General features: G+C 47.5%; 38 protein-coding genes and 3 riboswitches (1 of these 41 cut by a window edge). Of the genes, 35 read left to right on the top strand and 3 right to left on the bottom strand.

What is annotated here, in order from left to right; translation table 11 throughout:
- The 14 genes from GCWU000321_RS07610 to GCWU000321_RS07680 all read left to right on the top strand — a co-directional run.
- On the top strand, positions 1-868 hold the 3' portion of the coding sequence (locus GCWU000321_RS07610) for an ABC transporter substrate-binding protein (RefSeq protein ID WP_007070611.1). Its footprint begins 692 nt before the window's first position; 868 of the gene's 1,560 nt are visible here — the last part of the coding sequence; its start codon lies off the left edge, out of view; its stop codon occupies positions 866-868.
- A 14-nt stretch (positions 869-882) separates the two neighbouring features.
- Positions 883-1,632 carry a class I SAM-dependent methyltransferase gene (locus GCWU000321_RS07615; protein WP_007070612.1) on the top strand — a complete coding sequence of 250 codons (750 nt, stop codon included), beginning with the start codon at positions 883-885 and terminating at the stop codon, positions 1,630-1,632.
- 33 nt (positions 1,633-1,665) lie between these two features.
- Entirely contained in the window at positions 1,666-2,589 is a 924-nt protein-coding gene (locus GCWU000321_RS07620) for an ABC transporter permease (protein ID WP_007070613.1), read from the top strand.
- A 1-nt stretch (position 2,590) separates the two neighbouring features.
- Entirely contained in the window at positions 2,591-3,427 is an 837-nt protein-coding gene (locus GCWU000321_RS07625; RefSeq protein ID WP_007070614.1) for an ABC transporter permease, read from the top strand.
- Positions 3,427-4,227, top strand: a complete 801-nt coding sequence (locus GCWU000321_RS07630; protein WP_007070615.1) for an ATP-binding cassette domain-containing protein — start codon at positions 3,427-3,429, stop codon at positions 4,225-4,227. The genes GCWU000321_RS07625 and GCWU000321_RS07630 overlap by 1 nt, the downstream gene beginning before the upstream one ends.
- Positions 4,228-4,252: 25 nt before the next feature.
- The gene (locus tag GCWU000321_RS07635) at positions 4,253-5,101 is read left to right on the top strand and encodes an ABC transporter ATP-binding protein (RefSeq protein WP_007070616.1); all 849 of its coding nucleotides are present in this window, start codon (positions 4,253-4,255) and stop codon (positions 5,099-5,101) included.
- A gap of 199 nt (positions 5,102-5,300) precedes the next feature.
- Positions 5,301-6,029 carry a DUF1266 domain-containing protein gene (locus tag GCWU000321_RS07640; RefSeq protein WP_040381531.1) on the top strand — a complete coding sequence of 243 codons (729 nt, stop codon included), beginning with the start codon at positions 5,301-5,303 and terminating at the stop codon, positions 6,027-6,029.
- A gap of 12 nt (positions 6,030-6,041) precedes the next feature.
- Positions 6,042-6,578: a hypothetical protein gene (locus GCWU000321_RS07645; RefSeq protein ID WP_007070618.1), complete on the top strand. Its 537-nt coding sequence runs from the start codon at positions 6,042-6,044 to the stop codon at positions 6,576-6,578.
- Positions 6,579-6,877: 299 nt separating this feature from the next.
- Positions 6,878-7,834, top strand: coding sequence for a lactate/malate family dehydrogenase (locus GCWU000321_RS07655; RefSeq protein WP_007070621.1), 957 nt, complete (start codon positions 6,878-6,880; stop codon positions 7,832-7,834).
- Between the two features lie 165 nt (positions 7,835-7,999).
- Entirely contained in the window at positions 8,000-8,887 is an 888-nt protein-coding gene (locus GCWU000321_RS07660) for a LysR family transcriptional regulator (RefSeq protein WP_007070622.1), read from the top strand.
- 153 nt (positions 8,888-9,040) lie between these two features.
- On the top strand, positions 9,041-10,651 hold the full coding sequence (locus GCWU000321_RS07665; protein WP_007070623.1) for a hypothetical protein: 1,611 nt from the start codon (positions 9,041-9,043) through the stop codon (positions 10,649-10,651).
- On the top strand, positions 10,648-11,772 hold the full coding sequence (locus tag GCWU000321_RS07670) for an ABC transporter substrate-binding protein (protein ID WP_007070624.1): 1,125 nt from the start codon (positions 10,648-10,650) through the stop codon (positions 11,770-11,772). Before GCWU000321_RS07665 ends, GCWU000321_RS07670 begins: the two co-directional genes overlap by 4 nt.
- On the top strand, positions 11,769-12,800 hold the full coding sequence (locus GCWU000321_RS07675; protein ID WP_007070625.1) for a FecCD family ABC transporter permease: 1,032 nt from the start codon (positions 11,769-11,771) through the stop codon (positions 12,798-12,800). Before GCWU000321_RS07670 ends, GCWU000321_RS07675 begins: the two co-directional genes overlap by 4 nt.
- Positions 12,797-13,576, top strand: a complete 780-nt coding sequence (locus GCWU000321_RS07680) for an ABC transporter ATP-binding protein (protein ID WP_007070626.1) — start codon at positions 12,797-12,799, stop codon at positions 13,574-13,576. The genes GCWU000321_RS07675 and GCWU000321_RS07680 overlap by 4 nt, the downstream gene beginning before the upstream one ends.
- A gap of 278 nt (positions 13,577-13,854) precedes the next feature.
- Here the strand turns inward: GCWU000321_RS07680 and GCWU000321_RS07685 are convergent, their stop codons facing one another.
- Positions 13,855-16,020 (bottom strand): TonB-dependent receptor, encoded by a 2,166-nt coding sequence (locus tag GCWU000321_RS07685; RefSeq protein ID WP_007070627.1) that lies wholly within the window; start codon positions 16,018-16,020, stop codon positions 13,855-13,857.
- Between the two features lie 338 nt (positions 16,021-16,358).
- Between GCWU000321_RS07685 and GCWU000321_RS07690 the strand changes: the two genes are divergently transcribed.
- The 13 genes from GCWU000321_RS07690 to GCWU000321_RS07760 all read left to right on the top strand — a co-directional run bounded on the left by GCWU000321_RS07690 (position 16,359) and on the right by GCWU000321_RS07760 (position 44,474).
- Positions 16,359-19,787, top strand: a complete 3,429-nt coding sequence (locus tag GCWU000321_RS07690; protein WP_007070629.1) for a pyruvate carboxylase — start codon at positions 16,359-16,361, stop codon at positions 19,785-19,787.
- 193 nt (positions 19,788-19,980) lie between these two features.
- Positions 19,981-20,352, top strand: coding sequence for a desulfoferrodoxin family protein (locus GCWU000321_RS07695; protein ID WP_040382051.1), 372 nt, complete (start codon positions 19,981-19,983; stop codon positions 20,350-20,352).
- 2 nt (positions 20,353-20,354) lie between these two features.
- Complete coding sequence (gene rd / locus GCWU000321_RS07700) at positions 20,355-20,519, top strand: rubredoxin (RefSeq protein ID WP_007070631.1); 165 nt, start codon at positions 20,355-20,357, stop codon at positions 20,517-20,519.
- A 513-nt stretch (positions 20,520-21,032) separates the two neighbouring features.
- Positions 21,033-24,809 carry a DNA-directed RNA polymerase subunit beta gene (gene rpoB, locus GCWU000321_RS07705; RefSeq protein WP_083786263.1) on the top strand — a complete coding sequence of 1,259 codons (3,777 nt, stop codon included), beginning with the start codon at positions 21,033-21,035 and terminating at the stop codon, positions 24,807-24,809.
- A gap of 24 nt (positions 24,810-24,833) precedes the next feature.
- The gene (gene rpoC / locus GCWU000321_RS07710; protein WP_040381539.1) at positions 24,834-28,841 is read left to right on the top strand and encodes a DNA-directed RNA polymerase subunit beta'; all 4,008 of its coding nucleotides are present in this window, start codon (positions 24,834-24,836) and stop codon (positions 28,839-28,841) included.
- 133 nt (positions 28,842-28,974) lie between these two features.
- Positions 28,975-29,754, top strand: coding sequence for a hypothetical protein (locus GCWU000321_RS07715; RefSeq protein WP_007070635.1), 780 nt, complete (start codon positions 28,975-28,977; stop codon positions 29,752-29,754).
- The gene (locus GCWU000321_RS07720) at positions 29,751-30,485 is read left to right on the top strand and encodes a hypothetical protein (protein WP_007070636.1); all 735 of its coding nucleotides are present in this window, start codon (positions 29,751-29,753) and stop codon (positions 30,483-30,485) included. Before GCWU000321_RS07715 ends, GCWU000321_RS07720 begins: the two co-directional genes overlap by 4 nt.
- 100 nt (positions 30,486-30,585) lie before the next feature.
- Positions 30,586-32,262, top strand: a complete 1,677-nt coding sequence (locus GCWU000321_RS07725) for a ShlB/FhaC/HecB family hemolysin secretion/activation protein (protein WP_007070637.1) — start codon at positions 30,586-30,588, stop codon at positions 32,260-32,262.
- 46 nt (positions 32,263-32,308) lie between these two features.
- On the top strand, positions 32,309-39,454 hold the full coding sequence (locus GCWU000321_RS07730; protein ID WP_007070638.1) for a two-partner secretion domain-containing protein: 7,146 nt from the start codon (positions 32,309-32,311) through the stop codon (positions 39,452-39,454).
- A 968-nt stretch (positions 39,455-40,422) separates the two neighbouring features.
- On the top strand, positions 40,423-42,516 hold the full coding sequence (locus GCWU000321_RS07745; RefSeq protein ID WP_007070642.1) for a hemagglutinin repeat-containing protein: 2,094 nt from the start codon (positions 40,423-40,425) through the stop codon (positions 42,514-42,516).
- A gap of 15 nt (positions 42,517-42,531) precedes the next feature.
- Positions 42,532-43,005, top strand: coding sequence for a hypothetical protein (locus tag GCWU000321_RS07750; RefSeq protein ID WP_007070643.1), 474 nt, complete (start codon positions 42,532-42,534; stop codon positions 43,003-43,005).
- A 3-nt stretch (positions 43,006-43,008) separates the two neighbouring features.
- Positions 43,009-43,839 carry a hypothetical protein gene (locus tag GCWU000321_RS07755; RefSeq protein ID WP_007070644.1) on the top strand — a complete coding sequence of 277 codons (831 nt, stop codon included), beginning with the start codon at positions 43,009-43,011 and terminating at the stop codon, positions 43,837-43,839.
- Positions 43,840-43,988: 149 nt separating this feature from the next.
- A complete protein-coding gene (locus GCWU000321_RS07760) occupies positions 43,989-44,474 on the top strand; it encodes a hypothetical protein (RefSeq protein ID WP_007070645.1) in 486 nt (161 codons plus the stop codon).
- 136 nt (positions 44,475-44,610) lie between these two features.
- On the opposite strand, the gene GCWU000321_RS07765 is transcribed toward GCWU000321_RS07760, so the two are convergent.
- Positions 44,611-45,444, bottom strand: a complete 834-nt coding sequence (locus GCWU000321_RS07765; RefSeq protein ID WP_007070646.1) for a MetQ/NlpA family ABC transporter substrate-binding protein — start codon at positions 45,442-45,444, stop codon at positions 44,611-44,613.
- A 607-nt stretch (positions 45,445-46,051) separates the two neighbouring features.
- Here GCWU000321_RS07765 and GCWU000321_RS07770 point away from each other — a divergent pair.
- From GCWU000321_RS07770 to GCWU000321_RS07805, 6 genes are all read left to right on the top strand, one after another.
- Positions 46,052-46,696, top strand: coding sequence for a metal-dependent transcriptional regulator (locus GCWU000321_RS07770; RefSeq protein ID WP_007070649.1), 645 nt, complete (start codon positions 46,052-46,054; stop codon positions 46,694-46,696).
- Positions 46,697-46,958: 262 nt separating this feature from the next.
- A riboswitch (glycine riboswitch) is annotated at positions 46,959-47,065 on the top strand.
- Positions 47,066-47,165: 100 nt separating this feature from the next.
- On the top strand, positions 47,166-48,554 hold the full coding sequence (locus GCWU000321_RS07775; RefSeq protein WP_007070651.1) for an alanine/glycine:cation symporter family protein: 1,389 nt from the start codon (positions 47,166-47,168) through the stop codon (positions 48,552-48,554).
- Positions 48,555-49,414: 860 nt separating this feature from the next.
- Positions 49,415-49,503: riboswitch (glycine riboswitch) on the top strand.
- Positions 49,504-49,601: 98 nt separating this feature from the next.
- A complete protein-coding gene (locus GCWU000321_RS07785) occupies positions 49,602-50,969 on the top strand; it encodes an alanine/glycine:cation symporter family protein (RefSeq protein WP_007070652.1) in 1,368 nt (455 codons plus the stop codon).
- A 284-nt stretch (positions 50,970-51,253) separates the two neighbouring features.
- Positions 51,254-51,354: riboswitch (glycine riboswitch) on the top strand.
- A gap of 124 nt (positions 51,355-51,478) precedes the next feature.
- Positions 51,479-52,930, top strand: a complete 1,452-nt coding sequence (locus GCWU000321_RS07795) for an alanine/glycine:cation symporter family protein (protein WP_007070653.1) — start codon at positions 51,479-51,481, stop codon at positions 52,928-52,930.
- A gap of 249 nt (positions 52,931-53,179) precedes the next feature.
- A complete protein-coding gene (locus tag GCWU000321_RS07800) occupies positions 53,180-53,791 on the top strand; it encodes a hypothetical protein (RefSeq protein ID WP_007070655.1) in 612 nt (203 codons plus the stop codon).
- 351 nt (positions 53,792-54,142) lie between these two features.
- Entirely contained in the window at positions 54,143-55,369 is a 1,227-nt protein-coding gene (locus GCWU000321_RS07805) for a dicarboxylate/amino acid:cation symporter (protein WP_007070656.1), read from the top strand.
- A 91-nt stretch (positions 55,370-55,460) separates the two neighbouring features.
- Here the strand turns inward: GCWU000321_RS07805 and GCWU000321_RS07810 are convergent, their stop codons facing one another.
- On the bottom strand, positions 55,461-56,348 hold the full coding sequence (locus GCWU000321_RS07810) for a helix-turn-helix transcriptional regulator (protein ID WP_007070657.1): 888 nt from the start codon (positions 56,346-56,348) through the stop codon (positions 55,461-55,463).
- A 202-nt stretch (positions 56,349-56,550) separates the two neighbouring features.
- Between GCWU000321_RS07810 and GCWU000321_RS07815 the strand changes: the two genes are divergently transcribed.
- Positions 56,551-56,979, top strand: coding sequence for a Dps family protein (locus tag GCWU000321_RS07815; RefSeq protein ID WP_040381551.1), 429 nt, complete (start codon positions 56,551-56,553; stop codon positions 56,977-56,979).
- A 187-nt stretch (positions 56,980-57,166) separates the two neighbouring features.
- On the top strand, positions 57,167-57,643 hold the full coding sequence (locus tag GCWU000321_RS07820; protein ID WP_156777761.1) for a hypothetical protein: 477 nt from the start codon (positions 57,167-57,169) through the stop codon (positions 57,641-57,643).
- The last annotated feature ends 28 nt before the right edge of the window (positions 57,644-57,671 follow it).

Here is a 57,671-nt window from a genome sequence, read left to right on the forward strand (position 1 = left end):
TCGTTCCGGTGATGCGGATATGTATGTGGATCAGGATGGAGCGCTCAGTTTTGAAGAAGCATTTAATTTACAGCAGGAGGGGTTTTCTGTAGGAATAACCCCTTTGTCCCAGATTGTTTTAATCGCCTTGAATACGGAGAAAATACGTGAAATACCAATCCGTAAAGCATTGGCGTTGGGAACGGACAAAAGAGGGGTGATACAGTTTTTGGCAGAAGGGAAATTGAAAGAGGCGCATTATTATTGGACGGAGAATTTACCGGAAATGCCGCCTGGTTTGCCATATTACAGCTTTGATAGAAAACAGGCGGATGAAATACTGGATAAGCAGTACCACCGTGGTACGGGTCCTTACCGGGAAAAAGACGGAGTCCGTTTACAACTTTCTTTGGGGTATCCTGCAGGAAATCATAATCAGAGGAATTTGGCCCTTATACTGAAAGATATGTACGCTAAAATCGGAATTGATCTTATTCCTGATGAAGATGATTTTTCGGTGTATTTAAATAAGTTTCGGGACGGGAAGTATGATATGGTTTTATATACAACTTGGGGGAATGCCTATGAGCCTTATTCCACTCTTACAGAGATGAGGACAGACGGTTCGGGGTTTAATATGTTTCAACGTGGTGCAGATGACAAGGAAACTTTATTTAAAGCAATGAAAGAGATGGATTCCAGCCCTGAAAGAGAATCTGTTTTGAGATATATGGAATATATCAATGGCAGTTTTTATAGAAATGTCCTATTTATTCCGCTTTATCATGACTATATTATTCATGTCTGCAGAAATGATATAAGCGGCTTTGTACCGCAGGAGGATGCTAAAGACCGAATAGATATTACACATGTGTTTCGACAATATTAAAGGAGGAATGTCAGGTGCTGAATGATGAAATAAAAGATTATTGGGAAGGCGAGTCTTATGTTTATAGCGATATCATAAAAAAATCGCTTGATGATGAGGGGAAAAACGCATGGGCAGATTTAGTGCTGGGAAATGCCCCCAAAAAAGAAAAGCTGGAAATCCTTGATGTGGGAACCGGTCCCGGTTTTTTCCCTGTATTATTAGGGGAAAAAGGACATCATGTAACCGGTATCGACATTACGGAAAATATGATCCGGCGGGCTGCAGAAAATATATCCGCAGCCGGGGTTAAGGCGGATTTAGCTGTTATGGATTGCCAGAATATACAATATCATGATGAGAGCTTTGATCTTGTGGTCTGCAGAGACTTAACATGGACACTTGCGGATCCCGTTAAGGCTTATAAGGAATGGACAAGGGTGTTGCGGAAAGGGGGCGTCCTTCTTGTATTTGATGCCTGCTGGTATTTACATCTTTTTGATGAGAAACGTATGAAAGTGTTTGAAGAATATAACAACAACCTGCGTAAAAAATATGGACATGGTATATTTGACGGACATAAAAATACAAAAAAATGCGATGAACTTTCTAAAAAGCTATTTATGAGTGATAAGCATCGGCCTTACTGGGATATGGAATTCTTAATTTCTTTAGGGTATCGCCGTGTATTTGCAGAACCCAGAATCGATGAACTTGTACGAGATGAAAAGGCCCAAGAATTTTATAAGTTGTTTCCGGAATTTCTTGTGGGCGGAATTAAATAATATCGATAGCAAAGAGATGGGGAGGAGGAAATATTGAAAAGATTTATAGTCAATTATTTGAAAGACTCATTGATTCTGATTGCGGCTGCATCCTTGATATCCTTTTTCCTGATCCGCTTTATGCCGGGGGATCCGGCTGCTACATACCTCAGTTCAAGAGGAATTCCTGTTACGCCGGAATCATTGCATGCAGTTGCTGAAGAATTGAAATTGTATGATCCGGTTTACATGCAGTATATTTATTGGCTTAAAAACGTGATCCGTCTGGATTTAGGGTATTCATATCTGACGAAGGCACCAGTTGCAGTTGAACTTTTTCGAGCATTTAAATATACGCTTCTGTTGGCATTAAGCTCTATGTCAATGGGAATCATTTTTTGTCTTCTTGCAGGCTGTTATGCAGGGACACATCCTGACAGTCGGTCTGATTATTCCATTCGTTTCTGCGTATTGACGTTAAATTCCGTCCCTTCCTTTATTATCGGTTTTTTACTGATCAGTGTATTTTCAGTGTACCTGCATATATTTCCTGTGCAAGGGGCGTCTTCGTTCCTGCACTTGTTCCTGCCTTCTTTAACTATGGCATTGGGCTATGTTGCGGTGTATACGAAACTTTTACGAAACAGTATTATTGATGTTTCGCAAAAACCGTTTGTTGTGTTCGCGTATACCCGTGGTTTAAAAAAATGGGAAATTTTTTGGAAGCATATATTTATGAACGCAATATCACCTGTCGTGACTATGGCAGGACTTGAATTCGGAGGAGTTATTGCAGGTTCTCTTGTCATAGAGAATGTTTTTGCCTGGCCGGGACTTGGGCGTTTAGTAATTATTGCGATACATGGAAGGGATTACCCTGTGATACAGGGATATATTCTGCTGACAATGACAGGATTTATCATATGCAATTTTATTGCAGAGACAGTTTGTATGAGGGTGAGAAGAAGGTGGGGATGAAATGGGAAATATCCGTTTTGGTTTGCATCGGGAATATCCGCCTTTTTTAATATGTTTTTTATGGGTAATCGTATTCTTTTATTTTCTTGTGGCGATATTTGAACCGTTTTTTTTAATGCATGACCCTAATGCTGTCGACTATACAATGAAATTTGCACAGCCGTCGATCCAATATCCGTTTGGCTGTGACCAATTGGGGCGGTGTGTATATTCCCGTATCATACAAGGGGCAAGAATAAGCATCGGTTATGCGGTGCTGGTTGTGTTTATATCATGTATATGGGGAACCTTTTTAGGGATTATTTCGAGTTATTACGGCGGAAAGGTGGATCGGTTGATTGACCATGTATGTAATTTATTCAGGGCATTTCCGGAAATTATTGTTATTTTGATTTTGGCAGGATTGGGCGGAAAGAATATATTTTTTATTTGTGCAGGGATGATGATCATGCATTGGGTAATATATACCCGTGTGGTAAGAGAATTAACTGCCGACGGAAAAATGAAGAATATGGTTTATGCGGCACGTATGGCAGGGAATAAGACACCCCGGATATGGATAAAATACATATTCCCTATTGCCGCACCGGCTGTTTTATCTATGCTGGCTCTGGATTTTGCAGGGTCGCTGCTGGCCATGTCAGGATACTCTTTTCTTGGGCTCGGGGTTCAGCCGCCTCAGGCCGACTGGGGAACATTAATCGGAGAAGCGCAGGCCGTATTTATTTCCTATCCGAGACTTATCTTTTTTCCAAGTATCTCTATCTTGGGAATCAGTCTTAGCGTCAATATGATTGGGGATTGGATCCAGCAAAGATATCAAGCAGGGGAAATGTAATGGGGAATAATTTATTGGAATTGACGGGGGTATCTGCCGAGTTTCAGAGGAAAAGGATTATAGACACAATCAATTTGGCAGTGCCCAAAAGGAGTCGTGTGTCTATAATTGGTACAAGCGGCTGCGGGAAATCCACTCTGTTAAAACTGATAGCAGGTCTTTTGCGGGCACCTGCATGGCAAGTCACAGGACAAGCAGCTATCGAAGGAAAATGTTTTAATGCGGGAGATTCTGCTACGTTGCTGACAAACTGTGGACGGCAATATGCATTTATCGCCCAGGATTCGTTAAGCATATTTGATCCGCGGTTAAAAATTAAAGAACATTTTCTTGAAATCAGCAGATTAAGGGATGGGGAAAAAGAAGAGTTTTTGCTGCAAGTGATGTCGTTGTTAAGAAACTTATTGATTACGGATCCGGAAAGAGTACTTGAAAGTTACAGGAATGAATTAAGCGGAGGCACATTACAGAGGATATCCATAGCTATGGGGCTTATCCATAAACCAAAGTTATTGATAGCAGATGAGCCTACATCAGCAATTGACAGGTATTCAAGAGCACAATTGATTTCTGTATTGAAAAAAGTGTATCGTGACACAAATTTAAGTATGCTCATCGTGTCGCATGATATAGATTTCGTTAAAGAAATTTCGGATATTACTTATGTGATGAAGCAAGGGAAGTTTATTGATAAAATTAACACAAAAGAGTTGGGTAATGAAGACAATGATCTGTATACACGATCGTTCCTTCGAGCTTGTAACAGGTGGAAAAAAGAACGTTTATACGAAGGATCCTGATTATCTTATTTAAAGGAGTATCTTTGTGCCGAATATACTTGAATTGAAAAATATTCATCAAACGTATAAAAATGAAGAAGGAGTCAACAGGCCTGTTTTGGATGATGTAGATTTCATGCTGCAGGAAGGAACCTGTCGTGCGATTTTAGGAATGAGCGGCTGCGGGAAAACTACACTTTGTAGGATTATGGCAGGCATTGAAAAGCCGTCAGGCGGACTGGTTCGGTATAAAGGGGAAAAGATTAATTGGAAAAGTATTTCGAGGAATAAGATTCAAATGGTTTTTCAAAACAGTCTGGATGCGGTGCCTGAGTATATGACATCCTATGAGATACTGAAAGAGCCGCTTAAAAACTTTTTTAAATGCAGCAAAGAGGAAATCTGGAGTAAGATAGTAGAGATGTTGAAGGCTGTGGGCCTGTCGGAGGAATATACAGGATTGTATCCGCGGCAGTTAAGCGGCGGAGAACTCCAGCGGATATGCATATTACGTGCATTAATGGCAGAACCGGAAATCCTTATACTGGATGAGTCCCTAAGCGGGCTTGATATTTTTACTGAAAATAAGCTTTTAAATTATCTTTCGGATATAAAAGTAAAAAAACATTTATCTATTATATTTATATCTCACAGTATAGAATCTGCATATTATATTGCAGATGGAATTACGGTAATGGATAAGGGAAGGATTATTGAAGAGATTGATGATATTTCCTTGTTTTCAGAGTTGTGCCACCCTTTTACAAGTCGATTGATGCATGGGCTGCCTATATCGGCATCAGCTACGCAGGATTATAATTTTTATCTGGAAAGATTTAAAAAGGGTGATACGAGGTTAGTAACGGTAAAACCGGGACATCGGATTGAATTATAAATAGAATATATCCTGATAACAGTAGGCTTTTGTAACCATCCATATTATTTGAGAAGCGGATGGCTTTGTTTTTTTGCAAAGTTTACGGCCGCAATGCGGGGAACCGGAGGATTGATAAGGATAATGAGGTAAAGTATAATAAACGGGAATGCTTTACGGGTGTGGAGTATTATCTTTACATGTAAGGAGGAACGCAGGGTTGTCTTTTTTTTCGAAATTATTGAAAATAATAAGCCATAAGAAATATCAAAAAAATCCGTTAGGAAAGAAACTTTCTCCTTTGCAGCAGTCTGTTTTGAATATAGGTGCTGTGAATGCGGAGCAGACCATGTTTTACTGTGATTCATTGGAAACCGGCTCTGAGAAAGAGGAAATTAGAAATAGTTTAGCGGCTTACTATGATATTATTGATGAAGAAAGCGCTTTGCATACGCTGGAATGGCTGCTGGAACGAGGACACCGCGTATACTTTGATGCAATTAAGTTGTTTTCTGCCGGCATATCGCCGTCTATTACCGATGAAATCCTGACACCGGATGAACGACTCGACACACCCCGCTATATGAAAAATATGAAGGAGATGATAGAATCCCTGATAGAAAAAGGATATATCAGTTCCCAGGCGGATTTACAGAATCAATCTGTTCTTGCGTGGGACATGGGGCGGCTGGTGCTGATAGCGCGCTGCTGCTTTGAATGCGGATATATTACGGAAGAAAAAGCATGGTATTATATGGAAGAAGCACATAAGAAGTGCTGCGCAGTGTATGGCGACTGGAAAGAATTTGCGGCGGGATATGTGATCGGCAGGTGCATGTGGGGCGGTATGAAGCAGATGCCCGGCGGAATCATGGGAATCGCAGAAGGACTGCTCCGCGATCCGGAAAGTCCCTGGCAAAAAGCACGGTTGCATGTATTTGAAATGTAAAGGAGAGTATTTATGGGTATGGAAATAGCATTGATACCGGCAGCTATGTTTATCGTGGGTATAGGCATGATGATTTACATGAAGAAAAAGAGGGACAGCCTGGCGCCGGGATATGCACAGCAGGAAATGAAGAGGTTCGTGAAAGAAATGGTGCCGCAGCTGTCTGAGGAAGAATTTCATGTGATTGACTGCCCCTGGAATGCGGAGCATCATTTTGTTATCGCTTATACGGACGAAAGTATTTTCTTTATCCCCGCCCTTCCCAATCCTATGACGATGAAAATTATGAAGTACAGCGGGGAACGTGGAGCCGGACTGGGCAGTCTGGTTAGCCATACTATTCTTGGCAGTGATTCGGCGGACGGTGTGGAAATGGTGCCGGCCAGTGCCGTTTCCGGTGTGGAGATTGATGAAGGTGCAAGAAGGGTTCGTATTGCTGTCGGAGACGAAGTGAAAAAGTATCACTTCAAGGAGAAGGATTGTTTTGGAGGAGACCACGCGGAAGCGCTCCGTGATTTCTTCCGCTTCCTGCGCGGCATAAGAGGGTGATCCTGATATAAAAGGGAATGCCTGTAAAAGGACCGGATTTCATAACAGGGGAGTCCGATCCTTTTTGTATGCTCCTTTCAGCTTGCCGGGGGATGATCGGATGTTCACGGCTGCGGCCGGAAATGATTGTCCGCATGAAAAAATTTCTTCAACAGCGTTTTTCTATTGTTCAGAGAGCTTGAAATGTGTTATCATACGCAATAAGCTATTAGGGACAGATCTTTTCCAAGGCGGAAGAGAAGTTCTTTTTCTGATTCGTCCGTCGGGACGGTTCATGTGGAAGGAATGGAGGGAGCATTATGGCGATTAAGAAGAGAATGGTAGGAATTGTCGGCGTAGGACATGTAGGTGCCCATGTAGCGTTTAATTTGGGGATGATGGGGATTGCCGATGAAGTGCTTCTCTGTGATTTGGAAGAAAGTAAAGTGACAAGCGAGGTACAGGATCTGAATGATGCGGTCATGTACATGCCGAATCATGTTGTCTACAAGGCGTCCGATTATGCGGGACTGAAGGACTGCGACGTCATCGTGAATGCTGTAGGCGATATCACGCTTTGTGCTTCCGGCAGCCGCGACGGGGAATTGGAAAACAGTGTGAAACAGGTGGCCGATTATGTCCCGAAGGTCATGGCCGGAGGATTCCACGGACTTTTTGTAAGTATCACGAATCCCTGTGATGTGGTGGCGAATCTGATTGCCCGTAAGAGCGGCCTGCCGAAGGGGCATGTCATGGGTACGGGGACGCTTCTTGATTCTTCCCGTCTGATTCACGCGATATCGGAACAAACGGGCCTTGATTCCCGCGGCTTTACGGCGTTCATGCTTGGAGAACACGGAAATTCCCAGATTGTTCCCTGGTCGCAGATAGCTTTTTACGGCAAGCCTCTGTCGGAAATGGAAAGTGATCCGAAGTTCCGGTTTGATAAAGAGGAAGTACAGGAACGCACTATTAAAGGCGGATGGGTGACTTATTCCGGCAAGCAGTGTACGGAGTACGGCATTGCTTCGGCGGGAGCGACTTTGGTCCGCACGATTCTTCATGATGAAAAGCGTATTCTTCCCTGCTCGGCTCCGCTGGACGGCGAATACGGCGAGTCCGGTATTTTCTGCGGCGTGCCGGCTGTTATTGGCGCGAACGGCGTGGAAAAGGTGATAGAATATAATCTGACGGAAGAGGAGCTGGCCCGCTTCAAGGCGTGCTGTGCGACAATCCGCGCGAATATCGCCAAGGGTGACGCAATCCTCGGTGAATAAGGAAATAAAGGTATGAAGAAAGCCGCTGCTACAAGAAAAAATTGAGTGGCGGTTTTTGTGTTTTTATCCGAGGCGGTGTGGGTGGGGGAAGAGAATCAACGGTTTCTTAGATGAGGTATACTTAATATATGAGAATATTTTGGAATAGCTTTGTAAAGGATAAAAATGGAACTGAAAAATCTGTATATCTTCCGTGCGATTGTCAAAGAGGGTGGATTTACACAGGCGGCGAGGAAACTTAATTATACGCAGTCAACGATTACCTTCCATGTGGGGCAGCTGGAACGGGAACTTAAGGTTCGGCTATTTGAAAAAATCGGACGCAGAATGATTCTTACTAAAGCGGGTGAGCAGCTGGTGCCTTATGTGGAAGATGTTTTTCAAGCGCTTGGCAAGATGGAGGGCTTTCAGAATGAAGTCAGTCATTATACGGGGCGTCTGCGAATCGGCGCACCGGAGTCGTTGCTTTGTTTTTCTCTTCCGCCGTTTCTCAAGGTGTTCCAGCAGAAGGCTCCTAAAACATCGCTCCTTCTCACTTCAATGAACAGCCAATCTGTCATAGAGGCGCTGAAAGAAGATAAAATCGATATAGGTGTTCTTTATACGGAAAAGCATGAGGATGAAGATCATATTATTTTTGAGCCTGTAGGACGGCATCGGCTTATTATGGCGGCATCCCGTCGGATGAAGAAAGAAATCGAACGGGCAAGGGGATCGCGGGGAAAGGATATCGGCGTGACTCGTATCGTGCAGCCACAGAGAGGCAGTTTGCGGAAAAAGTTTGATGAATACTGCCGCCAAAGGGGAATTCCTGAAGGGAATACGATTGAGCTTAGGAGTACCCAGACAATTATTAACTTGGTAAAAAATGATATGGGACTGTGTTTTCTACCGAATTTCGTCTTGCAGGAAGAATTGGACAAAGGTGTTTTGGAAGAAATAGCAGTGCCTGGAGAGCCGATTTGTATTTCTTCCGCAGTAGCGTATTATAAAAATAAATGGATTAGCCCTGCGATGGAGCTTTTCATTTATATGATGAAAAATAAAGAGTGAAGGATAAAAAAACTGTCGTTGGTGTGCGGCAGTTTTTATTTTGACAAAATTGAAGAATAACTTCATTAGCTTTTAATTGAATGAGTATTTATTTGTACTTATAATAAAATAAAATGAATTGGCTATTAAATAAATTGATAAAAAGAGGATGGTATGAAAGAAATTTGTGCGGGCGCCGCAGGAGAAGAGCTGGCGATGGATAAATTTTGGGGGCGGAAAGATGTGCTTTTACTGGTGCCCGGATCGCTTCCTTGTCTTCGTGGTGTATACAGCCATGCGCTGAAATTGGGAAAGCTGCATCAATTTAGATATATTCGGATGACAAATGATTCCTATGTCCTTGGCACAGCAGAGAAGCTTATACGGGATGAAATCCGCCGCAGTGCTTTGAGAAAAGGAGTTAAAATCATTATTTTGTACCTTTCCTGCCTAGACATTCTTATTCGGATTGATTTCAAAGATATTGAAACGAAAATGAGCAAGGAAACTGGATGTATCGTGAAATGTTTTTTTCGAGGACCTTTGGCGAAAACGGATCAAGGCGATCATTTGTCAGCAGAAGAACTGCTGGACGTGTTTCCCTTGGAAGAGTTAGAAATAGATGATGAGGAGGATTTGCCGCCTCCTATGTCCGATGCGGCAGGTATTTCAGATTGGCTTCGTGCTGATGGATATGCGAATGCTCTCATAACTCCTGCAGGATGCAGGAGTTGTTTGCGGGATATGGATATGGAGATGGGGCAGCGGCATGTCTATTATACGGAGACAAAAGGAGCGGATTATATTTTTGGATTTGAGGATACTGTAGAAAAACAAACAGAAACGATATACAGGGAAAAGAAATATGCTCATGTGGGGCTTATTGGTTCCGCTGTACCATCCTTTATGGGATTTGATGAAGCAGGAGTAATTAGGGATGAGCGCACGGTGTATTTTCCATCAGACGGATTTCATGATGCTGTGAGCGGCGTATCTATGGCGCAGCTTATGACAGTAAAGGAGAGTAGTTTTTCGGATAGGGCGAAGGGAAAATATGTGGAAGTCCTAGGGTACAGTCCTCTTTTGTGCGGTGGACAAAAACAGTATGCCCATTGTCTGTCTTTTATCAAATCGTTGGGGTATGAAGTGCTGTTTTCCGGACAGTCCCCGGAACGAAATGAGCGCCCTTCGTTGGTCTGGGTAGTATCTTCAGCGGGGATAATGGCAGGAGAATGGATTCGGGATACATGGAATGTGCCTTTGTTGATTTCTGTTCCGGTGGGAGATCATGCTTTTTCTACATGGAAGAAAAATGTGGCGGAAATGATCGGAGGCACTAAAGAAACACGAACACTCCAAATTCATAATAATATGGTTCCTATGCGATATGAAGAGCGAATGATTTTTGTGGGAGATCCTCTCCATACAATGGCAATGGCGCATTATTTTTGGCATGAAGGTGTAAGGAATGTATGCCTTGCTGCGTACGGATGGACAAAAGAGGTGGAAAGGATCTATCAAAGAGCGCCCGGTAGTGAGAGGATACAAATTTTTAGGGATAAGGAAGAGTTACGCGCTTTGTGCGAAGATAAGGATATTGTTGTGGCGGATCCTTTGCTGGCAAGAGTTATAGAAAAGAAACGAATCGTGCCGTTTCCATGGGGACTGTTTTCTGGAAGGATGATGCTTACGGAAGAAAGCGGTGCTTTAGGGATACGGATGGAAAAATTGCTAAAGCATTGTCTGGCGGCTATGGATAGGTATAGAAAGGAGAAGAAAACATGAGAATCGCAAAAATAAGATGGCTTGCAGGCTGTTTATCGGTGTGTCTTTTGCTCTGTGGAGCGATAAGGCTGTGGGGGAATGAAAGAAAGCCGGCAGAGCAGGGAGCGGCGGCAGAAGCTCGGGTTATTACAGATATTGCCGGAGATCAGGTGAAAGTGCCGCAAAAGGTACATAAGATTGCTGTTACCCCTCTTCCGTGGGCATCAGTAGTGTACGCGATTGATGGCGGGGCGGAAAGATTAGGGGCTATTCATCCGGGAGCGATGTCTGCTTATCAGGGACATTTTCTTTCAAAAATGGATAAAAATTTCGGAAAAATTAGCACACAAAACATCAATCAGGATTTTTCTGTTAATATAGAAGGATTAGCAGAAGCAGGAACTGATGCTGTTATTCTGTGGAAACACCAGGAAAAGGACGCAGAAAAACTGAGGCAGATGGGAATTCCGGCAGTACGGATTTTCAATAACAATGTAGACAGCCTGAAAAAGAGTTTCCTCATCGTTGGAAAGCTGCTCGGTAAGGAAGAACGGGCCGCTATGGTAAACGCGTTTTATGATAACGCTTATAAAGATATCATGAAGCATAAGAGTGAAGTGGAAAAAGCGGATAAGCCTGTCGTACTCTTTCTTAGAAATAAGAAACTCCGCTTGCAGGGAAATGATAATTTCATGAGAGAAGCCATTGAAATCGGCGGCGGAGAAGTAATGACGGCGTCCATGGGGCAGACGGAAACCAATAGCGGAACGATCACGATGGAAGAAATATACCAAACGAATCCGGATATGATTCTTCTTAGTAATTTTGATTCCTTTGTGCCGGATGATATCTACGATAATCGGATCCCCGGGCAGGATTGGAGCTCTTTGAAAGCGGTAAAAAACCGCCGTGTTTACAAAGTCCCGATGGGAATCTACCGTTGGGATGCACCCGGTGTGGAAACGCCCCTTATGATGAAGTGGATAGCGAGCCTTTTACAGCCGGAGATTTTCAAAGATATCCATGTACGGGAAGACACGAAAGCTTTCTTCTCCGATTTCATGAAATACAACTTGACGGAAGACGACTTGTCGGTGATTTTTGCTGATGACGCCAATCAAAGGAGTGTGCCGTTCAATTGAATTTAAAGAAATATCTGTCGGACAGAGGATATGGGGCGGCATTCTTTCTTTTTTGCGGACTGCTCGTGGTGATGGCGGTGGTGAGTATAGGCTGGGGACGGCTTTATATTTTGCCCGTTCATGTAGTAAAAATCGTACTAAGCTCTGTTTTCTCCATCGAGCAGACATGGACAGATCAGGCGGCAAGCGCGATCTTTATGATTCGTCTGCCCCGCGTGCTTTCCGCGATGATGATCGGCGCAGCGCTCGCGCTATCGGGGGCGGCGTACCAGAGCGTCTTCAAAAATCCGCTCGTGGCACCTGATATGCTTGGCGTATCTTCCGGCGCCTGCGTCGGGGCGTCCCTTGCCATTCTCTTGGGGTTGCCTTCCATATCTGTACAAATCGGCGCTTTTATCGGTGGAATCCTTGCGGTCATTTGTGCCGTGTCCATTCCGAAAATCATCGGAAAAAACTCCATAATCATGCTCGTCCTGTCAGGCATCATCGTAAGCGGGCTCATGAGCTCCGTTTTGGGGATCATCAAGTATTTGGCGGATTCGGAAACGCAGCTTCCCGAAATCACTTATTGGCAATTAGGCTCGCTGGTGAATGTGATTTGGGGAAATATCCTGTACAGCGGTATCCCCATTCTGCTTTGTGTTATTTTTATGTTTCTGGTTCGCTGGAAAATGAACATACTGACCTTAGGAGACGTAGAAATCCATATGCTGGGGAACCGCTCGGCGTGGCTCCGCTATGGTATTATCCTCACAGCTACTGTACTGACAGCCTGCTCAGTGTGCATAAGCGGTACTATCGGGTGGATCGGTCTCGTGATTCCACACTTTGCCCGCATGCTTGTAGGTGCAGATAATCAAAAACTCATTCCCTTGTCGGCGGTGCTTGGTGCGGTGTTTCTTCTTTTCATTGATACAGTTTCCCGTGCGTCGATGAGCGCGGAAATTCCCTTGAGCATTTTGACGGGATTGATTGGTGCACCGTTTTATTTCTATCTTTTGGTGAAAGAAAGGCTGGCATTGCGATGAATCTGTGTGTGGAAAACCTGTCCTATTCTTTCGATGGGGTACATGATTTATGGAAAGACGTGTCGTTTGCAGTAGAGAAGGGCGATATTTTTTCTATTATGGGTGCCAACGGAGCGGGCAAATCCACTTTGCTCCATACGGTGATCGGATTTCTGCGTCCAAAGACAGGGCAAGTGTATTTGGAAAACGAAGGGCAGAAAATATATGCCGATACGGCGCCGAAACTCTTTACGGAAAACATCGGTTATGTTCCCCAGCTCTCCGATACGGCGTATTCCTTTGCGGTCAAAGACTATGTGGTAATGGGACGGTCGCCCCATATGGGGCTTTTCTCCCAGCCGTCGGCAAAAGACAGAGAAATGGCGGACGAAGTGATGCAGGATATGGGAGTCTATGAAATCCGAAATCGAAGATTCAATACACTCTCCGGCGGACAGCAGCGGCAGGCGGTCATCGCGCGGGCAATTGTGCAGGAACCGCATCTGATCATAATGGACGAACCTACCAACCATCTGGACTACGGAAATCAGTTCCGAGTGGTGGAAATGATTGAAAAGCTCTCCGAAAAAGGGATCACCGTCATTCTTACCACGCATATGCCCGATCAGGCGCTCTACTTGGGGCATCGGGCAGGGATCCTGTCGAACCGGAAGCTTTCCGTGGGAAACGCGAAAGACATCATTACAGAAGAAGCTTTGGAAGAAATTTATCGTGTCAAAGTGCGTCTCTCCTATGTGGAAGAAGCAAAACGGATCGTCTGCATCCCTGGTATCTAATCACATAAAAACGCGGCCCTATGTACCGACACCTAAAAGGGAACCGCGTTTTTCTATTGGTTTGACAATGCAAACGGAAAATGGATAGCAGTTTTTCTCTAATCGCTAAGCGTCATTCTGGGCGTCAGCGAAAAATCTATTGCTTGTATGACGTAAAAGGGGAATGTCCTGCTGTGCTCTTGAAACTCGAAGAAGCTAACAGCTTATTGCTAATTCTCCAATCACCGACATCCGGCTCCTGATTACCGACCACCATCTTCCGACTTCTGTTTATTGCATCAAAAATCAAAGGAAGCGGAGAGGACATAGGTACGGGGCATGGAAAGCATCAGCTTATTTCCCTGACCGGGCTGACTTCTCCAATAGTTTTTATCAAACACGTTGTATACGGAGGCACGGAGAGTGACAGGGGTTTTGCCGAATTGTGTTTTATAGGAGGTAAAGAGGTCGAATGTGGTAAAGGATGGGTAGGACAGTTCTCTTCTGTTTGTGCCGATGATGACGCCTTTGCTTTGATATTCCATGCGTCCTGTAATGCTCCAGTTTTCATTTGGCTTGTACTCTACGCCGAGGACAGCGTTCCATTTAGCGGATCCGTCCGTGGGAAGACCATCGTTGAGCCCCCCTTGGGTGGATTCCTGCCGCGCGTGGAGGTATTCAAACCCGCCGAAAATATTCCATTTATCAGAAAGACTTCCGTTGACGGAAAAGTCGATGCCTTTGTATCGGTTGCGGCCGTCCATTTTATAATAGGTCTTGCCGTCTGCCTCTACATCAATGGGATTGGGCTGATCCATGTCGAAGTAGGAGAGTGTGTAAAATACATTGCCTGCCCGGTGTTTGACGCCAATTTCTTTTTGTGTCAGCTTCATTGGTTCCAGGAGGTCACCGTCGTTTTCATAGCCGCCGTACACAGGGGTGCTTCGGGATGTAGATTTGGCGTAAGCCGCGTAGAAAGAGGTGTCTTTATTTGGGTGGTAGTTGATGCCGAATGTGGGAGCGTAGCTGTCTGCTTTATTCTTGTTTTTCGGCGCTTTTCCGCGGAAGTTTTCATGACGTCTTGTGCCTGCGGCCAAGATATTCCATTTGCCGATGGTCATGTTGTCTACGATATTGATGCTGGTATCCATTTCCTGTAGCATGAACATTTTGGTGAGCGATTTGGAATCATCCCAGCTGTACATTTTTGGGGAAAACTGTATGCCGGTATAAATATTTCCAAATGCCAGATTGTCGGCAGGCTTGCTTACCTGTTTATTGTTATTGTAATGGACACGGTAAGCTCGGTCGATAGAAAGCGACAGATCATGTTTCACAGCGCCAGTTTGGAAATTAGCTTTCAGACCTGTTTGGCCGTAGCGGTTCTTCATGAAGAAATATTGGGACCAGAGTTTATTTTTGGATAGATTGCCTTCCCCATCTAAAATAATTTGGCCTTGGAAGATGAAACGGCGTACGGTAGTTTCGTTCATGCCGGCGTTCAAGAACCAGCTGAGATGGTCATTTATCTTTTTGTCATGGTTGACAGTCAGTTGATAGCCGTAGACATTCTGGTGCATGTAGTGCGGGTCGTCATAACTTAAGGATGCGTCCGGGGCGGAGGGGATTTGCAAGGCGTTTCTTAAGATGGAAAATCTTCGTTCTCCGCCATAAATACGGTAGTCATAGTAACCGCCGAAAATATTGGTTTTGTTCCTCTCTGTTTCATGAGAAATATCGACAAACAGGTTTCTCTTCTTGGAACCGGCGCCGCTGATGGAAGACAGTCCGCCGCGGTCATATTGTCCGTACATTCTGATGCCCCATGATTGATCACCGCCCAAATGGTTTCGGCTGATGTCGATATATTCGCCCCAATCGCCATATCCGCTGAAGGTCTGTGTATAGCGGGAAAAATTGGTTTCCGCAGGTTTTTTTGTGTAGAGGTAAATCGAGCCGGGCTGACCGCCGTCAGGACCATTGTACGATTGAACGGAACCACTCAGGGTGGCTGCCGGTCCGATTACAACATCGGCATGGTCAATGGTATTCGGTTCAGGGCCGGCGCACATGATAAAGAATCCGGGGATATTGTTCAGGTATAAAGAGGCGCCGTTGGCGCCGATCCCGCGGATAGAGAAGTCTGTCTTGATAGGAGAGGTGCCGGTGCGAATGGAGGGCACGTTAGCAAGCACTTGATCGATCTGGCGGGTGGGCATCACCATGGCGGCAATGGACTTCTGTGAAAGGCTTTGGGCTGTGTAGGGCACGTCCATAATATCTTTTTCGCCTGATAGCCCCAAGTTGGTGTTTTGTCGGACGAATCCGCCTGGCATTGTTCCCTTTTCTTCGATGCGATTAGCGGTCACCACTACTTCGTCCAGTTGAGTGACGGGCGCCGCGGTGCCGGAATTTGTTCCGACTAAGGTTAAAAATATCCCAAAGGATAATATCTTTTTTCTCATAATAAGGCTCTCCTTTTTTATTTACTAATAATTTCTAATCAACTATTATGCTATGTTAAATTTAATTTTTGCACAATTTAAAACTAATGAAATGACACTTTAGTAAATATGAAGTGTTTACAGAGCTCCGCCGCTTTTTTTTACATAAAGATTTTTTGGAGAGATTTTGCAGAGCGCGGAAGAGATTATTTTCTTTCGGGGAAAAATACAAAGGGGAGATTAAAATTATGTAGACATAGTTTTTTCTATTGAAATGTACATCGGCGCTTAGTAAAATAAAAAATATATATGCCATTTTTATCTGAAAGAATGCAATCGACACATAGGGGGAGTTGCTTATGAGAAAAATCCGGAAGGTCCTGGTGGCCAACAGAGGCGAGATCGCCATCCGTGTATTCCGTGCCTGCAATGAGCTGGGTATCAGGACGGTGGCTGTTTATTCCAAAGAAGATGTACTGTCTCTTCATCGGAACCGTGCTGACGAAGCGTACCTGGTGGGGGAAGGGGATAAACCGATCGATGCTTACCTGGATATAGAGGATATCATCCGTATCTGTAAGGAGCATCATGTGGACGCAGTTCATCCCGGTTACGGATTCCTTGCGGAAAATGCGGAGCTGGCCAAACGCTGTGAAGAGGAAGGCATTATTTTCATCGGGCCGCGTGTGGAACATCTGATCATGTTCGGTGATAAAGTGAATGCCCGTATCCAGGCGGAAAAAGCACAGATCCCCATGATTCCCGGCACAAACGGTGCGGTGGAAAGCTTTGATGAGGTCAAAGCTTTTGCCGAGGAATACGGTTTCCCCGTCATGATCAAAGCGGTCAACGGCGGCGGCGGGCGCGGCATGCGGAATGTGGACCGCATGGAAGATCTGGAGGAAGCGTATCACCGCGCGAAATCGGAAGCGAAAATGGCTTTCGGCAGCGACGAAGTGTATGTGGAAAAATGTATCATGAATCCGAAGCATATCGAGGTACAGATTCTCGGTGATGAAGCGGGACATGTCATTCATCTGTTTGAACGTGACTGCTCTATCCAGCGCCGCCATCAGAAAGTGATTGAAATGGCGCCCGCCTGGTCGCTTCCGCAGAAGCTGCGCGAAGATATCTGCAGTGCCGCCGTCAAATTGATGAAGAATGTCAATTACCTCAATGCGGGGACGGTGGAGTTCCTTGTGGATCAGGATGAAGAGCATTTCTATTTCATTGAAGTGAATCCCCGTGTGCAGGTGGAACATACGGTAACGGAAATGATTACCGATGTGGATATCGTGAAGACACAGATTCTCATTGCCGAAGGCTATTCGGTGGATAGTCCGGAGGTGGCGATCGGTCTGCAGCCGACGATCTGGTTCAAGGGTGTGGCGATCCAGTGCCGCATCACGACGGAGGATCCGCAGAACGGTTTCATGCCTGACACGGGCAAGATTATCGCCTACCGTTCCGGCGGCGGCCCCGGTATCCGTCTGGACGCTGGTACGGCGTATACGGGAGCGGTGATTACTCCTTACTATGATTCACTCCTGGTCAAAGTAACGGCCCATGCGCTCCATGCGAAAGACACAGTGCACAGAATGCTCCGCTGCCTTGATGAATTCCGTATCAGCGGTGTGAAGACAAATATATATTTCCTTCAGAATATGCTCCGCACGAAGGATTTCCAGGAAGGTCTCTGTGATGTCAATTACATCGACCGCCATCCGCAGCTTCTGGATGAACCTGAAGCAATCAGCGACCGCGGTACGAAGCTGCTCCGCTATATCGGAGATATCACTGTCAACGGCTATGCCGGGGCGGGCGCGAAGGAAAAGCCCGATTTCGCTCCGGCAGCGCCTCTTTCGGCAGAGGGGGAAACAGTACCCCGCGGCACAAGGCAGATGCTGGAAAAATGGGGGCCGGAAAAATTTTCCAAATGGGTCATGGATCAGAAAGAACTGATGATCATGGACACGACATATCGTGATGCCCACCAGTCGCTTTTGGCGACCCGTGTGAGGACACACGATATCATGAACGCGATCCGTTACACCGCATGTCATGTGCCGCAGCTCTTCTCTTTTGAAAACTGGGGCGGCGCGACATTTGATGTGGCTTATCGTTTCCTTGATGAAAGTCCCTGGGAACGGCTTCGCCGGATGCGTGAAGCAGCGCCGAACATCCTTTTCCAGATGCTCACCCGCGGCGCGAATACGGTAGGATATACGAATTATCCTGAAAATGTGGTCCGCCATTTCATTGATGAAGCAGCAGACAACGGGATTGACGTGTTCCGTATATTCGACTGTCTGAACCAGCTGAGCCACATGACGATTTCCATTGATGAAGTCCGCAAGAAGGGCAAACTGGCAGAAGCGTGCTTCTGTTACACCGGGGATATCATGGATCCGAAGCGGCAGAAATATTCTTTGAAATATTATACGGATCTGGCGAAGGAAATGCAGAATGCCGGTGCCAACCTGATCGCTGTCAAGGATATGGCGGGACTTTTGAAACCGGAAGCGGCATACGCTCTTGTGGCGGCGTTAAAAGATGCTGTGGATCTTCCGATACACCTCCACAGCCATGAAGGCGGCGGACTGACGCTGTACAGCTATGCAAAGGCGGCGGAAGCCGGCGTGGATATTGTCGATGTGGCGACAGGCGCGCTTTCAAACGGTACGAGCCAGCCGTCCATGACGGCGCTGTACTATGCGCTCCAGAACAATCCCCGCCAGCCGAAACTGGATATCGAAGCCTTGGAAACGATTGACCGCTACTGGCAGGGCATCCGTCCCTACTATGCAGGGGTGGACAGCCGGATGGCAAGTCCGAATACCACGCTTTTCCAGCATGAAATGCCGGGAGGGCAGTTCTCTAATCTCCGCCAGCAGGCGACTGCGGTGGGACTGGGAGACCGCTGGCCGGAAGTTTGCCGCATGTATGCCAGAGTGAATATGATGTTTGGCGATATTATCAAAGTAACGCCGTCGTCTAAGGTGGTCGGTGATATGACACTCTTCATGGTGCAGAACCATCTGATGGAAGAAGATATTTATGAGAAGGGTGCGGCCCTTGATTTCCCGCAGTCCGTGGTTGATTTCTTTGATGGGAAACTGGGTGTTCCTTACGGCGGATTCCCTGAAAAGCTGCAGAAGATTATTTTGCGCGGGGAAGAACCTCATCTGGAATCTCATCCGCAGGATGTGGACTTCGCCGCGGTGAAAGCAGAAATGAAGGGCAGGCATATGTCCACGCGGGAAGAAGATATTTCCTCTTACTGTATTTATCCGAAAGTTTTCAGTGATTATATGGACCGCTATCATCAGTATGGCGACCTGTCCGTCCTGGATACGCCGACGTTCTTCTTCGGGATGAAACCGGGCGAGGAAATCCGAGTGAATATAGAAGAAGGGAAGATGCTCCTTATTCGTCTTGACGGGATCACGAAACCTGACGGAGAAGGAAACCGCCGTATCCAGTTTGAGCTGAACGGCATGCCCCGTGAAATTAAAATTCATGACAGGCATGTGGCGGAATCTGCAGTGACCGCAAGGAAAGCGGATAAGGATATTCCCGGCGAGGTAGGGGCGACCCTGTCGGGATCCGTCGTGAAAGTGCTTGCGGAAAAAGGCGGGCATGTGAAGAAAGGAGAGCCGGTGATTGTCACAGAAGCCATGAAGATGGAAACGACGATCACCTCACCGGTGGATGGCATTGTGAGTGAAATTCATGTGAAGGCGGGCAGCCGTATCGAATCAGGCGACCTTCTCATGGTGATTGAATAAGAGATAAAGCGGAGATAGAAATATAAAAAGAGTTCTTTCCTGACGGAGAGAACTCTTTTTATATGGGATTCAGGAAAAATGGAAAAAGGTAGGGAAGTTTCCTGAAAGCGGTGATATAATACGAATGGAGTATTTCAGGAAGAATCCTGAAAAAGAAAGTTTGCCAGGCGGATGCCTGGGAGAGGAGCGGATTATGAAATTTTATCGTTGTAAAAAGTGCGACAAAGTAGTCACTGTTCTTGGAGAGTGTGCGGAAGACATGTTCTGCAAAAATGCGGAAATCGAAGAATTGATTCCCAATACTACGGATGCTGCCGGTGAAAAGCATGTTCCCGTCATTACGAAAGACGGATCGAAAGTGCATGTGGAGGTCGGCTCTGTGGAACATCCCATGCTGGACAACCACTATATCACCTGGATTGTTCTGGAAACAAAGACCGGAAGCCAGCAGGTGGATTTGAAGCCGGGCATGAAGCCGGTGGCTGATTTTGTTCTTGCTGAAGGGGATGAAGTCGTAGCGGCTTATGAGTATTGCAATTTGCACGGACTGTGGAGAGGAGAATAGACATGAAAAAATATGTATGCAAAGTTTGCGGATGGATTTATGATGAAGCTTTAGGGGATCCGGACAACGGAATTGCTCCGGGAACCAAGTGGGAAGATCTGCCTGACGATTTCAAGTGCCCGCTCTGCGGTGTCGGGAAAGACGACTTTGAGATCATGGAAGACTGATCGGTGACGGACAAACTGCAAGAATGAAAACTCCTTCTCTGGCAGAGGGAGTTTTTTTATGGATCATTTTTTTAAGCCTTCATAGAGGAACGGGTTTTGTTGCAATAGAGAGAATTAAATGATAGAATAAATCGGTAGCATATTTTACAGGGAAAAGCAAGAGGAAAATATTAAAATAAAATATTTCAATAGCAAATAAGTTTTTATCTATAACTAAAATATTTTTATAGAAAGATATAGAAAAAACATTTTAGGTGAAAATGGATTTATATTGCAGAATGTTTTTCGCTCGTGTAAAATTATGTTTTACAGTCTCTATTTATATATAGTGAGAAGGCTCGCGGAGAAAAGAGGAGCCCGGCTCAAATCGGGAACACTGATGAAGTACAGGATATTTTGTGGCTTAATCGGTGTTTCCTTGGCCTTGTCCTCTTTTCATCCCTGTTCCCATGTGTTGGAAATTTAGATTTTATATGGAAGGAAAGGGTGAGGCGTGGAATGCCTAACAGCAAAATGTTCAGACCCGTCCAGGTAGGTACTAAGAAAAGATATACCTACGCCAGAGCTCAGGAAGTTCTGGGGATGCCCCATCTGCTCGATTTGCAGACCAAATCTTACGAATGGTTCTGTAAAGAAGGGCTGAGGGATGTATTTGCGGATATTTCTCCTATCGAGGATAGTGCTCATAAATGGGCGCTGCATTTCGGCGAATACTATTTCAAGAAAGAAAAGTACAGCATCGATGAATGCAAGACGAGAGATGCTACTTATTCCGCTCCGCTGCAGGTCAAAGTCCAGCTCGTCAATAAGGAAACCGGCGAAATCAAGGAGCATGATCTTTTCATGGGCGATTTCCCGATTATGACGGATACGGGCACATTTATTATCAATGGCGCCGAACGTGTTATTGTTTCCCAGCTTGTCCGCTCTCCCGGCGTATACTACAAAAAGGAAATGGACACTTTCGGGAAGGAAATCTATTCCGCCCAGCTCATTCCGAACCGCGGCGCGTGGATCGAACTGGAAACTGATGCCAACGGCGTTGTTTCCGTTCGTATCGACCGTAACCGCAAGATGCCCGTGACGTACCTCATCCGTGCGCTGGGGTTCTCTTCCAATGAAGAAATCATGGAGCTTTTCAATAATGATATCCATATCGAAGAGACGCTCAAGAAGGATGAAACGCAGAATACAAAAGAAGCACTCATCGCTATTTATAAAAAGCTCCGTCCCGGCGAACCGGCGACAGAAGAAAGCGGCACGACCCTGCTCCGCAACTTCTTTTATGATCCCCGCCGTTATGATCTGGCGAAGGTCGGACGTTACAAGCTGAATAAGAAACTCTCCTGGGAAAACCGCCTCAAGGGCCATCGTACGGAAGGGCCTATCGTGGATACGGAAACCGGTGAAATCATTATCCAGGGGAATGCCCTTATCGACGAGGAAGCCATCGCGATCCTGAAGAAGAGCGGCGTGTTCAGCAAGGTAGAAATGGTGGAAGTCATGACCCAGAAAGAGGACGGAACACCTGTCAAGGTGATCTGCTCCAATGGAATGCGTGATGACAGCTATCGGATTCTTGACCGCGCGGATATTATCGCGGCGGTAGACTATCTTTTGAATATGATCCAGGGCTATGGGCGCCCCGATGATATCGACCATCTCGGCAACCGCCGTGTCCGCTGTGTCGGCGAACTGCTCCAGAACCAGTTCCGCATCGGCTTGTCCCGTATGGAACGTGTGGTTCGCGAAAGAATGACTACCCAGGATCAGGACAAGATGACCGCCCAGGCGCTCGTTAATATCCGTCCTGTTGTGGCAGCCATCAAGGAATTCTTCGGCAGTTCCCAGCTGTCCCAGTTTATGGATCAGACGAACCCATTGGCGGAGCTGACGCATAAGCGCCGTCTGTCCGCTTTGGGACCGGGAGGGCTGTCTCGTGAACGTGCAGGGTTTGAAGTCCGCGACGTGCATTATTCCCATTATGGGCGTATGTGCCCCGTAGAAACGCCGGAAGGCCCGAATATCGGACTTATTTCCTCGCTGTCCAATTACGGGATTGTCAACAAGTACGGCCTGATTGAAACGCCGTACCGCCGGATTAACCCGAAGACCCACGAAGTGACCAATGAATGTCTCTATGTGACGGCTGACATTGAAGAAAATAAAGTTATTGCTCAGGCCAGCGAGCCGTTGTCGGATACCGGCGCGTTCTTGAACCGGTATGTGGCCTGCCGCCGCGGTCCTGATGTTCTGGAAGCTTCTCCTGAAGAAGTAGATCTCATGGACGTTTCTCCGAAGCAGGTCGTTTCTATCGGTACGTCTCTTATTCCGTTCCTTGAACATGATGATACGAACCGTGCGCTCATGGGCGCCAACATGCAGAGACAGGCAGTACCGCTCCTCCGCCCGGAAGCGCCTCTTGTAGGCACGGGTATGGAATGGGTAGCCGGCCAGGACTCCGGTGTCTGCGTTCTTGCAAAACGGTCAGGCGTGGTTACCTCTGTCAACGGGAAACAGATTATCGTCCGCGCGGATAACGGCGAATATGATACTTATGACCTGATTAAGTTCCTCCGGTCCAACCAGAGCACCTGCATCAACCAGCATCCCATCGTATACAAAGGGGACAAAGTCGAAGCCGGGCAGACACTGGCGGACGGCATGTCCACCGACGGAGGCGAGCTGGCCCTCGGACACAACGTGCTTGTGGCGTTCGTATCCTGGGAAGGATATAACCATGAAGACGCCGTGCTCATTTCTGAACGTCTCTGCAAAGATGACCTGTACACCTCTATCCATATTGAAGAATACGAGTGTGATGCCCGTGATACGAAGCTGGGCGAAGAAGAGATCACAAGAGAGCTGGCATCCGTCAGCGACGACGCCTTGAAAAATCTTGATGAAAACGGTATTATCCGTATCGGCGCCGATGTACGTCCCGGCGATATCCTTGTCGGCAAAGTAACGCCGAAAGGGGAAACGGAACTGACTCCGGAAGAACGTCTTCTCCGTGCCATTTTCGGCGATAAGGAAAGAGAAGTCCGTGATACCTCCCTCCGTGTGCCGCATGGAGAATTCGGGAAAGTGGTCGACGTCAAGGAATTTACCCGTGAAAACGGCGATGAACTGGCGCCGGGCGTAAATAAGCTCGTCCGCGTTTACGTCGCGCAGAAACGGAAACTCCGCGAAGGCGACAAAATGGCGGGGCGCCACGGCAATAAGTGCGTATGCTCCCGCATCCTGCCTGTTGAAGATATGCCCTTTACTCCGGACGGACGTCCTGTCGATTTGGTGCTGAACCCCCTTGGCGTTCCTTCGCGAATGAATATCGGGCAGATCCTGGAAATTCATTTGTCCTGGGCCTGCCATATGCTCGGCGAAGAAATCAAGGAAGCCAAGACAGATCCCGTAAAGGCGAAAGCGCTTGAAAAGCGGCTCCGTGAAGCGGGCTATGATTTTGACACCTACGGCATGCCCGAATCCACAGAATCCGGTGTCCACATCGCGACCCCTGTATTTGACGGCTGCCGCGATGAAGACCTGGCTGCCACTCTTGCCGCCGCAGGACTTCCGGTCAATGCGAAATCCGATCTTTATGACGGACGTACCGGCGAGAAGCTGGACGGACAGGTGACGATCGGCTGGAAATACATGCTGAAACTCCATCATCTTGTCGATGATAAGATCCATGCCCGTTCTACCGGCCCGTATTCCCTTGTGACCCAGCAGCCGCTCGGCGGCAAGGCGCAGTTCGGCGGCCAGCGTTTCGGTGAAATGGAAGTCTGGGCACTGGAAGCATATGGCGCCGCGTACACCTTACAGGAAATCCTGACGGTAAAATCTGATGATGTCATCGGCCGTGTCAAAGCCTATGAAAAAATCGTCAAAGGCGAAAACATTCCGAGCCCCGGTGTTCCCGAATCCTTTAAGGTTCTTATGAAGGAACTCCAATCCATCGGGTTGGATGTCCGCGTCCTGAATGAAGACAAAGAGGAAGTTGTCATGAAAGAGCTGGACGAAAGCGATCTGGAACCGTCCAATGGCGGCGAACGCTGGCATAAAGACGAAGTGAAAGCGGCCATGGAAGGTGAGGATTCCGTTTCCGCAGCCAGAAATGCCATGGAATCCAGCATGGCCGGAGAAGGGAAAGAAGTGCCGGCAGATGATACGGCTTCTTTCAATGATACGCTGGAAGCGGAAGCGGCGGCTCCTGCAAATGAAGAAGCGGCTTTTACTGAAACTGATATAGAAACTGAAGCGGGTCTTGTCGATGACCCGGATGCCTGATTTCCGGAAAGGAGCACTGAGCAATTGTTAGACGTAAATGAATTTGACTCCATGAAAATCGGTATTGCGTCTCCGGAAACGATCAGATTATGGTCTCACGGAGAAGTAACGAAGCCGGAAACAATTAACTACCGTACACTGAAAGCAGAACCGGACGGTCTTTTCTGTGAAAAGATTTTCGGACCGACGAAAGATTGGGAATGTAAGTGCGGCAAGTATAAAAAAATGCGTTATAAGGGCACGGTCTGCGATAAGTGCGGCGTGGAAGTGACAAGCTCCAAAGTACGCCGTGAACGCATGGGTCATATTGATCTGGCCTGCCCGGTATCTCACATCTGGTATTTCAAGGGGACGCCGAGCCGTATCGGCCTCATTCTCGATGTGTCCCCCCGCCAGCTGGAAAGAGTCCTTTATTTTGCCGCCTACATCGTAATAGATAAAGGCGAAACAAAGCTTCTGGACAAGCAGGTTTTAAATGAACAGGAATACCAGCAGGCCGTCCAGGAATACGGCGCCGGTTCTTTTGAGGCGCAGATGGGGGCGGAAGCTATTCAGAAGCTTCTCCGCCAGCTGGATCTGGAAGCCTTGGAAAAACAGCTTCGCGAAGATGTGGACAGCAGCAGCAACCAGCGCAAAGTCCGCAGCATCCGCCGGCTGGAAGAAGTGGAAGCTTTCCGTAAATCGGGCAATAAGCCGGAATGGATGATCCTCACCGTGCTGCCCGTTATACCGCCGGACCTCCGCCCGATGGTGCAGCTTGACGGCGGGCGTTTTGCTACGAGCGACCTGAACGACCTTTACCGCCGTGTCATCAACAGAAATAACCGTCTGAAAAGACTGATGGACATGGGTGCGCCTGAAATCATCGTCAGAAATGAAAAACGTATGCTGCAGGAAGCTGTCGATGCCCTCATAGATAACGGCCGCCGCGGCAGAGCGGTCAGCGGCCCGGGAAACCGTCCCCTGAAATCCCTTTCCGATATGCTGAAAGGCAAGCAGGGCCGTTTCCGCCAGAACCTTTTGGGGAAACGTGTCGATTATTCCGGCCGTTCTGTTATCGTAGTCGGTCCTGAACTGAAAATGTACCAGTGCGGCCTGCCGAAAGAAATGGCAATCGAACTTTTCAAACCGTTCATCATGCATGAACTGATTGCCCGCGGTTTGGCGAGCAATCTGAAATCGGCACGGAAAAAAGTGGACAAGCTGTCCCCTGAAGTCTGGGACGTCCTTGGCGATGTTATTAAAGAACATCCCGTACTTCTGAACCGCGCTCCGACACTCCACCGCCTCGGCATCCAGGCGTTTGAACCGATCCTGTGGGAAGGCAGGGCGATCAAACTGCATCCCCTTGTCTGCCCGGGTTACAATGCGGACTTTGACGGCGATCAGATGGCGTGCCATCTGCCTCTGTCCGTGGAAGCGCAGGCGGAAGCGAGAACGCTCATGCTTTCCATCAACAATATCCTGTCTACGAAAGACGGCAAACCTGTCGCCATTCCTTCCCAGGATATGATTCTGGGATCATACTATCTGACCATTGTAAAAGAAAGCAAGGAAGAGGAAGACGCGCTTGACCCCTCGAAATTCCACGCGTACACCAATTACGATGAAGTCATGCTGGCCTATGCACTGAATCAGGTACAGATCCATGATTTCATTAAAGTGGACATACCGGGACACGGTCTTGTCATCACGACCCCGGGGCGCCTGATTTTCAACTATGCCATTCCCGAACCTCTCCGCTTCTTCTATAAACGTCCTGACGGAAAAGAAGGTCTCGGCATCACTATCGGCAAGAAGCAGATGGGCAAACTTGTCAATGACTGCTTTAAGAAGCTGGGTTTCAAGGAAACGGGAGATCTCCTGGACTCCATTAAAGCCCTCGGATTCCATTATGCCCTTGTTTCCGGCATTTCTATCGGCATTTATGACGTGGCCGTACCGGAAGCCAAAAATGATATCCTGTCCGCAAGTGAAGCGCAGATTGAAAAAATCAAGGAATATTTCCGCCGCGGCCTGATGACGGATGACGAAAGATACAGGAAAGTCGTTAAAATTTGGGAAAAAGCGACTAATGATGTCGGTGAAGCGATGAAAGCGTCCATGACGAAAATGAATCCGCTCACCATGATGGCCCAGTCCGGCGCCCGCGGCAACGATAACCAGATCCGCCAGCTGGCGGGGATGCGCGGCCTGATTGCCGATACATCCGGTAAAACGGTAGAATTGCCTGTTAAGGCAAACTTCCGTGAAGGGCTGACCGTCCTTGACTACTTTACGTCTTCCCACGGCGCCCGCAAAGGTCTTGCCGATACGGCTCTCCGTACAGCAGACTCCGGTTACCTCACACGCCGCCTTGTCGATGTTTCCCAGGATGTCATCATTCGGGAAGAAGACTGCGATGTGCAGACACTCAATTTCGATCGTGAATGGAATAAACTGGTTTCCAAGGCGGCTGTCCGCAGCCGTTACAATGTCCACCGCGCTGAATTGGACGGTTCCATTCTCGAAGAAGACGTCATGAACCGGCGCAGCGGGGAAATTCTCCTTGTGAAGGGGAAAACACTGGATGCGTCCGATGTGGCCCTTATGAACCGTTTCCTCGTTGATTCCGTTGTTGTTACCGTTCCCACAGCGGAAGGAGAAGCGGGCGAACCGAAAACCGTTACCTTCGGCGTGGAGGATGTCGCAGCGGAATACAAGAGTATCGTGAAACATCATGTGACAGTCCGCTTCTTTGAAAAGAAATTGGAAACGCCGGCTCTGAACCGCAAAGGAGAAGAAGTGCTGGCGCAGGGAACCGTCCTTACGGCGGAAGCGGCTGAAAAACTTTTGGCTGCGGATATTCCGGTGATTTCCGTACGCATGGAAGGCACGGAAGGCGTAGAAGTCCGCAAAATTACGGAAGCCGGGGGTCTCATTGAGTCTCTGGCTGACCGTATCGCCGGCCGCTGCCCGCTGGAAGATGTGGTGAATCCGGAAACGGGAGAAATCATTGCCGCGAAGAATGAAGAAATCACTGACGACCAGGCTGCTGAAATTGAAAAGCATTATGACCGTCTGAAAGTCCGTTCCATTCTGACCTGCCATTCCGAACACGGCGTATGCGCGAAGTGCTATGGCAGGAACCTGGCAACAGGCCGCCATGTGGAAATCGGCGAATCGGTAGGCATCATCGCCGCACAGTCCATCGGTGAACCGGGTACCCAGCTGACCATGCGTACGTTCCATACGGGCGGTGTCGCAACGGCAGAAGATATCACCCAGGGTCTGCCCCGTGTCGAAGAATTGTTTGAAGCGCGCAAGCCGAAAGGCAACGCGATCATCTCCAATATCGCCGGCAAAGTTACCATTGAAGACTCTCCGGAAAATGCGAATATCAAGATTGTTACCGTGACCAATGAAGAGACATCCGATACCTATAAGATTCCGTTCGGAAAGAGGATTTCCGTCAATGAAGGCGATGAAATCGAAGCAGGTACTCGCCTCATCGAAGGGAATATCAATCCCCACGATATTCTCCGTGTCCTCGGCGTACAGGCGACTCAGAACTATATCGTCAAGGAAGTGCAGAAAGTTTACCGGTCCCAGGGTGTTGAAATCAATGACAAGCACATTGAAATCATCGTCCATCAGATGCTCCGCAAGATCAAAATCGATGACCCCGGAGATTCCGAATGGCTTCCGGGACAGACGGTGGACATCGTGGCTTACCGCGTCATGAACGAACATCTGGAAGATGAAGGAAAGAAACCGGCGGTGGGTGAGAACCTGCTTCTCGGTACGACGAAAGCCGCGCTGGCGACAGACTCCTTCCTCTCAGCGGCTTCTTTCCAGGAAACCACCAGAGTTCTTACGGAAGCGGCAATCAAAGGGAAGGTGGATCCGCTTCTCGGCCTCAAAGAAAACGTCATTATCGGCAAGCTGATTCCGGCAGGTACGGGGCTTGCCCGCTACCGCAGGCTCTCCGTGCAGCACAACGCGGAACCCCGGACGGCGGAAACCGCTGATGGGCAAGCTGACGTGCAATAAGTGTTTAAATAAAATATCCCGCTGTGTAACCCATGGCGGGATATTTTTTGTGGGAGACGGAAATGCCTGACTTGAGAAAATATCCCTGATTCCTTACAATGAAGAAATAAATGATATATTACAGGAGAATTCCATGTTCAAAAAAATCATGGCGGCTCTGTCCGCTTTCATTCTGGCAGGCTGTCTTTACGCGGCGGCGGAGGATCTCGTCATCGACGGACTGGGGAAACTGTCTTTCGGGGAAGACGTGCAGATTACCGATGGAGGGGGCAGCCGCGCGGAAACCATATTTAAGAAATCGGGACACCGGAAAGATTACGGGAAAACAGATTGGGCGGCAGTGATGTACTTCCTCACCACGCCTCCGGGGATGGACATGTACCCCGACCGGGCGCCGTACCCTTACGACTCCCTTCATCTGTACCAGATCAGGAAATCCGATATCCGCGGCACCTATTCCGCTTCCGTCTCTGTTGTGAAAGGGACAGAAGAAGCCTTCTTCCATGGGAAAGGGGAAAAGGCTGCCCGGTTTTGGAAGCGTGCATTCCATGAAGATGCGACACGGCCGCACTCCCTCTTCGGCATGCCGAAAATCAGCATAGAAGAATATCAGCGGATGCTGAATGGCCGTTTGGATGAAATCAAAGGGCAGAAGCTGCAGGCGGAACTGGTTTCTTTTTCACCGTGGCATGCCTATAAAAATCATGACGGCACCTATCGCTGGACCCAGGAAGCGCGGGTGATTATTTCCGACGAAAGACACCTGTCCTATCCGATGTGGGTCTATACGAATCTGTACAGGCAGGGCGGCATGTATTATCTCATTATCGTACAGGGAAGCCATACGGCGGCGGAAAAAATCGGGAAAAATTTACTTTATGCCTTCTATGGACTGGAAAGGAGCGGCACATGAGTTGGAAGAAAACGGCGGCAGTCTTTATGACGGTTCTCTGTATTTCCGGCGGCGCGTCTGCTTATGACTTGCAGTCCATTGCGAAAGCACATCTGCCGCCTGCGTTTACCTATCAGGATATCCCTGAACAGCAGGAACTGAAGTTCCACAATTTCACCTATCCCTATCACATGGGGCAGCTTTCCGTCATGCTTCAAAAAAGCCGAAAATTCGCTTACGGTTACATTGTCACCGCCAAGCTGCCTCCTGCGGGAGCGGATACATTGAAACCGTTTTTTCGGGAATACCTGACCGTAAAAGAATGGAGAAGCCTTTCCCGCATGAACCGCGCCTTTCTGGATGAGGACTCGCCGCTGCGTAAAGGGGCGGAAGAGGTAATGAAGAACTGGGCGAAGAACGTGGTGGGAGAATTAGGAGAAGGCGTGAAAATCACCCTGTCCGATTTCGAGCCGTATCGCAAACTTACAGCCGACGAAGCCTATCTCTATACGATGGGCGCGAAAATTACCTTTGATTCCGACGGACTCATCCTGCCCTTTTACGGCAGAGCGTATTTCTTCCGTGAAAATGACCATATAGATGTGATGATGCTCCTTACTCCCGATGAAGGAAAAGAACCCCTCGTTTACGCTATTGATGATCTGGCGAAAGCGGCGGCAAAGGAGACAGATATGCAGGAAGAAAAAGAAGATCTTTCCGTCATGTTGGCAAAAGGCGCAGCAGAAAATTAAAGCGGAGAGGGGCAGCAAAGAAAACATTTACAATGCCTTCCCTGTAAACTATAATTGGAAATAAGAAAAACATTTGAAATATTACTTTGGGAGAGCGATCATGCAGGGGAAAATTGTAACAGCCTTTATTTTTTTAACCATGATGACGGGAGCGGTATCAGCTGCTCCCGTTTTAGATTACACAGGAGCAGAGCGGCTGGAAGAAGCGCGGCAGAGAGAAGAAGAGCGGCAGGAAAGGCTGCGCATACCCCGTATAGAAAATATGGGAAGCAGCGTGAATGAAAAAGAGGAAATGCAAGGTGCCGCAGGACCCGTGTTTAGAATAGACGAAATTATTTTATCGGGGCAGGAAGAAAAGTTCGGCTGGCTGCAGGACATCATACAGCCCCATATTCACACGGACATGGGGATTTCATCCGTCAACAGGCTGGTAAAAGACCTGAATGCGAAACTGCTGGACAAAGGATACGTGACCAGCCGCATCGTGATCCCCGAGCAGAATATGAAAAACGGGAAACTCCTTCTCCGCCTCCAAACCGGCAGGCTGCATAAAATCATTTACAGCAGAGACAGCGCCCTCATCCCATGGAAAAACGCATTTCCCATCAAAGAAGGAGACATCCTGAACATCCGCCGCCTGGAGCAGGGGCTGGAACAGATGAAACGCGTCAGCTCCTCTGACGTATCCATGAAACTCCTCCCTGCCGAAGAAGCGGACATGACAGACGTGGAACTCTCCATAACCAAGGGGAAACAAATAAAGGGAAGCCTTTCCGTGGACGACTCCGGACTGGAAGACACAGGAAGCATCCAGTGGAACGCCGCCCTGGGAATAGACCGGCTCTTCAATGCCAATGACCTCTTCCGCATCAGCGGAAATACAGACGGCTCCCGGGACGGATACGAAAAAGGAACCAGAGGGCAGGGCATTTCCTACTCCATCCCCAGAGGATGGGACACCTTCACACTGCGTCACAACCGCTACCGATACCACCGGACCGTAAAATCCAATCCCTATGACTTCATCAGCAGCGGGAAAACCCGCATCACCGAATTCACCTTCAGCCATGTCATGGGACGCACCAAAAACGAAAAATACGGCTGGGACATAAGCCTCACCAAAAGAAACGCCCACTACTTCATCAACGATATGGAAATCCCCGTACAGGCCATGGACACCACAGCCATGGAAATAGGCCTCTTTGACCGCGTCTATACAGGAAGCGGCACACTGTACACCCGCCTCGGATATAAAATGGGGACAGGATGGTTCGGCGCGAAACCTGATACAGACAATCCGGCGAGTCCCAAAACCCATTATAAAATGTGGCTCCTGGACATAGACTGGCAGAAACCCCTTACCCTGGGACACCGGCCGGCATCCTTCACCACATCCCTTCACGGGCAGTGGACGACAGGCGGCATGCGCCTCTACAGCACAGACATGGTGAGCATCGGGAACAGGTACACCGTCAGGGGCTTCGACGGAGAATACACACTCATGGGAGAAAACGGATGGTACATCCGAAACGAACTGTCATCCTCTCTTCCGCGCCTCCACAGCAGCGTATATGCAGGACTCGACGCAGGCGCCGTATACGGCGTATCCACAGAGATCCTGACAGGAAGAACCATCGCGGGCATGGCGCTGGGAATGAGAGGAACCTTTCCCTCAGGACTCTTCTACGACACCTTTATCAGCAGAGCCTTATACAAGCCTGACGGCTTCCATACGAAAACATGGGCCGGCGGATTCACGCTGGGCTGTCAATTTTAAATGAAATCGGTCAAATTTTAATCAAAACGACAAGAGGTTATGACAAATGAAAACAAGCACAAGCAAACGACTCAGATGGAATGTAGCCATATGGCTGGCAGCGGGACTGTTTATGACAAGCACCGCCGGCATGGCGGCAGGTCCCATCATGCCCGATCCGAAAGCGGAAGCCCGCCATCAGCCGCAAATAGAAGAAACAGCAAACGGCATACCCCTTGTCAATATCACCGCCCCCTCCTCCGGCGGCGTATCCCGGAACGAATACGAAACCTTCAACGTGCCGGACAAAGGCGCCATCCTGAACAACTCCTACACCCTCTCCAAAACCGAACTGGCAGGATACGTACAGGGGAACAATAACATGGCGGAAAGACCGGCCAAAATCATCGTAAACGAAGTCACCGGCGCGGGTTCCACCGCTATGGATGGATTTCTGGAAGTGGCAGGAAACAGAGCAGACGTCGTCATTGCCAACCCGAACGGCATCACCGTAAACGGAGGCGGATTCATCAATACAGGCAAAGCCTTCCTCACCACAGGGAAACCCGTCTATGACGGAGAAGACCATTTGCAGCGCTTCGACATCACAGGAGGAGATATCCTCATCGAAGGGAAAGGCCTTGGCGGAAAAGAAACGGGAAGCCTTGCCATCCTCTCCCGCGCCGTGAAAATCAACGCAGGCATCTGGGCCAAAGACCTCCATATCACCACCGGGGCCAATACCGTAGACGCAAAGACCCTCGAAGCCTCTGCCATAGAAGGAAAAGGAGGGCGTCCCGCCTTCGCCCTTGACACCGCCGCCATAGGAGGCATGTACGCCGGACGGATCACCTTAGTGGGGACAGAAAAAGGACTGGGCGTCAATAACAGCGGCACATGGAGCGCCGAAGACAACCTCACCCTTGACTGGAACGGCGACCTGAAAAACAGCGGCACCATCTACAGCAAAGGAAATACAGACCTCCGCGCAAGCTGCCTGGAAAACGACAAAACCATCGCCGCGGGGAAAGACGTCACCATTTCGGCAGACGGACATGTAACCAATACAGGAACCGTAGGAGCCGGCATCAATGAAGCCGGAGGACTGACAGAGACCGGTACATTGGAAATCCAATCGGGGAGGGTAGACAACAGGCAGGGAACCCTGCTGGCAGGAAACCATTTGGGTATTTCTTCCGGCAGCCTTTCCAATGAAAAAGGACAGATTTCCGGATATGGAACTTTTCATGCATCAGCAGAGGAAATAAATAATACAGACGGAAAGATATCTTTCATCGGCGACATATCCGTAAAAGCAAAAGATATAGCCAATGACAGAGGGCGCTTTACGACTGAAAGCAGTTTGTTCCTCAGGGGAAATACCGTCACCAATGAAAAAGGAACCGTCATAGCCGGCGGGGATGCGTCTTTGTATGGAACGTCCTTCAATAATACAGAGGGGAACATCATCACCGGAAAAGATATGGAGCTGGTCCTGCCTTGGATAAGAAACAGGGGAGGAACTCTTTCTGCCAAAGGCAGCATGAAGATGACAGCAGAGAAGGAACTGGACAATGAAACAGGCAGACTCCTTTCTGACGGGGATATGGATATCTCCGCGTCTGTTTTAAGTAATAAGAACGGTACGGCATCATCAGGAAAGAATATCATAATCAAAGGAACCCGTCTGGATAATGCGGGAGGAACCCTGTCCGCCCAGGATGGAATCACACTTCATGCCGACCGATCCGTCAACAATGCAAAAGGGAAGATACAGAGCAGCGGAGACATTTCCCTTTCGGCCGCGGTGCTGGATAATCGGGAAGGAAAAATCGTAAGCGGACAGAATCTTGCGGTAAAAACAAAAGAAGACCTGCTCCTTCAGGGGAAAGCGGCAGGCGGAAATAATGTCACCTTTGTGACAGCGGGAAACTTACAAAACCGGACCGATGTGACCGCCGGGAACGTACTGCACCTTTCCGGAAAAACGGTTGCCAATGCCAAAGATACATCCCTTTCGGGAAAACATATTTCCATCGAAGCCGGGCAGGTAGAAAACCGGGGGCTGGTGCAGGCGTCGGATACCGTATCCATAGAGGCCGGAACCCTCGACAATATAGGAACAGGAAAAATATACGGGGATACTATCCGTCTTTCTGCCGCTGCCCTGCATAACCATGTGGATGCGGATAAAGAAAAGGCACTGGAAAAAGCACAGGAACAGGCGGAAACGGCGAAGCGGGACATGGAAAAAGCCCTGGAAGACTTAGCTGCCGCTCAAGGTGTAAACACTCAAGGAAATTCTCCGGAAACGGAAGCGGCGGAATCTGTCTATCTGGCGAAAAAAGAAACTTTCATGGCACTGCAAAAAGCAGCCTCGGACATATATGAAGAAATCCACGGGATGCCTGCCGGAACGGCAGCCGCACGCAAAGAACTGGACATCAGGGCTGACCGTATAGATAACAGAATCGGCGCCATGCTGTACAGCGGCAGTACCCTGTCCATACGCGGGAAAAGCAGAGAAAAAACGGAAACCGTGGATAACTGGGGCGGCACTGTCGCCTCACGGGGAGACATGTCTATACGGGCTGATCATCTGGCAAATAGAAATGCCAATCTGGCATTCGGCATGGAAGAAAGCGGGTGGGAACAGGCAGAACCTGACCGTGTCAGATTTAGTGCGGGCGGACAGACCTACAACGTGCTGCGGAGCCGGCTTGCCCCCTGGGAAATCGGGCAGGAAGGGAGCCGCACAGGTCCGGGCGCTTTGGATATCCATTACATCGTTCATCCCGAGCTGTATGGAAAAGAACAGGAACTGCCCCTTGTGAAATCCGGGAAAGGATTTGGTCGGAGGAGGCATTATACCACCTGGGACAGCCCTGACTGGCAGCTGCCCGGCGTTAAGACGCTGGGAATCACCCCGCCTTCCGCGCCCCCGCCTGAAGGGACGCCTGCTTATGACGCGTGGCAGGCAGAGTATGATGCGAAACTGCGGGAACTCGAAGAAAAAATACCGGCTTACAACGCCCGTGTCCATGAAGCGAACCGGAGAATAGAATTTGAAGACTATTACCTGTATGTCTCAAAAAAGAAAACCATCACCCCGATCCTTCTTTCCACCGCACCGGGAACCATACAATCCGGCGGGGATCTGCTGCTGGATACCGACGCCTTAAACAAGGACAGCGCCATGCAGGCGGGAGGCACATTGAAGGCTGCCGCTGGGAATCTGTCCAATATAAGCACGGCAGTGAAATCGGAAACACTCCGCTGGAATACGGTGACCTTCAGCGAAGTCGTCCGTGTGGCAATGGGAACCAAACACAGCCGTCACAGCCATCCCCAGGATGAGTATGAAGCGCCGGCGCTTTCAGATGCCCATTTGCCGACCGTCATTGCGAAAGACCATGCCTCGCCTGCCATCAGCGCCGTTACCGCCCCCTCCATGAAAGACCTTACGGTAAAGGATGATGCAGGATATACGCAGACCCTTACAGGACAGATCAGCAGAAACATACCCAATACATCCATTTATAAAATCAATAAAGAAACCACGGCCACATACCTTATTGAAACAGATCCTGCCTTTACCGACAGAAAAAAATTCCTGTCATCCGACTACATGTATGAACAGATGAAATGGGATCCGGACAAAACCATAAAGCGGCTGGGAGACGGCTTCTACGAACAGGAACTTGTCAGACAGCAGATCATGGAACTCAGAGGAACAAGATACCTTCCCGGCTATACCGGAGACGAAGAAGAATATAAAGCACTGATGGAAAGCGGCGCGGCCTTTGCCCGGAAATATGATCTGAAACCGGGCATCGCGCTGACAAAAGAACAGATGGCGGCCCTTACGGGAGATATCGTCTGGCTTGTCAGGGAGAAAGCCATCCTGCCCGGAGGGAAAACGGAAGACGTCCTCGTCCCGCGGGTATACCTCAAAGCGGGAAGCAGAAAAGAACTGCGCCCTGACGGATCCCTTATTTCCGCTTCCCGTATCGTGATGGATCTGAAACAGGATCTGGAAAACAGCGGCACCATGCAGGGGAAAGACGGTATTTCCATTAAGGCGGGAACCATAAACGGCCATGGAAACTTTACCGGCGGGCATATTGCTCTGGACACACAGAAGGACATGGCGCTTCACGGTATCCTTGCAGCGGAAAAAAGCGTCAAACTGGCAAGCGGGGGAAATATAGATATCACCTCGGAAACCTACCGCACAGCGGATAAAAACGGATCCTACCGTACCGGCATGGCAAAAACAGCAGGCATCGCCGTCAAAGACAAAGAAGGCCTGCTCATCCTGTCTGCCAAAAATGACCTGTCCCTCTCCAGCGCGGAACTGGAACAGCTGGGCGAAAAAGGCGCTTCCCTGCTGTCCGCCGGCCGTGACGTCCGCATAGGTGCCGTGCATACAGACAACTATGCCCAGGGCATTACAGACAGCGACAACTACCTGAAAGACCGTACCGTAAAAGACGAAGGGACAGTCCTTGTTGGGAAAGGAAATGTACAGATCGGGGCAGGCCGTGACATCACGGCAAAAGCTGCCTACGCGGAAAGCAAAGACGGGAGCATCCGCATGTCCGCAGGAAGAGACATCGCCCTCACCGCGGGAGAAGAAAGCAGCCGCCACGAACTGGGGCTCAAGTACAAAGAAAGCGGCGGCCTCTCCACCAGTCAGACCACGATGAAAGAAGACACTGCCATAGAGAAACCGGAAGGCAGCCTCATCTCCGGAAAAGAAGTGCAGATGGCAGCGGGACGGAACATAGCGCTCCGGGCTTCTGCCGCAGCCGGAGAAAACGACGTCTCCCTTACCGCCGGAAATGACATTACCGCAGACAGTGCCGATGAGAAAACACGGAACATGGACTACAGGCAGGTAAAGAAAAGCGGCCTCATAGGAAGCGGCTTAGGCTTCACCATCGGGAGCGAAAAGAAAAAAGACAGCTATGACACCGAAGAAACTGTGCAGGTAGGAAGCACCGTGGGAAGCGTCAAAGGCAGCGTCGCCATCCATGCCCAAAACAACATCACCGTCAGAGCCTCCGACATCATTGCCGGGAAAGACACCCTCATCACAGGAAGAAACGTAGACATCGAAAGCCACGACAATACCTGCAGAGGAAAAGAAGAACACGAATACAAAAAGAGCGGCCTTACCGTATCCTTAGGCGGAGCCGTGATTACCGCGAAAGACAATATCATCCGGCCGATAAAGAACGCCGGACAGGCGCATGACGGACTGCTTGGGAAACTCTATGCCGCCGATGCGGGGTTCAACCTGCATGATGCGGTAAAGATATATAAAAACATAGGAGACGTGAAAAAGGGAATTACTCTTGACGTCAGCATAGGAAGCCGGTCCGCCAAATCTGACAGCCGGTACCAGGGAACAGAAGCCAAAAAAAGCAGGATCGTTTCCAAAGGAAATGTACGCATAAAGAGCGATGAAAACATTGCCGTAAAAGGATCACAGATAACAGGAGAAAACGTGACACTGCAAGCCGGGAAAGACATTAACCTTACCGCTGCAGAAAACAGGAAGACAGCAGAAGGGAACAGCAGGAGCAAAGGCGCAGGAATTACCGCCTCCTTTGGTATAGGCGGACTCCAAAATGTAGGCATCAGCGCAGGAAAATCCAAAGGGAATAGGGAAGAAGAAATAATAACCCATACAGGAAGCGCCGTCACTGCCAAAAACACCCTGACCATGGAAAGCGGCAAAGATCTGAACATCACAGGAAGCAAAGCAGGCGGGAAGAAAGTAGAAGTAAAAACAGGAAACAACCTCTCCATAGAAAGCTTGCAGGACAGCCATACCTACCACAGCCGGGACAAAGAAAGCGGCATCCATCTGCAACGAGACAGGATCACCCGTCCGGATACAGGGAAAAAGAAAATGGACGATCCCTACTTCTCCATCGGGAAAAAGACAGAAACCACAGACTCCGCCTATGAAAGCGTCACAAAACAGGCAGGTATCTATGCAGGAAAAGAAGGATACGACATCCAAGTCAAAAACAACACCCGCCTCAAAGGAGCCGTCATAGACAGCCAAGCACCGGCAGAAAAGAACAAACTCACCACCGGTACTTTGACATGGGAAAACATAGACAACAAAGCCGAATACAAAACAGGAGGACACGGAATATCCTACAACGGGAAAATAGGAAGAGGAGACAAGAACGATCCCTTAGACTCCCGGACAAATAACAGATATGGGAAAGACACCATAACAGGACAAAGAAACGGAATGAACAAAATCACTCAAACCATCTACGGCTCAAAAATCCCGTTAAACGAAAGAGGACTTCTGAATACCCCCATACCGTCCGTCAAAGGGAAAGCAGGAACAACCACCCGATCCGCCGTATCCAAAGGAACCATAACCATCACAGACAAAGAAAACCAGAAACAGGACATAGAGAAACTGAACAGGAACACAGAAGACAGCTTAAACAAACTCAAAGAAATCTTCGACAAAACAAAAGTAGAAGAAAGAAAACGACTGCTGGAAGAACTGGGAATCGTAGGGAACCAGGCTATCCATGAGATAGCATCCCACAATGGATGGAAAGACGGCTCTGCCGAAAAGGCAGCCCTCCATGGAATGCTGGGAGCCATCACCGGAGCCAAGAGCGGAGGAAGCGCCCTAAGCGGCCTGATAGCAGGAGGAGCCAACGAATATGCCATAGGATACCTGAAAAAGACCAAGGGGAAAGACTGGATAAACAAACATCCCGATACCGTACAGAACATCTCCGCCGCCTTTGGCGGAATCCTGTCCAAGATGACAGGAGGGAGCGGACATACAGGCGCCTATATCTCTCAGATGGGAACGAAGTGGAATCTGGAGGGCAATGATTTCATAGAAAAGTTGGGGGAAAATGCAAGTGCATCTCTTACTCAGGAAGAAAAAGAAGCTGTTATTGAATTTATATCAAAGGGAATGACAAAAGAAGCAATTTCTTATTTAGCACAAAGAGCTATAATGGATTATCCTGGCGTTGTAAAAGAATATGCGGGGGCATTTGAAGGAGTAAGATTTTTGGGTAGATTAAATACTGCATATGGAATTGCGTCAGCAATAGTATGGTACTATAAAAAACGATATGAAAATCGTCCAGATGTTATAGGATATAATGAATGGATTTATAATGAGACCGGAATGGATATTAATTACTTAAAATAATCTATACTTTAAGAGATTGGAGAGAGAATATGAATATTCTAAAAAATATTAAGAGACATTTAGGAATTAGTAGGATTATATTTTTAATAGGAGCTACTATTGGCTTTTTTGCCTTATATCTTAATGTAAGAGTATTAGCATATATTTCTATTGTTTTTTGTGGAATTAGCTTATTAATTAACAAAGATGGGAATATTAATTGGTAAAGATATTTTTATTAGGAGTGATATATACAATTTAATTTCAATGATAAATTATTACCAGAATAATTCAGCTTGGGTAAAAAACCTTATTATGAGCCAACAGATAACGGGAATCCTTATTGGAGATATAATCTGCTTACGAATAACTGCAATAGCTTTGTTATGAATAGTTTGTATAACATATTGCCAATAGATGATTATAGAAGGGAAAATATAAAGTTTGATCAATTTGATCCCAAAGCGCAAGGGGATAATCTTGAGCAAGCGAATCATTTAGTAGCAGAGGTGTATAAACAATGAGTTTGTATCGTTTAAGTTTAAAAAATATATGGAAAATATTGATCTTTGAAAGCATGTTCTCTGTTTTATTTTGCATATCGATGGCTGTGTTTTTACAGATAGCTTTTTTCTCCTACGAAGCAGCATTTATACTCGGATTGGCTATAAGCCTTATTTATTCCCTTATTATCTATTTTGGTGGTGATTTATTTACTGTTAAAGGTGGGATTCGGTATATAGAGATATCAATAATGTTTTTCTGTGGGTTGTTATTTATCACGTTGCCAGTATTCCCTTTTCTTTCGGATGGAAATATATTGTTTGCGCTTTTCGATATAATTTGCTTCATTGGGAGTTATATTTATGGAAGTTCTGGTGTTATTTCAGCAATAATAACTTATATATTATGTATGTGGATAATAACGGGGACGATTTATCTTTTACAAAGAAAAATTCATAATAGGGTTTGATGCATATTTTATTGAAATGGTTATCTATACAGGAAAGACAGCTGCCGTCATTGCCAAAGAAGACATGACAGTCAAAGGCAGCACAGTCAACGCCCAAGACATCCACCTCAAAGCAGGAAACAACATCCATATCCTCTCCTCCGAAAACAAAAGCACAGCCATAGAAGACTACAAAGCAAAAAGCGGAAGCATAGGAGCATCCATCAGCAAAGGAGGCTATGGCATCGGTGCGTCCTACGGGAAAGGAAAAGGACAGACAGAAGAAACCATCCTTGCCCATACCCCGTCATACATCACTGCAAAAGATACGGTATCCTTTTCCAGCGGAAACGACACCCTGATCCGGGGCGGGACAGTCAGAGGAAACAAAGTTACTGCTAACGCAGGAGGGGACCTAACTATAGAAAGCGAACAAGACAAAAAGAACTACAAAGAAACAGGCAAAACCACCGGACTGTCCATCAGCTACACACCGGGAAGCGCCGTCAGCGTAAGCGGAGGAAAAGGACAGACAAACACAGACTCCGCCTATATCAGCGTCACAAAACAGGCAGGCATCTACGCAGGAAAAGAAGGATACGACATCCAAGTCAAAAACAACACCCGCCTCAAAGGAGCCGTCATAGACAGCCAGGCAGAAAAAGAAAAGAACCGGATCACCACCGGTACTTTGACATGGGAAAACATAGACAACAAAGCTGAATACAAAACAAGCGGAAAAGGAATCTCCTATACCAATGGAGCAGGAATCCCCTTAAATGCCTTGGGACTCCTCTCAAACATGGGTCCCACCGTGAAAGACAAAGCAGGAACAACCACGACATCCGCTGTATCCAAAGGAACCATAACCATCACAGACAAAGAAAACCAGAAACAGGATATAGAGAAACTGAACAGGAACACAGAAAACAGCTTAAACAAACTCAAAGAAATCTTCGACAAAACAAAAGTAGAAGAAAAACAGGAACTCATTCACATGATGAACATAGTGGGAAACCAAATCATCCATGAAGCGGCAGACCACTATGGATGGAAAGAAGGATCCACAGAAAAACTCCTTCTCCATGGAGCCATAGGCGCACTGACAGGAAGCATGAGCGGAGGGAACGCATTGTCAGGAGCCGTATCGGGAAGCGTGAACGAATTTGCCTTGGCGTACATGGAAAAAACAAAAGGAAGAGACTGGATGGATACCCACTCCGATACCGTACAAGCCATCAGCACCGCTTTGGGAGCCGTCGCAGGAAGCCTGACAGGAGATAGAAACACAGGAGCCTATACGGCACAGATGGGGACGAGATGGAACAGACTGGCAAAAAAACCGCAAGAAGACCTGAACAAACAACTCAAACAAGAACTATCCACAGAAAAGAAAAGTCCTGACGAACTCATCAAACTGCTGACAGAATACATCAACATGAGCGAAGCCGCTGAACATCCCGCCTCGCAAAAAGCGCTGCATGGAGTCTGGAATGAAGGAAAAGGATACACATTACCTAAGGTGACAATAAGCGCGCAGGAATATAAAGCCATAGATCAAAAATCATTCAACCGCGTGGCACAAAAATACAATCTGCCGACCAAATGGAACAATAAGAAAAACGTACAGGAAAACCTTGAATCGCTGAGAAATGACCTGCAAAGAGAAACCCGTAAGGGGAAAACCCCATTCCAAAGCGATTGGGCTAAATATGGAGGATATGGATTAGACTTTATAGGAGAATTGCATATAGGGAATGTATCGAACTTGGCGAGTGGGATAGGAACTATAAGCGATTTTGGGAATTATATAACGGCTGAGGATAGGAATAAAGTGCTGGCGGAAATTGCAGGCGGATATGCGGGTAGAGCTTTAGGAAAAAATTATTTGGCACCTACAATTATAACGTCAATTGGTGTTAGTAATTCATACTCTTTGCTTAGTAGGGTTTTGAGTGCGAGTATTATTACTGTTACAGGAGGAAGTGGGGTGCCGATAGGAGATGCTATTTATGAAGGATATAAAAATAAAGTAAATTATCTATATTATCTTAGTGAACTTAATAGTTCTAATTATGACGATGAACAGTTTAAAAAGGACTTTGAACGGAATTTTACTGTAAAGGATTGAATAGAGGAATACATAATGAAGATTACCAGTCTTTTGTTTTTTTGGGGAATAGTATTTACTGTTTTAATATTTATTTTTATGTGCTGTGCCATAGGTGAAGATTTTATTCGACATAAAAATAGGAGACATCCGGCCCTCTATAAGTATGTCATATTTATATTCATGGGAATATTGCTAACTGTGTTTAGCTTTTTATTTATAATATTGACTGCAACCAATATTCTAAAAATCATGTCAGGTATAGATATGTCCCATAGTCCATTGGTCAGTTTTATAGGGATGTTCTTTATGGGAGAGGCGATTTTCATTCTGGCTCGGTATTTTGCGTACATATTAGCGCCTGAGTTTACTAAGAAAAGCGAAAGTGAAATTGCACAGGTTCAAAAACAAACCATTCTTTTATCAATATTAAATGTGTTTATTGAATTATTTATAATATGGTATTACCGAGATGTGTTGTGGTATGTAATCTCCTGGATTTTCTGTTAATTAATGAAATCCAATATAGAAGGTATTACTGAACAAAGTGGTATCTACGCAGGACAAGAAGAATACGACATCCAAGTCAAAAACAACACCCGCCTCAAAGGAGCCGTCATAGACAGCCAGGCAGAAAAAGAAAAGAACCGGATCACCACCGGTACTTTGACATGGGAAAACATAGACAACAAAGCTGAATACAAAACAAGCGGAAAAGGAATCTCCTATACCAATGGAGCAGGAATCCCCTTAAATGCCTTGGGACTCCTCTCAAACATGGGTCCCACCGTGAAAGACAAAGCAGGAACAACCACGACATCCGCTGTATCCAAAGGAACCATAACCATCACAGACAAAGAAAACCAGAAACAGGATATAGAGAAACTGAACAGGAACACAGAAAACAGCTTAAACAAACTCAAAGAAATCTTCGACAAAACAAAAGTAGAAGAAAAACAGGAACTCATTCACATGATGAACATAGTGGGAAACCAAATCATCCATGAAGCGGCAGACCACTATGGATGGAAAGAAGGATCCACAGAAAAACTCCTTCTCCATGGAGCCATAGGCGCACTGACAGGAAGCATGAGCGGAGGGAACGCATTGTCAGGAGCCGTATCGGGAAGCGTGAACGAATTTGCCTTGGCGTACATGGAAAAAACAAAAGGGAGAAACTGGATGGACACCCACCCTGATACCGTACAAGCCATCAGCACAGCCTTAGGAGCCGTTGCAGGAAGCCTGGCAGGAGACAGAAACACAGGAGCCTATACGGCACAGATGGGGACGAGATGGAAGTTACAGCTAATTGATTTTTCTAATAAAGAAGGGGGGATATAATTAATTCAATTATTGGATGGAGGGGTCATTTTATCGCAATGGGGAAACTGTGGAAATCCATCCCTCAGGACTTATGGCAGAATTTGATAGCAGTCCTTCTGCCGGAGTTTCTTTAGCAATTGGTTATACATGGTGGGTAGGGAGAATTTATGGATAAGGATAATCGAAGGCTCATAAGGGTGAAGGAGGTTATATTAAATATATTTATCACGGTAATTCTGGCGTCATTTGGGATTTGGCTAATAGGTGGTATAACTTATAATGTCTTCCAAAAGGAGCAAATCCATCAACGAATTTTAGCGTTAGAAAAAAAGGCATATGATATAGAACCTCTGGAGGCATATGATGTATCTGATTTTCAATTAACAAACCGAAGAGCAATCATAGCAAAATCTATTCGAACCTATATTAAACCCATTACTTCTGATAAGTCGCCCCAAATAGTAAAAGAGGAATTTCTTCAATATTTTATGTCTCATGGATGGAATATAAAGCATGCATGGGAAAACCCTAAACTATACCTGCAAGTGCAAAATGATGACTATATTGTTACGTTAGATTTAGTATCTCAAGAAACTAATACTTGGCGTATGATAATTGCGTATAATAATTTTTTCGAAAGAAATAATTTGTAAAAATGCGAAGTATATGAAAAATAATTGAAAAAAGCATTTCCATTTTTAGTATTTACACAAAACTCAGAATTTTCCATTAGAAAAGCGTTTCTCCTGTGGGGATAAAACCTTGTGGAGAAACGCTTTTGTCGTTTAATCAGAATCCCGGAGTCAGGGTCGCCTGGAAGTTGTCGTTGATGTACTTTCTGGTGGCTTCTGTCTGGAATATTTTTACAAACTTTTGATAGGTGGGGTTGTCCTTATCCTGTTCACGGGCGGCGATGACATTTACATACGGGCTGGTATTGTCTTCCTGGGCGAGAGCCGTTTTCGGATCCAGTCCCGCGGATACTGCGTAGCCGCCGTTGATGATGGAGGCATCGCAGTCTTCAAGAGCTCTTGGGAGCTGGGGCGCCTCCAGTTCGATGATTTTCAGATTTTTCGGGTTGGAAGCGATATCGGAGACGACCGCTTTGACAGGATTGACACCTTTTTTTAATTTCAGCAGGCCGTTTTTCTCCAGAAGAAGGAGGGCGCGGCCTCCGTTGGATGGATCGTTCGGAATTGCAATGGATGCGCCGTCGGGCAGATCGGACAGAGTCTTGTGTTTATTTGAGAACAGACGAAGGGGCGCGAGGTAAGTGTTTCCGATGGGAACAAGTTTTGTGCCGTTCTTTTCATTGAATGCTTCAAGGAAGGGGACGTGCTGGTAAGAATTTACGTCGATGTCGCCCTGCGCCAGTGCCTGATTGGGGGTGACATAGTCGGAGAAGGGGACGATGGTCACTTTGAGGCCTTCTTTTTCGGCTTCTTTGGCGACGAATTCCACGACCTGTTCCGAGTAGCCCGGTGTCGTGCCGACTTTGATTTCATTTTTTGTTTTCGCAGGGTCAGCAGACGCGGCGTCTTTTTTATCGCTGCCGCAGCCTGCGATGAAGCCTGCACATGCCAATGCAGCCAGGGAAATGATGACAGTTTTTTTCAGATTCATAATACATACCTCTCTTTTTTAAAAATAATTTTGTGATAAATTTGGAAACCGGAAATAAGAATGGCGGAAACGGGTAAAAAAAAACTCCATCCCAGCAAAGGGACGAAGACCGTGTTACCACCCAATTTTACCTGCACGTCACCGCACAGGCCTCCATAGGTACGCCGGCTTGCGCCTTGATACCGCATCTCTGTAACGGGAGATCCCGGGCTGCTTTATTATTCGGCAAACCTGACTTGGAGGCCATGTTCAGCAAATTTTCCCGCACTCCTTTTCACCCGCCGGAGCTCTCTTTGGCAGTTCCATCCGCTTACTCTTCTCTTCACAGTCATTATGTAAGTTGGAACAAATATACCACGCGTTTTTTTGCGTGTCAAGGAAAATTTTAAAAGGAATGGGGGTTGGGGGATCTTTTTATCAGATTTCTTTGCATTTAAGAATGATTTTTATTTTCTGCCGCAAAATAATTGGCACTCTGATTTAATAATTGAATTAGGGGAAGCTATTTTATATAATAGGAAGTAAGTAATAATTAGAGTGTAGGAAAAGAAACAGGTTTTGTATTTTATGAAAAATTTTCAGTTACAGGAAGCGGGGAAGGGAAATCATGACATCAGGGAAAGAAGATTATTTGAAAGCGATTTACATCATCAGCGAAGATCATGAACTGGTATCCAATAAGGAATTGTCCGACATGCTCCATGTGTCGCCGCCGTCAGTGAGCGAGATGATTATGAAGCTGCAGAAAGAAGGGTATGTGGACTACACCGCTTACAAAGGCAGCAAGATGACGAGGAAGGGAAGGAGGGAAGCAGGCAAGCTTTTCCGTTTTCATGCGTTGTGGGAAGTATTCCTTGTGGAAAAGCTCCATTTTTCCTGGAGCGAAGCTCATGAGCAGGCGGACGGTCTGGAACACCAGACGAGCGACATGCTTGCGGAACGGCTTGATGAGTTTCTCGGACATCCTGAACACTGTCCCCATGGCGACCCTATTCCGAAGGCGGACGGCAGCCGCAAAGGGCTTACTTTCCGTACGCTTTCCGATTTAAAGGAGGGGGATAGTACCACTATCCGCCGTATTGTGGAAGATTACAGCTTGATGGACTATCTTCAGGAGAAAGGCATCCATCCCGATATGCGGGTCACTGTAAAAGAAAAGGAACCTTATGAAGGACCGATTCTTCTTGCTACGGAGGCGGGTGATATTTCTCTCAGCTACAAAGCGGTGGAACAGATTTTTGTTGACGAATAAGATGAATAGAATAATACGGAGAGCCTCATTTAGGGCTCTTTTTAATAGCGGCAGGCAGGTGCTTTATTTCCCTTTATGCATAAATGGCATATGAAACGGGGGAATACATGCAGAAAAAGTACGATGAAAAAGGCTATACAATTAAAGATAAATCGCTTATAATACATTTACACAATTTTGAATGATGTATACGGAAAAAGACAGAAATGTCTGCCGAAGGAGTAACACTATCAGGCGTCCCATGGGACACGAAACCGTGTACGGACAAACCTCTGGAGAGTGTCGTATATGACCGCCGAAGGTGCAGGGGCGCGGGGAAGAGTAGTCCTCCCGTTCTAATCTCTCAGGCAAAAGGACAGGGTCGGTGCAGCAATGGAAACATGCATGCCGGCTCTGTTTTTGTCTTCAGGGCCGGTTTTTATATTGTTCCGTCATGTCTTGGTGTACGGAATTTTGAGGGTGGGAGTGAATGCGAATGCTTGACTTGTTAAACCAAATTGATGCGATTGTCTGGGGCCCGTGGCTCCTTGTTCTTCTGGTAGGGACCGGCGTATATCTGACCATCCGCCTCCGCCTTCTCCAGATGGTCAAGCTGCCAAGGGCCCTTCGGCTGATTTTCTTTGCCAGAAATAAAGGCGACGGCGACATTGACAGTTTCAAGGCACTCTGCACGGCGCTTGCCGCAACGGTAGGCACAGGAAATATCGTAGGCGTTGCCACTGCTATCAAATTGGGCGGCCCGGGCGCGCTTTTCTGGATGTGGGTAGCCGCTTTCTTCGGCATGGCTACCAAGTACGCCGAAGGCTGCCTTGCCGTTAAGTTCCGTTCTATCGATGAAAATGGAAATATCGCAGGCGGACCGATGTATTACATTGAGCAGGGGCTGGGAAAGAAATGGAAACCTCTGGCGCTGGCATTTGCTTTCTTCGGTACGCTCACCGCTATGCTCGGATCCGGTACGACTACGCAGGTCAATGCTATTACGTCTTCTTTACAGGCATCCCTGGGTGTTCCTATCCTGCCCTCTGCAGCAGTGATTACCATCCTGGTTGCTATTATTACTTTCGGCGGATTGAAATCCATTTCAAAAACAGCGGAAAAAATAGTTCCTGCCATGGCTGTTCTTTATTTTATTATCACGGTGGCTCTTCTTGTTATATTTTCGGGAGAACTGCCCCATGCGCTGGCTCTCGTTTTTGACGGCGCTTTTGAAGGTACGGCAGCAGCCGGCGGATTTGCCGGTGCGGGCATTATGCTTGCTATGCGAAGCGGTATCGCCCGCGGCCTTTTTTCCAATGAATCTGGCCTGGGTTCCGCGCCAATCGTGGCGGCAGCGGCAAAAACGAAATGGCCGGCTGAACAGGGTCTTATTTCCATGACAGGCACCTTTATCGACACTATTATTATCTGTACGCTGACCGGTCTGACTATCATTGTTTCCGGTGCATGGCTGGGGGATACCAACGGTGCAGCTCTTACACAGGCCGCTTTCAGCCATGGTTATGGTGCTGTCGCGCCGATCCTTCTGACGGTTTCTCTGACACTTTTCGCTTTCACCACCATTCTCGGCTGGAACTATTACGGTGAACGCTGCCTCGTATACCTTGTGGGTGTCAAAGGGATTACTCCTTACCGCTTGTGCTATGTCGCCATTATCGCAGGAAGCGCTTTCATGCAGCTTGAAGAAATCTGGGCGCTTGCGGATATTGTAAACGGTCTCATGGCCATTCCGAACCTGATTGCCCTTCTTGGACTTACCGGTGTAGTCGTCGCGGAAACAAAGCGGTATTTCCAGCACCTTGCCATTCGTGATGCGAAATTGGTGGCTTACAAAGCAAGGCATATAGGGAAGAAGTGATTGAAGGTCAGCAGGCAGACGATGCGGCATATACGATGATTTGTCTGTAGCCCGGACATAAAAATGAGAAAATGAAAATGCGGTACCTGTCAAGCGTGATGGGTGCCGTTTTTGTATCAGCAGATAACAGATGACAGCTTACAGCTGACAGATAGCAACTAGCAGCTAGGAGCTAAGAGCTGGAAACTAAGAACTATCAGCTAGCAGCTAGTAGCTAGCCATTAGCTGTTAGCTATTAGCGGCAAGACGTCATCAGCGTAATAGATTCTTCACTCTGTGTCACTGTCCCATTTCCTGCCTTCTCATATGGCATTCTTGCGTCCATTCAGAATGACCGGGGACGGTAAGGCGCTATAATGAGGAAAGCGTCAGTCGTCATCCTGAACGAACGTGAAGGATCTATTACCGTGGTGAGGAAGACGGTAAGGTGTCATCCGAGTGATAGATTCTTCACTCTGTGTCACTGTCCAGTTTTCCGTCTTTCTCATACAACATTTTTACCTCCGTTCAGAATGACAATCGGAGGAAAAGGCGTCATAATGAGGAAAGCGTCAGTCGTCATCCTGAACGAATGTGAAGGATCTGTACACCCGTGGCGAGTAAGGTGGTAAGCTGTTATTCAGGGGAATAGATTTTTCATTGCTTTTCACTGTTCTGCCGGCCAGCTTTCGCAATCCATCCCGGCTGTCGAAATTTGTTAGAAAATAATTAATATTTTTAATTTAACTTGCGTATTTTCACTTGACACCGTATAATTCATATCAACAAATTTATACAGGTGGATGATGTATGCGGGAGAAAGCCGTTTGGCTTACCGAAGGAGTAACACTCTCAGGTGCCCTCAGGGGCGGTACCGTATGCGGACATACTCTGGAGAGTGCCATTTTGGCCGCCGAAGGTGTAAGGATTGAGATCCAAATCTCTCAGGCAAAAGGACAGAGCAAAAGACGCATGATTTTTAGCGTTATTTGGCGATATGCCGGCTTCCGGAGTACAGTTTTACCTGGAAGCCGGCTTTTTTATTTTCCCAAGGAGGGCATTTTCTAAATGGATTTTTTAGCAGTATTGAATGAAATTGATAATTTTATATGGGGGCCGCCGCTGCTGGTGCTTCTTGTAGGGACAGGGATCCTGCTTACAATCCGGCTGCATCTTTTGCAGATATTCAAATTACCGAAGGCGCTGAGCCTGATTTTCAGAGCGCAAAATGCGGGCAGCGGAGATATCGACAGTTTTAAGGCTCTTTGTACGGCGCTCTCCGCGACGGTCGGTACGGGAAATATTGTAGGTGTCGCGACAGCGATCCATGCGGGCGGCCCGGGGGCGCTTTTCTGGATGTGGATGGCGGCATTCTTCGGTATGGCGACAAAGTATGCGGAAGGTCTTCTTGCTGTCAAATATCGTGAGACTGATGAAAAAGGTGAAATTGCCGGCGGCCCGATGTACTATATTAAAAACGGCATGGGTGAGAAATACAAATGGCTGGGGGGGCTCTTTGCGTTTTTCGGTGTCCTCGTCGCGTACTTCGGTATCGGTACGTTTGCCCAGGTCAATTCCATTGTGGATATTACGAAGATGACCATCGGTCTTGATCCTGTCTGGACGGGGGCGATTCTCACCATTTTTGTGGCGGCGATTACTATCGGAGGTCTCCAGTCGATTGCGGCAGCGGCCAGTAGGATTGTTCCTGCCATGGCGTTTATTTATTTTCTGTCAACCATCGGCGTTCTTCTCGTCTTTGCCGATAAGGTGCCTGCCGCGGTTTCCATGATTTTTGAAAGTGCTTTTACCACCACGGCGGCAACAGGCGGTTTTCTTGGCGCGACTGTCATGATGGCGATGAAAAACGGTGTGGCCCGCGGAGTATTCTCCAATGAATCAGGTCTCGGTTCCGCACCGATCGTGGCGGCTGCCGCTAAAACGAAATGGCCGGCTGAGCAGGGTCTTATTTCCATGACCGGCACTTTTATCGACACCATTGTTATCTGTACCCTGACTGGCCTGACTCTTGTGGTCACCGGTGTATGGTGCGGTATGGAAAACGGTGCGGCGCTTACGAATGCGGCGTTTACTTCCGCGTTTCCTGTTTTCGGCGGATACATGCTGCTAGTCGGTCTTGTTCTCTTTGCTTTCACGACGATCTTGGGCTGGAACTACTATGGCGAACGCTGCATGATTTATCTCGTGGGGACGAAGGGCGTTCTCCCGTACCGTTTGGTTTTTATCCTTCTCATTGCCAGCGGCGCGTTCCTCAAGTTGGAAGCCATCTGGATTCTTGCGGATATCGTGAACGGCCTCATGGCCATTCCGAACCTGATTGCTCTTCTTTTCCTGTCGGGCATCTGTGTCCGTGAGACGAAGAAATATATGGATCATCTGAAGACAGGCAAACCGTATGAAGAGTATGAGGATTGATCCGAATGAGATGAAAAACGCATAAAGAAAATCCATTTTGATAAAAAATCGGTATAGAAATACCTGTTGCCATCTTGAAAAAACAGGTGTATCATTCGACACACATCAGAAAGTTAAAAATTTCTGATGGAGATTCCGCAGGCAAGGATATTATTTCAGACAAATGAGTATATCCTGCCGGGGCATAACTGAATAAGTGGATGATGTACACTGAAAAATGACACGGAAGTGTCTGCCGAAGGAGTAACACTATCAGGCGTTCTTTGGAACACGAAACTGTGTACGGACACGACTCTGGAGAGTCCCATTCAATTGGGCGCCGAAGGGGCAAAAATGGCTGACCGGGCCATTCCAATCTCTCAGGCAAAAGGACAGGGCTGGCATTGGGTAACACCCATTGTATACGTGGATGCATACATGCATACAACCGCCGGCCCAAGTCATACAAGGCTTGAGTGCGGCGGTTTTGTTTTTGAAAGAATATTAGGAAAAGTAAAGGGGGAAATTAAATGGATATGACGGCAATGAATCAGATTGTGGGGGACATTGACAGCTTTGTTTGGGGTCCTGTGATGTTGTGTCTGCTCGTGGGTACAGGAATTTACCTTACGGCATACCTGAATTTCCGTACATGGCGCAATCTGCCTTATGCAATGAAAAGCGTGTTCTCCCGGGAGGCCCGTAAAACAAATCGGGGATCGGGAGATGTTTCTCCTTTTTCCGCGCTGATGACGGCGCTTGCCGCGACTATCGGCACGGGAAATATCGTGGGCGTGGCGACCGCCATGTTTGCCGGTGGTCCGGGCGCTCTGGTATGGATGTGGGTTTCCGCCTGCTTCGGCCTGACGACCAAGTTTTCCGAATGTATGCTTGGCTTTAAGTTCCGCGAAGTGAATGCGAAAGGGGAAATGAAGGGCGGCCCCATGTTCACCATGAAGAACGGGTTTAAAAATAAAAGAGCAGGACTCTGTATGGGCTTTCTTTTTGCCATGTTTACTGTCATCGCTTCCTTCGGTATCGGGAATATGACCCAGGCCAATTCCATCACCACGGCGGTGAATGCCACTTTCGGCTTTTCCAATGAAATCATCGGTGCTGCCCTTACGGTTCTCACGCTGGCGGTCATCGTCGGAGGGATCACTTCCATTTCCAGAGTATCATCCCTCATCGTTCCCGGAATGGCGGTATTCTACATCGCTACGGGGCTTCTCTGTATCGCTTTGAATTTTGAAAACATACCGCACGGTTTGTACCTCATTTTTATGATGGCTTTTGATCCTGCTGCTGTAGAAGGCGGGGTGGTCGGTACGATAACTGTTTCCGTGATGAATGCGGTCCGTTTCGGTGTGGCCCGCGGCTGTTTTTCCAATGAGGCCGGCCTCGGCTCCGCCGCTATTTCCGCCGCTGCGTCCACCACTGATGATCCGGCGCGGCAGGGATATGTTTCCATGACAGGGACTTTCATCGACACCATCATCGTCTGCACCATCACCGGACTTACCATTGCGTCTTCCGGCGTTTTGGGAACCATTGGTCCAGACGGGAAACCTCTGACGGGTGTGGCGCTGACCATGGCAGCTTTTTCTACGCATCTCGGCACAGCGGGAAACTGGATCGTTTCTGTCGGTATCATGCTCTTCGCCTACTCCACCATTCTCGGCTGGGAATATAACGGCGAAAAGGCATGGGAATATCTCTGGGGCACCCATACATACAATATCATCTACCGCCTTGCGTTTTCCCTTGTCGTCTATGTGGGAGCGACACAGACACTCGACCTCGTATGGAACCTGTCGGATATCGCCAATGCGCTCATGGCTGTTCCGAACCTTGTCTCTATGCTGGTTCTTGCCCCTGTCATTAAAGAAGAAGTGCTCCGATTTGAAGCGGTTATCGCAAAAGAAAAGGCGGGGAAAAAAGCGGACCTGATAGAAAAGAATGAGGAAACACTCCATATCTGATCAGCGCGAAAAGATCTCGGGTATTAAAAAATTGCCCGGGATTTTTATCGGACTGTAACAGGGGAAAGAAATCTGTATTTCTGCCACATGAAACAGGCAGGGCGAGATATGCGACTGAAAGGCATTTACAATGAAAAGGAAATCCTATATAATGAATTCGTACCTTACAGACGGGAAACGGAATACCCTGCTGATGTCAGGGAAAGCGACTGTTTCCCTTGTTTTTGAAAAACAGAAAGAGGGATTTTTATGAAAATAAAACATATAGCAACAGGTCTGGCACTGCTGGCCATGCCGTTTACAGCGCAGGCAGAAGTACGGGAAGCGGGGCTGGTGGACGGATTCGGCATGAGCCTTATTTATCCGGCGGTGCACACGAAAAATATTGCGGCCGAAAATGCGATCAATAAGGATATTACAGGGTATGTCCGCCGTATGAAGGAATTGTATGAAAGCGGCGAAAAGCAGGAAGTATACATGACCTATACCACAAAGTATGAAGATGAAGATCTGGTGTCTATCGTTCTGGAAACATCGTCTATAAATGAAGGAATGGCGGATAGAAATGCGCAGGCCTATGGCCTTGTGTATAATAAAAAGACAGGTGATCTGCTGGACAAATCTAAATTCGGCGTGAAGGTAGACAGCGCGGAAGTTGTGAACCTGCTGAAAGAGGGAAAGCTTGACCTGTATAACATCAATGGGAAAAAGTTATCTTATGACTCTTTCTTCAAGCCGACCGCATACGTGGAGGCGGAGTGCTTCCTCCTGGGGAAGAAAGAACTGGGGCTGCTCTATGCGGCAGGAGAGCTGGCTCCTTATTCGGAAGGCGCGACATACGTGGTGATTCATCTGAAATAAGGAAATAAAAATACGAAAATGAAAACGGTACCCCTCAAATGCGGCGGGTACCGTTTTTGTATCAGCCGGTTGGGCATTAGCTGTTAGCTATTAGCAGCTAGAAGCTAGCAGTTAGCAACTAGCAGTTAGCAGTTAGCAGCTAGAAGCTAGCCATTAGCCGTTAGCTGTTAGCTGTTAGCGGCAAGATGTCATCAGAGTAATAGATCCTTTGCTTTGTGTCTCATATAGCTGTTTTCAAAGTATTTTTGCCTCTGTTTTGAATAGTGGGGTACGGAAAGGAAACACCGGATTCTGTTGTACCTGCAGGGGACGTGGTGTATAATGTAAAAAATCTATTGCAGCATAGGAGGAGTGAAGTTGAATTTATCCGTTCAGATTTTCGCGTCATTGGTACTTTCCGTCGTTGTGGGGCTTGTCCTTGGGGACGGCGCGATCGGCCCGGTTAAGACATGGGTCGCGCCTGTCGGCACCATGTTTATTAATCTTATCAAAATGATGATCGTTCCTGTCGTTCTCTGTTCTCTCGTCGTGGGCATGACATCTATGGGGGATTTGAAGAAACTGGGGCGCATCGGGATGAAAACCGTGGGCTTCTATATGGTGACTACGGCGATTGCTATCGTTATCGGCTTTGCAGTGGCAAGCGTTGTCCAGCCCGGTATCGGTATGGCTCTTCCCGGCGAGGCCGCCCCAAAAGTAAAGGAAGCGCCCACGATCATGCAGGTATTTGTCAATATGATTCCGACAAATCCGATTGCTTCCATGGCGAAAGCGGATATCCTTCCTGTCATTATATTTTCTCTTTTTCTTGGGGCAGGAATTATTTCCGTCGGCGGAAGCCGTTCCAAGCTGCTGATCAATCTTTTTGATGCGGGGGCGGAGGTCTGCTATAAAATCATCGCCATGATTATGCGCCTGGCGCCTATCGGTGTTTTCTGCCTTCTTTTACCTGTCGTCGTGCAGAATGGTCCGAAGGTTCTTCTGCCGCTGCTCTCCGTGATTATTGCTATGGCTATCGGCTGCACGATCCACGCGGTCTGCGTGTATTCCTCTGTGGCGGCGGTCGTGGGGCATATGAGCCCTGTCCGGTTTTTCCGCGGCATGACAGAAGCCATGGTTATTGCGTTCACTACCTGTTCTTCTGCGGGCACGCTTCCGGTGAATATGAAGAACACGGAAGAAAAGCTGGGAGTAAAACGGGACATCGTGTCTTTCGTCCTGCCTCTCGGTGCTACCATCAATATGGACGGCACCGCTCTCTACATGGGGGTATGTTCCCTTTTCATCGCCAATGTATTCGGTATTCATCTGACAATGGATCAGATGATGATGATCGTTCTTACCGGTACGCTTGCCTCTATTGGTACAGCAGGCGTCCCCGGCGCGGGTCTGATCATGCTTGCCATGGTGCTCCAGTCTGTCGGGCTTCCATTGGAAGGATTGGCTCTCGTGGCAGGCATCGACCGTGTTCTAGATATGTTCCGTACCACGCTGAATATCACTGGTGACGCTGCTGTCGCCGTTGCTATTGACGCCACGGAAAAATCCGTCCCCACCCAGCTGGAAATCACTGAATAGGAACGGATGCGAAAGCCTCAGGCTATTTATGAGGATCTCTATAAGTCAGACGTGAAGTTTAACTTATGGAGGTCTTTTTGTGTAGGCGGCTTTAAGACAGGCGGCTGCGGTATTGTGTCGGCGTGCAGTTGAATTTCTCGGAGAACATTTTCGTATAGTAGCTTTGGCTGGAGAAGCCGCAGGCGTTTGCGATTTCCAAAATGGAATTTTCCGTGGAGTCCAGGAGGTTGCGGCTGATCTCCAAACGGTACCGGTTGAGGAAATCTATGGGGGACTGCTGCATATATTTCTTGAAAAGCTGGCAGCATTTGCTTCTGGATACGCTCCCCGCCGCGGCAATACCGGCTAAAGAGATTTTTTCAGGATAGTGGTGGGAAATATAGGCGACCATCCGGCGCTGCGCGCTTATATCTGTACCGGGCATATCTTCCTGCGTCTGCTTTTCGGGAGGGAAAAGGGCGTAAAGACGGGCGAGGAGAATGTGTAAAAGACCGATGCTTTCCAGCTCGAATCCGGGGAGGTGCTTTTCGTTGATCCGATTGATTTCCCGCAGCAGTTCTCCCCGCCGCGGCGCGTCAGGAGAGGCGGAGGGAACAAGGAAACAGCGGCGGGACGTATTTCCCAGAAGAGGAGACAGAAGCCTGTTTCTGACAGACTGATTTTCTGTCAGGAGGGAAGGGTGGATAAGCGCCCGTATGAAGCGGCAGTCTTCTCCGTTGTGCGGCGCGCTTCGGCGCATGGCGGAAGCGTGTATGGCAAGGAAATCTCCGCGGGAAGCGGTGAGGATCTTTTCCTCGATATGGAAATCCATTTTTCCGTCCAGTATGTAAATAAATTCCAGTTCATCATGCCAGTGGGAAATCATCTGCAGATGGGCCTGGGAAGATATGGTACTTGTGGTGATTTGGATCGGCGGCAAAGTTCCTTTTGCGGAAGGGATGACCGCAGCGGCGCTTTTCAATACGTCAGGACTGATCATATAAAACCTCCGGTTGCAATTTTTACAAAGTGTGAAAACAGTTTCTAAAGGGAATGTACGATATTTATAAAAATGTGGAATATATTTATATTCAAATGGTAAAAACTATACTATTATTATACCAGAAACATTGATAAACATGAATATAGAAACAGAATGTTTCAAAAAAGTAGTCATTGTAATATATAAGGAGGAACTACAAATGGAAAAGGAATTAAATGCATTATTATCAGATTTGGTGGTGGAGTACCATAAGCTGCAGAGTTTTCACTGGTACCTGAAAGGAAGTCATTTCTTTGATGACCATGCGAAACTGGAAAGTTTCTATGATGAAATTGCGGAAGCGGTCGATGCCGTAGCGGAAGCCATGCTCCAGCAGAAGCTCAGACCGGAGTCGACACTGAAAGGGTTCCTTGCAAAGACAGGAATCCATGAGGCCGAAAATGAGGAAGTGACATCGGAAGAAGCATATACCCGGGTGCTGTCAGACTTCGAGTATCTTCTTAAAGAAGTCATCGCTGTCAAGGAAGCGGCAGAGGAAAAGAAGAATTACCTGGTATCCACTCTGATGGATGATTACATTGCAAGTTTCAGCAAAAACATCTGGATGCTGAGACAGGCCCTGAAATAATTCACAGCAGGGGAAAGGACGCTCTCTGAAAGGGAGTGTCTTTTTTTGCGCGGATATGGACCTGTTGTCTGAAAACAGGAACCGACAAGAGAATATATTTCTTAAAGGAATATTTCATATAAATGAAAAGAATTTTATTATTATATGGAATAAAAGTAGAATAAAAGAAACGGAAAGAGGTGGTGTGATGGAATATATCGGAGAAAGTTCGGCGATTTATTACTGGCGGGTTCTGGGACTTATCGTATCGGTGCTCATTCTCTACGTGGTTTTTGAAATGCAGAAGAAAAAGATGAGCCGTCTTTCTTCGGCAAATACACATTCCTCCATTGTACTTCTTCACAAGCGCCATGCGGGAAATCCGAACTATTCCAGCAGCACTGAAATCTGCCGCATTGACGGGCTCAGGGCCGAAGCTTTCCTTTACTGTGTCGGCGTGCAGGCGGTCTATCTGTCGCCGGGGGAGCATAATATCGAGGTAAATGCCCATTGGGCACGGCATATCCGCGGAAAACGTTTTAAGGAATATGAAGCGGGCCCGCATCATCTGTGCGTAGAAGTGGGACATGGCGAATTATGGTCGCTGGAATATTTCATTCCTGAAAAGAAATTTATTTTTTCCCGGTGCAATGAAAAGAAAATGTTCAAAAAGAGTGTGGTGTAATTATTCCCGTTTCCCCAAAAGTTTACTC

Origin of the sequence: Dialister invisus DSM 15470 (assembly GCF_000160055.1) — a bacterium.
GTDB lineage: Bacteria > Bacillota > Negativicutes > Veillonellales > Dialisteraceae > Dialister > Dialister invisus.

Bases quoted from the DNA above. Each gene is read 5' to 3' on its own strand.
- GCWU000321_RS07625 (WP_007070614.1), top strand. From the start codon at position 2,591: ATGGGAAATATCCGTTTTGGTTTGCATCGGGAATATCCGCCTTTTTTA.
- GCWU000321_RS07630 (WP_007070615.1), top strand. From the start codon at position 3,427: ATGGGGAATAATTTATTGGAATTGACGGGGGTATCTGCCGAGTTTCAG.
- GCWU000321_RS07645 (WP_007070618.1), top strand. From the start codon at position 6,042: ATGGGTATGGAAATAGCATTGATACCGGCAGCTATGTTTATCGTGGGT.
- GCWU000321_RS07655 (WP_007070621.1), top strand. From the start codon at position 6,878: ATGGCGATTAAGAAGAGAATGGTAGGAATTGTCGGCGTAGGACATGTA.
- GCWU000321_RS07660 (WP_007070622.1), top strand. From the start codon at position 8,000: ATGGAACTGAAAAATCTGTATATCTTCCGTGCGATTGTCAAAGAGGGT.
- GCWU000321_RS07665 (WP_007070623.1), top strand. From the start codon at position 9,041: ATGAAAGAAATTTGTGCGGGCGCCGCAGGAGAAGAGCTGGCGATGGAT.
- GCWU000321_RS07670 (WP_007070624.1), top strand. From the start codon at position 10,648: ATGAGAATCGCAAAAATAAGATGGCTTGCAGGCTGTTTATCGGTGTGT.
- GCWU000321_RS07680 (WP_007070626.1), top strand. From the start codon at position 12,797: ATGAATCTGTGTGTGGAAAACCTGTCCTATTCTTTCGATGGGGTACAT.
- GCWU000321_RS07685 (WP_007070627.1), bottom strand. From the start codon at position 16,020: ATGAGAAAAAAGATATTATCCTTTGGGATATTTTTAACCTTAGTCGGA.
- GCWU000321_RS07690 (WP_007070629.1), top strand. From the start codon at position 16,359: ATGAGAAAAATCCGGAAGGTCCTGGTGGCCAACAGAGGCGAGATCGCC.
- GCWU000321_RS07695 (WP_040382051.1), top strand. From the start codon at position 19,981: ATGAAATTTTATCGTTGTAAAAAGTGCGACAAAGTAGTCACTGTTCTT.
- rd (WP_007070631.1), top strand. From the start codon at position 20,355: ATGAAAAAATATGTATGCAAAGTTTGCGGATGGATTTATGATGAAGCT.
- rpoB (WP_083786263.1), top strand. From the start codon at position 21,033: ATGTTCAGACCCGTCCAGGTAGGTACTAAGAAAAGATATACCTACGCC.
- GCWU000321_RS07715 (WP_007070635.1), top strand. From the start codon at position 28,975: ATGTTCAAAAAAATCATGGCGGCTCTGTCCGCTTTCATTCTGGCAGGC.
- GCWU000321_RS07720 (WP_007070636.1), top strand. From the start codon at position 29,751: ATGAGTTGGAAGAAAACGGCGGCAGTCTTTATGACGGTTCTCTGTATT.
- GCWU000321_RS07725 (WP_007070637.1), top strand. From the start codon at position 30,586: ATGCAGGGGAAAATTGTAACAGCCTTTATTTTTTTAACCATGATGACG.
- GCWU000321_RS07730 (WP_007070638.1), top strand. From the start codon at position 32,309: ATGAAAACAAGCACAAGCAAACGACTCAGATGGAATGTAGCCATATGG.
- GCWU000321_RS07745 (WP_007070642.1), top strand. From the start codon at position 40,423: ATGGTTATCTATACAGGAAAGACAGCTGCCGTCATTGCCAAAGAAGAC.
- GCWU000321_RS07750 (WP_007070643.1), top strand. From the start codon at position 42,532: ATGAAGATTACCAGTCTTTTGTTTTTTTGGGGAATAGTATTTACTGTT.
- GCWU000321_RS07755 (WP_007070644.1), top strand. From the start codon at position 43,009: ATGAAATCCAATATAGAAGGTATTACTGAACAAAGTGGTATCTACGCA.
- GCWU000321_RS07760 (WP_007070645.1), top strand. From the start codon at position 43,989: ATGGATAAGGATAATCGAAGGCTCATAAGGGTGAAGGAGGTTATATTA.
- GCWU000321_RS07765 (WP_007070646.1), bottom strand. From the start codon at position 45,444: ATGAATCTGAAAAAAACTGTCATCATTTCCCTGGCTGCATTGGCATGT.
- GCWU000321_RS07770 (WP_007070649.1), top strand. From the start codon at position 46,052: ATGACATCAGGGAAAGAAGATTATTTGAAAGCGATTTACATCATCAGC.
- GCWU000321_RS07775 (WP_007070651.1), top strand. From the start codon at position 47,166: ATGCGAATGCTTGACTTGTTAAACCAAATTGATGCGATTGTCTGGGGC.
- GCWU000321_RS07785 (WP_007070652.1), top strand. From the start codon at position 49,602: ATGGATTTTTTAGCAGTATTGAATGAAATTGATAATTTTATATGGGGG.
- GCWU000321_RS07795 (WP_007070653.1), top strand. From the start codon at position 51,479: ATGGATATGACGGCAATGAATCAGATTGTGGGGGACATTGACAGCTTT.
- GCWU000321_RS07800 (WP_007070655.1), top strand. From the start codon at position 53,180: ATGAAAATAAAACATATAGCAACAGGTCTGGCACTGCTGGCCATGCCG.
- GCWU000321_RS07810 (WP_007070657.1), bottom strand. From the start codon at position 56,348: ATGATCAGTCCTGACGTATTGAAAAGCGCCGCTGCGGTCATCCCTTCC.
- GCWU000321_RS07815 (WP_040381551.1), top strand. From the start codon at position 56,551: ATGGAAAAGGAATTAAATGCATTATTATCAGATTTGGTGGTGGAGTAC.
- GCWU000321_RS07820 (WP_156777761.1), top strand. From the start codon at position 57,167: ATGGAATATATCGGAGAAAGTTCGGCGATTTATTACTGGCGGGTTCTG.